Here is a 57671-nt window from a genome sequence, read left to right on the forward strand (position 1 = left end):
TGTCTCGCCTGCCACGCCGCGATCCTCGATGGCCAACTCATCTTGGGTCTGGGAAACGCCTTCCTGGACATGACCCAAGACCCACTGCTCGCGGTCGTCTCCACCGGCGCCCGGGTGACGGCGCCGGCCGAGCGGGCACAGTGGCAGCGTTGGGCGGACCGGGTCGCGGTGCTCTCCAGTTACATGATGACCGATACCCTCGGCGTGAACAGTGCCGGCAACCTGACCCTGGCCCTGATGGCCCATCGCGATCCCAAGACGCTCGCCTGGTCCGCCCGGCCGCTCCTGGAGCCCCCGCCGCAGCGGCCCCTGCCGGTGGCCGTGCCGCCCTGGTGGAACCTGCGCAAGAAGCACGCCCTGTTCTACAGCGCCCAGGGGCGCGGCGATCAGGCCCGCCACCTGCTGATCGCCGCTGCCACCTGTACCGACACGATCGCCCAGGCCCAGGCGCTCGACGCCTGGTTCGTCGATGTGCGCGCCTACCTGGCCACCCTGGCGCCGCCCAAGTACCCCTACGCCATCGACCAGGCCCAGGCGGCGCGCGGCGAGGCGCTCTTTGGGTCCCACTGCAAAGGTTGCCACGGCACCTACGGCGAGGACTGGCGCTACCCCAACCGGGTCCTGGCCCTGAGCGAGGTGGGGACTGACCCGGCACTGGCGCGCGCCGGCTACAGCGATCAGGACCGCTTCCGCGCCTGGTTTGCGCAGTCCTTCTATGGCGAACTGTCGCAGATCACCCCGGCCATGGGCTATCTGGCTCCGCCCCTGGACGGGGTCTGGGCGAGCGCCCCCTACCTGCACAACGACGCCGTGCCGACCCTGGCCGCGCTGCTGGAGCCGGCGGCGCGACCGACCTGGTGGCGCCTGCGCCGCAGCGCGGACGGGCAGCCCGTCTATGACCGCGACGCGCTCGGTTGGGCCTACGAGACCCTGCCCGCGGGCAAGTCCGCCGCCATGAGCTGGGACGAGCGCAACCGCCTCTACGACACCACTGGCAAGGGTTACGGCAACGGCGGCCACCGCTTCGGTGACCGGCTGTCGGCGGCCGAGCGGCGTGCCCTGATCGAGTACCTCAAGACCCTCTAGAACCGCTGTTCTTCTGATCGGCCCAAATAGTGCTTGCGCCGACAGGCAGTGGTCTGTATACTTGTTAAATCAGATGCGGGGTGGAGCAGTCTGGCAGCTCGTCGGGCTCATAACCCGAAGGTCGTAGGTTCAAATCCTGCCCCCGCTACCAATCAGAAGTAAGGGCTTATCGGCGATTCCGGTAAGCCCTTTTTCTTTGCCCGGCGTTCAGGCAAGCGCTGGTCCAGGTCAGTTTCGGCAATGCGCGCGCAGCGGGTGGGGCAGAAATGCCTGGGGGTGACCGTTCGTCGGCCCCGTCAGCGGCATGGGCGGCAGCGCACAACAGCAAGGGGTAAACAGGTTATGACCGCAGAGATTGAAAATCTCGTTTTGGAGCAACTGCGCGCGATCCGGGGGGAGCTCTCCGATATCAAGGAGCGCATGGGGCGCGTCGAGCTTCGCCTGTCCGGCATCGAGCAGACCTTGGATGGTGCCCTGGCCGACACCGACCGTGAAGCCGGCCAATGGTTCATCAAGCGCATGGAGCACATCAACGGCGCTTGGGGCTGAGCAACGAGTCAAGATCACGTCAAACACAATCGTCAGTCCGGTTCTGGGCCGCGCGGTACCGGGCACTCGTCACTGCCGCCGCGCAACCGCCCATAGACCTGATCCAGCATCCAGTTCCGGAAGAAGGCACCCAGGGCCTCGTCCTGGAAGAGCGTGTTGATGAAATCGCCGTGTTTCTCGTGGCGGGTCACCAGCGCATCGTCCAGGGCCTCGCGGAACGGGACCCCGAAGTTGCCCTTGTCATTGACGCGGGCGGCCTGTTGGAGTTCGGCATTGGCTACCAGTTGCGCAGTCACACCATCCACCAGGTCTTGGGCATCGAAGTCGGTGCCGAAGCGCGTATTGATGACCTCGATGATGGTGGAGAGCCGCTCCTGCGGCGGCTTCGCGGTGCCGGTCCCGGTGTATTCGGGGCCCGGCAACTCGCCGGAGCCGCCGGCCTTCAGGGTCAGTTCGCCCTCGGCGTCCAGCTTCAGCTTGTAGGAGGCCAGCACCACATCGTCGCCCAAGTCCACCGGCGCACCGCCGGCGGGCGGCGGCAGCTTGCGCAGCAGCAGGCGGCCGAAGGTGTAGAGCTTCTCCAGGTCCGGGTCCGCAAAGGGCACGATCTGACCGAGAAAGGCATAGAGGTTCTTGAAGGCGTTGAGCTTGGCGCGGAAGGCCTCTTGGCGCTGCGTGCCTTCAGCATCCTTATCGTCTCTTTTCAGCGCCTTGAAGCGATCCACGGCCGGGTCTAACCAGGCGTTGAGCCTGGCATTGTCGGTGAGCTTCCGGTCGCCCTTGAATTTGAAGAGCACGGCCGCGAAGCCGTCCAGCTCCGAGGGCGTGTAGAGTTGGAACTCCCCCACTGCGTGCTGCAATTCGTACAGGCGCTGCGGGTCGACCTCATCCAGGGTCGTCGTCGTCTCGTAATAGTCCTGGAAGCTGGCCAGGATCGCATCGCGCTCGTTGACGAAGTCGAGTACGAAGGTCGCCTCCTTGCCCGGACAGGTGCGGTTGAGCCGTGAGAGTGTCTGCACCGCCTGGATACCGTCCAGGCGCTTGTCCACATACATCGCGCACAGGAGCGGTTGGTCGAAGCCGGTCTGGTACTTGTTGGCGACGATGAGCACCTGATAGACACTGGAGGCGAAGCGGGCGGGCAGTTCGGTCTCCTTGATGGACTTGCCGTCGCTGCCGCGGTTCATCTGCGGCTCGGTATAGGTGACACCCCTCACCTGGTCGTCCTGAACCTCGCCGGAGAAGGCCACCAGACAGCGAATAGCGCTATAGCCCGGGTCCTTGCCTTTGTCGATCAGGTAGGCGTCGCAGGACTGCTTGTACTTCACCGCCATCAGCCGCGAACTGGTCACCAGCATCGCCTTGGCGCGGCCCTGGAGCTGGTGCATCACGCAGGCGCGAAAATGCTCCAGGATGATCTGTGTCTTCTGCGCGATATTGGTCGGGTGCAGGCTGACGAAGCGGGCCAGTGCCACCGCGGCCTTCTTCTTGTCCAACACCGGGTCGCCCGCGACCTTCTTGGCGAGTTGGAAGAAGCGCTGGTAGGTCATGTAGCCCTTGAGCACGTCGAGGATGAAACCCTCCTCGATGGCCTGGCGCATGGAATAGAGGTGAAAGGGCGCGGGCCGGCCGTCCGGCCCCCGATGTCCGAACAGTTCCAGGGTCTTGTGCTTGGGCGTCGCCGTGAAGGCGAAGAAGCTCATGTTGGGCTGAGGCCCACGGAACAGGGCCGCGCGCAGCGCGAGCTGATCCGGCGCCGACAGGTCCTCACCTTCAGCCGCGAGCCTGGCGGCGAGCGCGCTGTCGGACAGCAATTCCTTGAGGGTGACCGCCATGTCGCCGGTCTGCGATGAATGGGCCTCATCGACGATGATGGCATAGCGCCGGTCCGGCAGGGCCTGAATCTTGTCCTGAATGAAGCCGAACTTGTGGATGGTGGAGATAATGATCGGCACCCCGGCGCTCAGGGCCCGGGCAAGTTGGGCGGAGTCGGTGTCGATCTTCTCCACGACACCGCTCTTGTGCTCGAATTGATAGACGGTATTCTGCAACTGCTGGTCGAGCACCTTGCGGTCGGTCAGCACCACGACCGCGTCATAGACCTTGCGATCCTGGTCGTCGTGCAGCGAGGCCAGCCGGTGGGCGACCCAGGCGATGGTGTTGGACTTGCCCGAGCCCGCCGAGTGCTGGGACAGGAAGTTCGTGCCGGCGCCCGTCTCCCTGGCCGCCGCCACCAGACGCCGCACGCAATCCCATTGGTGATAGCGCGGGAAGACCATCGTCTCCTTGACCGTTACCTGATCGGTGTCGGCGTCCTTCTCCTCCTCGGTCTGCAAATGCAGGAACCGCCCTACCAGATCCAACAGGTTGTCGCGCTGCCAGACTTCCTCCCACAGATAGCAACTGCGGTGCCTGCCCTCCACCGGCGGGTTGCCGGCGCCGCCGTCATGTCCGCGATTGAAGGGCAGAAAGCGGGTGGAGGACCCATTCAGGCGGGTGGTCATCCAGACCTCGTCCGCATCCAGGGCGAAGTGAACCAAGGCGCGGGCCTTGAAGCGGAACAGGGGTGCATGGGGGTCGCGGTCCTGCCGGTACTGCTGCTTGGCCGCCGTCGCCTGCTGGCCGGTCATCGCGTTCTTCAACTCGCCGGTGGCGATAGGCAGGCCGTTGACGAACAGCGCCAGGTCCAGTTCGTCGTCGGTCTTGGGGTCGTAGCGCAGTTGGCGCAACACGCGCAGGCGGTTCTGGTCGTACAGGTCCCAGACCTCTGGATTCAGGTTGTTGCCGGGTTTGAAGTACGCCAGGAGGATCTTCTGGCCATGGAACTTGAAGCCCCGGCGCAGCACCGACAGCAGGCCGAAGCTGTCCAGGGCCTTGCAAAGGGCTTCTATGAAGATGTCCGCAAGCGAGGCGCCGTGGATCGCCTGGAGCCTGGCCCAAGGCTTGGGCTGGGTGTCCGCGACGAAGGCGAGCACATCCGCCGGGATCAGCGCCCGCTGCGCGTCGAAGCCCGCGTGGATGGCCAGGGCCTCGTCCGGGTCGAACGCCGTCCGGTCGCGGGGCTCGTAGCCGCCGTGCAGTACCAGGTGCTCGACGATCAGGCGCTCGAAGGCGTCTTCGGTGTGGATTTTCATCGTCCGTCTCCCGGGCTTGTGTCCCGTCTGCTCAACGCTAGCGAGTTTGTGTCAAGCAAAAGTCGATTTGCTTTACACAAAGGCGCTTGTGTCCCGTAGGCTTTACACTACCTTTCGCCCCTCCGCCAGGTTCATGAGATCCGCAAAGCACAGCCGCGCTGCGCGCCGGCCGCTACCCGGCTGGAGCACTCGAAGAATGCCGGCCTGCTGTAACTGCCGCAGCAGTCCCAGGGCCGTCGTGCGAGTGGGGATGCCGGAGCGTTCGCAAAAATCGCTGCTCAGGAAGATCGGCCGCGCAAAGATCGCGTCCAGGGCGTGGATCGCATACTGGGAGTGTGTGATCCCGACGATCCGGGCCTTCATGTCCTCGTACAGGCGCAGTATGTCCTGAACCTTTGCCGCATTCTCGCGGGCCTGGGCCGTCACGGCCTCCAGGAAGAAACCGACCCAGCCCGACCAGTCGCCGTCGCGGGAGATCGCCCGCAGCCGCGCGTAGTAGGTCTCACGGTGGGACTCGAGATAGGCCGACAGATAGAACATCGGCTGGCTCAGCACACCGCACTGAGTCAGAAACAGCGGGATCAGCAGCCGTCCGATACGCCCGTTGCCGTCCGTAACCGTTTAGCCCCCCCTGGGTGCTGGGTGCCAAGGAGTCCCGGCGGGTCGCGGCGGCCTTGATCATAAATCCGGCCATCAGCCCTTGCGGCGGCCCGTCGCGGCCGGGAACCGCTCCGACGCCGTAGGAGCGACCCCGGCTGCGACGCGTGCCAGCCGCGGCCGGGCCGCAATTATGATCACGGCCGGTCGCGGCGATCGGTCAGATGGCAGGTAAGGGCAACGGCGGGGCCTGAAGCCCTTGGCGGCGCTGGCGGACTACCTCGGCCAGATACGGCCAGGGCGAGACGGCGCGTTTGCGACAGGTCTCGATGACGCTGGCCAGGTGGGCGAAGGCGCGGGTGCCCTGCGCGGTGCGGGTCCCCATGCCGATGCGGCGGGCGATGACCCAGTGGCGCAGGGCGCGCTCGGCTTCGTTGTTGGTCAACGGCAACTCCGGATGGTCGAGTACCACCCAGAAGGTGTCCCAGTCGTTGAACAACTCGCGCGCCAGCGCGCGCATCTTCTCATGCGGCGCATCGACCTGACGCAGGCACTCGTCGAGCAGGGCGTTGAGCATCCGCGCATGCCGTGCGCGCAACACCCCGACGGGGGGCGGGGCGCCGCGGGCGTCGTAAACGGCGGCCATCACCGTCGCGATGACCGTCAGGATCTCGCTGCCAAAGCGCTGGGCCGCCGGTTCCAAGCCATCTTCCAGCGCCTGGGCCTTGCGGATCAGGTGGGCCAGGCAGCGCAGCCGTTGGTCCAGGTCGCGATAGGCCCAGAAGCCGTCGCTCATCAACCAGCCGTTGAAGGTCTCGCCGAGCACCTGGCGCACGACCTCCACCGAGCGCTTGCCAACGACGAACAGCGTGGCGGTGGCACAGGTGAACACCCACAGCCACCGCAGCCGACCATGCTCCTTCCAACTGGTTTCATCGGCATAGCGCAGTTCGACATTGCGCACCGCCGCGTAGAGTTCCGCCTCGACCACCGGGGCCACCGCCCGTCCGGCTTCGTGAAGGCACTGGTTGATGGTCGCGCTCGACAACTCCAGACCCAGCCAATCGGACAGAAACTCACGGACCCGCGCCCGCGACAACCGCATGCGCTGGCTCAAGGCGCAGATGAAGGACACTAGCAACGGTCCGGCCAAATGCCACTCGGTCAGGGCCACCGTCCACTCGACCTCGCCCGCCGCGCGCCCCGGCTGCGCCTGCGTCCAGTGGCCGCAATCGCAGCAGCATTCAAAATAGATGTGCTTGGTCTGGCGCAGGAGCAGTCCGGTCGCGCCGGCACCGGGCTGGATCAGCTCGATTTCGTAGCGGGCGTTGTGTGCCCGCGCCACATGAGCATCCGTCAACGCCTGGCCGCACCCCGCACAGCAGGTTGGCCGGTGAGGCTGCTCGGCGTCCACCGGCAGGTGCTGGGTGCGGCTGTGCCCCGGGCTGCCCGGGCGCCGACCGGGGGGCTGGCCGGTGACCGTCCGGTGCGAGCCCTGACGGCGCGGCCGGGGCGCCGCCGGCCCCGCCGGCTCAGCGTCGCCGGGGGTGTCTGCCGCAGCGGCCCCGTCCTGCGACCCCGCGGGGACGTCGGGCTGGCCAGCGGGCGTGTCCTGACCGCCCGTGCCCTCCCACGGCAGCCGCGTGCTCGGTGGCCGCGAACTGTTGGAGGGGTTCTGCCCCAGCCGCTCGCGCGCCGCCTTCAGGTCCGCCAGCGCCTTGCCCAACAGCACCCGCGCCTGCGCCGACGTGAGCGTCTGCAGGTAGGCGTCGTCGAATTGTCTGAGGTCGTGATCGCTCAGGTGCATGGCGGGGGCGTGGCGGCGCTGGCGCACTCTCGTATAGAAGCTTGGGCCATAGTTTGCCAGGACCGTCGAGCTTTGTCGCGTAGGCTTATGATCGTCGGCGAGGCATTCATCCGACTCCCGGCCATCCCGCTGGCCGCGCGGTCGCTGGTCCGCACAGCGGACCCTACGGGCGCGCAGCCTCCCCGTAGGGTCCGCTGTGCGGACCGGGCGTGGCTGGCCGAAACTACGTCACGCCGTCCGCGAGGGGGCTAAGAACAGGGGGGGCTAAACGGTTACTCGCCACCTCGGTCCCGGCGATCCGTAGGCGGCGCTTCAATGAGGCCGCGGCGAATTCGCCGCGGAAACGGCATCAGTAGAGTCCTCGGCGGTCGTCATCATCGTCAGGCTTCAATGAGGCCGCGGCGAATTCGCCGCGGAAACTTCCATTGATCGCGTTCCAATTGCTCGCAATGGCCGGCTTCAATGAGGCCGCGGCGAATTCGCCGCGGAAACACCAAGAAACCGAAAGCGAAACCCCGCGCCGAACTCGGCTTCAATGAGGCCGCGGCGAATTCGCCGCGGAAACCGGTGCGGTCGCAGGTATACCCGGATGGGCGGACGGGCTTCAATGAGGCCGCGGCGAATTCGCCGCGGAAACCACTCGCTGCCCCGCGTCCGCCCATGGTCTGTGCCCCGGCTTCAATGAGGCCGCGGCGAATTCGCCGCGGAAACACGCTCCGCCGCGCTCTGAAGCCCGGGGCGCCACTCGCTTCAATGAGGCCGCGGCGAATTCGCCGCGGAAACGCGAGACACCGCGGCAGGCCCTCAGGCGGATCGCCATAGCTTCAATGAGGCCGCGGCGAATTCGCCGCGGAAACCATGTCGCTCGAACTGCTCGCCGCCGCGAGTGGCAGCGCTTCAATGAGGCCGCGGCGAATTCGCCGCGGAAACCTTGAGACGATCCACGAACCACGACAGCGGTTCCCAAGCTTCAATGAGGCCGCGGCGAATTCGCCGCGGAAACCCAGGCGCTGGACCTGCTGACCGGATCGCCCCCGGCGCTTCAATGAGGCCGCGGCGAATTCGCCGCGGAAACGTCGTAGAGGGTCGGGGTGGAATCGTAGGGGACCCAGCTTCAATGAGGCCGCGGCGAATTCGCCGCGGAAACCGCATCGTTGTAGGCAACATAACAGCCAGCCGCGCCGCTTCAATGAGGCCGCGGCGAATTCGCCGCGGAAACCGCACCACGGTCCTGATCCGCCATGACGATGTGTTGGCTTCAATGAGGCCGCGGCGAATTCGCCGCGGAAACCTCGGAGAGATTGCGATGGTGTTGATGCTACAAGAGCTTCAATGAGGCCGCGGCGAATTCGCCGCGGAAACATCGCGGGCGGGTGACCTTCGTGTCTGCGCTGCCGAAGCTTCAATGAGGCCGCGGCGAATTCGCCGCGGAAACCGTCGAGCGCACGGCCGCCTACTATCTGTCAGGGGAAGCTTCAATGAGGCCGCGGCGAATTCGCCGCGGAAACCGCTCGCGGCCAAGTGGCAGAAGACGATGTCGGTGGGGCTTCAATGAGGCCGCGGCGAATTCGCCGCGGAAACGACACCCCCACCAGCCAGCGCGACCGCCTCAGCACCGCTTCAATGAGGCCGCGGCGAATTCGCCGCGGAAACGGTGCCCTCCGCGTCATCATCGGTCGATGCCGAAACGCTTCAATGAGGCCGCGGCGAATTCGCCGCGGAAACCTCCTAGGAGGTCTTATGGCCCTCACCGACGCCGAAGCTTCAATGAGGCCGCGGCGAATTCGCCGCGGAAACCGCCGTCCTGGCAGTATCCCGGGCTGGCGCGGTTGCTGCTTCAATGAGGCCGCGGCGAATTCGCCGCGGAAACCCGAAGATTTTGATCAGCACAACGCCACCCCCAAGGCTTCAATGAGGCCGCGGCGAATTCGCCGCGGAAACGGCGCGGCGATAGCAGTTCTCCCGCGCCGATCATTATGCTTCAATGAGGCCGCGGCGAATTCGCCGCGGAAACCCAGTGCGGCTGCCAGTGGCCAGTCAGGCGCGCCGACGCTTCAATGAGGCCGCGGCGAATTCGCCGCGGAAACGCCGACCACACCCGCGGGCCGGGATCGAGCGGGAACGCTTCAATGAGGCCGCGGCGAATTCGCCGCGGAAACCCAGGACCTACCGATGCCACGGCCACGGCCGCGGGCTCGCTTCAATGAGGCCGCGGCGAATTCGCCGCGGAAACCCGACGGCGCCGGCCAGGCCCCATTGGGCCCAGTCGGGCTTCAATGAGGCCGCGGCGAATTCGCCGCGGAAACCCTTCGAGGCGAAGGATTTCTCCTTCGGCTTCCAGGGCTTCAATGAGGCCGCGGCGAATTCGCCGCGGAAACATCCGTCAGCGATAAGCATATGGCGGGCAAGCCGGCCGCTTCAATGAGGCCGCGGCGAATTCGCCGCGGAAACTCGAGGCGGTCGGCGGCGCGCAGACCGCGTGCGCCGTGGCTTCAATGAGGCCGCGGCGAATTCGCCGCGGAAACCTATGACGCGCTGGCGAGCATCCACGGCGAGCAGGCGGGGCTTCAATGAGGCCGCGGCGAATTCGCCGCGGAAACCGCCCGGTATCCACCAGATCCAGCAACATACTAACCGGCTTCAATGAGGCCGCGGCGAATTCGCCGCGGAAACTGGGCAAGAGCTATGACCGCCTGTGCCAACTCGCCGAGCTTCAATGAGGCCGCGGCGAATTCGCCGCGGAAACATTGCGCGAGACCAGATACCAGAACTGCCCCTCGCTGCTTCAATGAGGCCGCGGCGAATTCGCCGCGGAAACGCGATCTCGCGGGAGGTAGGATGTTCAATCTGACCCAAAAAGGCGCTGAAAAGCCCATGCAAGAAGCGTGTTGCCGGGAAGGCCCGGCTGTCGGTTCTGTGCTCGGGTGGGTACGATGACGGTGCGACACTAGCTCATGCCCAGCCCTTGACAAACGGCGAACGGTTGGCCAGCCTACTGGCGCGGTGATCTGACCGCCTTGCCGGAGCGCGCACGACGTGATGAACGCATTCAAGAGCCCAGTGAGCCGTCTGGCCAACCTGTTCCAGCGGTCACGTGATGCCTGGAAGGCGAAAGCGTTGGAGCGGCAGCAGCGCCTGCGGGCCGCGGAGGTCAAGATTCGGGATCTGGAGCACAGCCGCGCGCAGTGGAAGGCGCGTGCGCTAAAGGCGGAGCGTGGGCGAACGGGCGCCGAAGAGGCCGCGGCGCCGGCGGCTGACGAACCAGTGGATGAGCCACCACAGCTTGCGCTGTCCCCGCCGGTCGGCCATCACTATTCGGTCATGGTCATGCAGTTGACCATGCGGCTGTATCTGCACGCGGGGCTTGGCAGTCGCGGCGTGGCGCGGGTCTTGAATCTGTTCGGCGCGACATTCCCGGTGGCGGCGCCAGCCCACACCACGGTGCTGAACTGGATCTATCGCTGCGGTCTCGCGATCCTCAATCGCCAACCGGAATGGCGCACGGATTGGATCTACGTCGCTGATCATACCATCGCCTTGGGGGCATCCAAGTGCCTGGTAATCCTGGGTATTCCGGTGAATGCACTGGCTCGGAGCGGTTACAGTCCGGGTCACGGCGCCATGCAGGTGCTGGCCGTGGAGATCACCACACACAGCACGGGGGCGTGGGTCGCGAACGTGCTCAGGCGCGTTGCGCAACGCACCGGTCCCCCGGTCCAGATCGTTGCCGACCACGGCAGCGACCTGCGCAAGGGCATCGCCTTGTTTCAGGAGCACGCCACTGCCTGCGTCTATACTTATGATATTTCTCATCTGATCGCGACGCTGCTCAAGGCCGAGATGGGCCGGGACGCGCGCTGGGAGTCCTTGCTGGCGCACTGTCGCAACGCCTGGTCAGCCTTGCAGCAGACCGATCTGGCCTTCTTGCTGCCGCCTCGGCAGCGCCTCAAGGCGCGTTTCATGAATCTGGATGTCCAGGTGCGGTGGGCACAACGGCTCCTCGCCTACCATGATCGCGGCGACTTCAGCGCGATCCGCGCGCAATACGTCCTGAAGTGGCCGGCATGGGAGCACCTGTGCGCGCGGTTCGGCGCCGCCCGGGCGCACCCATTGCGGGCCATCGTCGGCATTCGCTATCCCGACCGGGCGGCTTTTTGCCAGGCACTGCAGACACACTCAGACCTCGAGAGTGATACGCTCGACGATGTGTTCTGGCAGCAAGCGGACGCTGGGTACAGCCGCTTCCTTGACGGCTTTGCCTGGCTACTGTCCTACCGGGATGACCTGGTGGATTACGCGCAAATGATGGCGCAATCCAAGCTGATTCAGTCGCACCTCAAATCCAAGGGCCTCCAGCGGGGCTCCCAGGAATCACTCCAGGCCACGCTGCCACCGCAGTCAACGCTCACCCCACGCACGGCGGCCTTTACCCAACAGATGCTCGCGAAGGTGGCAGTGGAAGCCGCCAAGATCCCGACTGATAATGTCTGGCTGGCATCCTCCGATATCATCGAATCGGTCTTCGGGAAATACAAATGCTTCACCGCCAGGGGGCCACTCAAGGAGATCGGCAAGCTGCTGCTTGCGATTCCTGCCTTCATCGCCGACCTGGCGACTCCGTTGATTCGGGAGGCGATGGAATCGGTGCGTACGATTGATGTCGAGCACTGGGCGCAAGCGCATATCGGTGCGTCGATGCTGGCCCGGCGTCGGCATGCTCTCATTGATTCGTTATCAAACACTAAAACTGTATGAAGATAATTTGTGAAATAGGTCCGATATTGAACACCCTACGCGGGAGGTCATCGTGGGCGATGACGCGGAGCTTCAATGAGGCCGCGGCGAATTCGCCGCGGAAACAACCAACCACGCCGCAAACGCCTGAGAGAACGTAAAGCTTCAATGAGGCCGCGGCGAATTCGCCGCGGAAACAGCCGAACTTCAAAAGCCGCGCACCAACGATAACCGGCTTCAATGAGGCCGCGGCGAATTCGCCGCGGAAACGCGCATCACGCCCACCGCCGTTGATTTGAGAGGGTCAGCTTCAATGAGGCCGCGGCGAATTCGCCGCGGAAACATGCCAAGCATCCCCAGGTGCCCCATCTCCAATTCCGCGCTTCAATGAGGCCGCGGCGAATTCGCCGCGGAAACGTCGTTTTCTGTCGGTTTCAGATCCTTCTGTGTCCGGCTTCAATGAGGCCGCGGCGAATTCGCCGCGGAAACATGATGCAGGGCTGCAGGGTGTCCTGCATCGCCTCGCTTCAATGAGGCCGCGGCGAATTCGCCGCGGAAACCGCATCGCCCGGTTGCGGTGTCTGGTCGATTGCGCCGGGCTTCAATGAGGCCGCGGCGAATTCGCCGCGGAAACTGCAGTGGGATGGGCCGCCGCCCCGGTGGGCCGCATGCTTCAATGAGGCCGCGGCGAATTCGCCGCGGAAACGGCGCCGTTGCCGGTGGCATCGCCCTTGGCCCTGGCGCTTCAATGAGGCCGCGGCGAATTCGCCGCGGAAACGAGCCGGTACGCACAGACCTGTGGGGTCGGTGCGAGGCTTCAATGAGGCCGCGGCGAATTCGCCGCGGAAACCCGGACATCTGGACACCACTACCAGGCCAGCACCGGACGCTTCAATGAGGCCGCGGCGAATTCGCCGCGGAAACTTGCTCCCGCCGTGACCGCTCGCCCTGGACGACATCGCTTCAATGAGGCCGCGGCGAATTCGCCGCGGAAACCTGCCCGCCGGCACCATCATCCCTTTCGCCGGTGCGCTTCAATGAGGCCGCGGCGAATTCGCCGCGGAAACAAGAGCATCTGGGACTCGCTGACCGGCACCATCACGCTTCAATGAGGCCGCGGCGAATTCGCCGCGGAAACCGGAGGGCTCGACCGCCTGGGTCGCGGGCGCCGTCTGGCTTCAATGAGGCCGCGGCGAATTCGCCGCGGAAACCCGAGAAGCGCCAGATGCAAGACGGCATCCGGATGCTGGCTTCAATGAGGCCGCGGCGAATTCGCCGCGGAAACGCGCCTCACACAGGGCCGCCAGCCCCGCATAGCCCCTGCTTCAATGAGGCCGCGGCGAATTCGCCGCGGAAACGCCCGCGGCGTGCGCCGCCCGGTCCGCATCGGACATGCTTCAATGAGGCCGCGGCGAATTCGCCGCGGAAACCCAGCGCCATGCCCCGGCGTGTCATCGAGCCGAAGGTGCTTCAATGAGGCCGCGGCGAATTCGCCGCGGAAACGTGGGGCGACCTGACCGCCTTGAGCGACGGCATCGCGCTTCAATGAGGCCGCGGCGAATTCGCCGCGGAAACGACCAAATAGTTGAAGTCGAATCAGCCTTTAATTCTTGCTTCAATGAGGCCGCGGCGAATTCGCCGCGGAAACGTGGGCACTGCGGCGGGCTACTTCGCGCCAAGCCGCGGCTTCAATGAGGCCGCGGCGAATTCGCCGCGGAAACACCCGACGGACACTCGCACGCACCCGGGACCCCCGACGCTTCAATGAGGCCGCGGCGAATTCGCCGCGGAAACCTTTGTGCAACAGCTCGTTGCACAAATTCCCTGGGGCCAGCTTCAATGAGGCCGCGGCGAATTCGCCGCGGAAACGACGCTGGGGGCGGCGCCGGTCGCCGCTCCGGGCGCGGCTTCAATGAGGCCGCGGCGAATTCGCCGCGGAAACGCGAAAGGCCGCGATCCTCGCCGGCCTGGCGGCCGGGGCTTCAATGAGGCCGCGGCGAATTCGCCGCGGAAACACCGGCTACGGCAAGACGACGGCGACCACCTGGTTCGTGCTTCAATGAGGCCGCGGCGAATTCGCCGCGGAAACCGGAATACACCGTCGAGGATCTCCTGGCAGCCCTGGAGCTTCAATGAGGCCGCGGCGAATTCGCCGCGGAAACAGCGACCTCGGTATAGAACACGTCTTCGCGTTTGACCGCTTCAATGAGGCCGCGGCGAATTCGCCGCGGAAACCGCAGGCGACGCTGGACACCATCGCCGGCTGCTACCGGGCTTCAATGAGGCCGCGGCGAATTCGCCGCGGAAACGATCGCCACCCTCACCGAGCGGGCGGCCGTTGTCGGTGCTTCAATGAGGCCGCGGCGAATTCGCCGCGGAAACCGAGCCGCGCGAGTGGACGCGAGCGACGACCCGACCGGAGCTTCAATGAGGCCGCGGCGAATTCGCCGCGGAAACCACCCGCCCGGTCGACGGCCTCGCCAAGCTGCTGCTGCTTCAATGAGGCCGCGGCGAATTCGCCGCGGAAACCTGCGCGACCTGAGCATTTACCGGGCGTTCAACGGGCGGCTTCAATGAGGCCGCGGCGAATTCGCCGCGGAAACATAAAGTGACTCGCGGTGCGTTGTGGGTCGGTATCGATGCTTCAATGAGGCCGCGGCGAATTCGCCGCGGAAACCGGCGGAGATGTCTTGACCCCACTGCATCAGGCTCATGAGCTTCAATGAGGCCGCGGCGAATTCGCCGCGGAAACCCGACCGCGCGTTCCGGCGGTCGCGCAAGAGCGGTGCTTCAATGAGGCCGCGGCGAATTCGCCGCGGAAACCTTGTCGTGTGAAGGTTTGCCCGGTTGGTTCGTCGTTGCTTCAATGAGGCCGCGGCGAATTCGCCGCGGAAACCTCAGAAAGCGCGGAATACTCAACGACCACACGAGCAGCTTCAATGAGGCCGCGGCGAATTCGCCGCGGAAACGCGGCAGGCGCGGATTGTTGTGACTAATCTCGCGCTTGCTTCAATGAGGCCGCGGCGAATTCGCCGCGGAAACTGGAGACGCTCACCGAATCACTGCTGCGCCGGGACGAGCTTCAATGAGGCCGCGGCGAATTCGCCGCGGAAACCGCGGGCTCTGCAGACTGCTGGAACTCACTGCGGTAGCTTCAATGAGGCCGCGGCGAATTCGCCGCGGAAACCGCTCAGCCAGTTGGCCGAAGCGCTCCGGCCGATCGAGCTTCAATGAGGCCGCGGCGAATTCGCCGCGGAAACTGTTCAACGGGCGGCCGCCGCGAACACGGGGTTATCGCTTCAATGAGGCCGCGGCGAATTCGCCGCGGAAACGTGAACATGCGCCGCGCCGCCCGCTTTGGACGATGGCTTCAATGAGGCCGCGGCGAATTCGCCGCGGAAACGTGCTGATCATCGCCAAGGCCTACATAGAGGCCGGGGCTTCAATGAGGCCGCGGCGAATTCGCCGCGGAAACCCCGCGCCAGTCCTCGAAATGCCCATGCTCCGAAAGCTTCAATGAGGCCGCGGCGAATTCGCCGCGGAAACCTGTTACCTGGCGCTCGACCATGGGCTCTATTCGGGCGCTTCAATGAGGCCGCGGCGAATTCGCCGCGGAAACCTGCTGGCGCCAGCGGCCCCGGCCGACCTGGCCGGCGCTTCAATGAGGCCGCGGCGAATTCGCCGCGGAAACGATGCCGGACCCCGACACCCTCCTGCAGCAGGCCGGGGGCTTCAATGAGGCCGCGGCGAATTCGCCGCGGAAACCTCAGCACGTCGTCGATCGTCAACGACGCCGTGCTGAAGCTTCAATGAGGCCGCGGCGAATTCGCCGCGGAAACGACCCAAGCCGGCCGGGCAACCTCTGTGAGGTCTTGCTTCAATGAGGCCGCGGCGAATTCGCCGCGGAAACGCCCCATCACCAGCGAGGACCCCACCCCATGACAGACGCTTCAATGAGGCCGCGGCGAATTCGCCGCGGAAACCCGCGGAGAGAGCTTACCTCGACGGGCGCACGATCGCTTCAATGAGGCCGCGGCGAATTCGCCGCGGAAACCTACATGTACGTCTGGGCCGATGCCGAGGGCACCGACGCTTCAATGAGGCCGCGGTGAATTCGCCGCGGAAACACCCCGACGGGTTTGGACTTGATCAGATAGCGCGCCAGGCTTCAATGAGGCCGCGGCGAATTCGCCGCGGAAACTACGCAACTACACAGGTACATCAATGACACAGGACGTAGCTTCAATGAGGCCGCGGCGAATTCGCCGCGGAAACGATCCCGAATCTGCTGGTGCTCGGCCGGGGTGAGCGGGCTTCAATGAGGCCGCGGCGAATTCGCCGCGGAAACGCCCGCCCCACGGACCGGCAGCTACAAGGCCCGCTGGCTTCAATGAGGCCGCGGCGAATTCGCCGCGGAAACGCGGGTGTCGCTGTTGGAACACATGGCCCAAGAAGGGCTTCAATGAGGCCGCGGCGAATTCGCCGCGGAAACCAAGCAATTGGATGATACTACGGATGGAGGTTGGTTGGCTTCAATGAGGCCGCGGCGAATTCGCCGCGGAAACGAACTCGAAAGCTGGTTCGAGTAGTGGACCCCAAAGGCTTCAATGAGGCCGCGGCGAATTCGCCGCGGAAACCACAGCGGGGGCCGAAGGCGCGACCGCGCCGCGGCCCGCTTCAATGAGGCCGCGGCGAATTCGCCGCGGAAACGCCGGGGCGGGCGCGCAGGCGCTGGACGTCCTCGATGGCTTCAATGAGGCCGCGGCGAATTCGCCGCGGAAACGACCGCCCGGCGGTCGACAGCGTCAACCGCTATGCGCAGCTTCAATGAGGCCGCGGCGAATTCGCCGCGGAAACACGAGCAACCGGAGGACATCATGTTGCTGAGGGGACAGCTTCAATGAGGCCGCGGCGAATTCGCCGCGGAAACGGTATGAAAAAGAGATTGACCCAACGGGTATGGTTAGCTTCAATGAGGCCGCGGCGAATTCGCCGCGGAAACGTCCAGGCCGGGGCATCGCGAGCACCCTGGTTGTTCCCGCTTCAATGAGGCCGCGGCGAATTCGCCGCGGAAACAGTCATTTGGCGCCACACAGGCTGAGGCTTCGCACCTGCTTCAATGAGGCCGCGGCGAATTCGCCGCGGAAACACCGCATAGAGGATCGCGTCACGCCGCCCGCCATCGTGCTTCAATGAGGCCGCGGCGAATTCGCCGCGGAAACAGCGGCAATGCGCGTATGGCAACACGATAACAGCGCAGCTTCAATGAGGCCGCGGCGAATTCGCCGCGGAAACGCTTCCGGCCGCAAACGGACCCTTCACGACCGACCCCGGCTTCAATGAGGCCGCGGCGAATTCGCCGCGGAAACCCGCGGTCGGTTCGGTGGGCTCGCTGGGGTGCTGGCGCTTCAATGAGGCCGCGGCGAATTCGCCGCGGAAACAGTGGGGCCGGATGAACCTGTTACCTCGGGGGGCACGCTTCAATGAGGCCGCGGCGAATTCGCCGCGGAAACCTGTACACCGTCACCGGCTTGCCCAGGTCCGCCGGGTCGCTTCAATGAGGCCGCGGCGAATTTGCCGCGGAAACGACGACGCGCCCGGCACCGGACGCTTTGACGGCGAAGCTTCAATGAGGCCGCGGCGAATTCGCCGCGGAAACCGCAGGGGCGGCGGGGGTACATAGTCGCCGCGGGTCCAGCTTCAATGAGGCCGCGGCGAATTCGCCGCGGAAACCATCCCCGACGCCCACACCCGCGGCCCGCCTTGCACGTGCTTCAATGAGGCCGCGGCGAATTCGCCGCGGAAACTCCGAGGGACATCCGCATCAACCTGTATTCCTGGGCCGCTTCAATGAGGCCGCGGCGAATTCGCCGCGGAAACAAGACCGATGCGGACGAACTCAAGCAGGTCAATGACAAGCTGCTTCAATGAGGCCGCGGCGAATTCGCCGCGGAAACAACGGCGCCAAATCCACCCGGGGCTAACCCCACCACCGCTTCAATGAGGCCGCGGCGAATTCGCCGCGGAAACGCGGCGCACAGGCTACGCACAGGCTGCCTTTCCGCGGGCTTCAATGAGGCCGCGGCGAATTCGCCGCGGAAACACCTCGCGGCACGCCGCGGCCTCGCACAGTGACCCGGGCTTCAATGAGGCCGCGGCGAATTCGCCGCGGAAACAGCGCGACGACGCGGAGCCGATCCTGCCGCTGCTGGCGCTTCAATGAGGCCGCGGCGAATTCGCCGCGGAAACCTGCCACCTCCCAGGACCCGACGCCAGAGCCCGAGAGGGCTTCAATGAGGCCGCGGCGAATTCGCCGCGGAAACCGGCGAGCAGCGTCGCGTCCTCCATGTCCAACCCCTCGCTTCAATGAGGCCGCGGCGAATTCGCCGCGGAAACTGGGCTCTATTCGGGCCAAGTCAAGGGCTATTCGTTGCTTCAATGAGGCCGCGGCGAATTCGCCGCGGAAACGCGCTGGAACCGTGTGGAACTGATAGAGGAACCCGTCAGGCTTCAATGAGGCCGCGGCGAATTCGCCGCGGAAACGTCGTCAAGGCGCGTGATAGCGCCCCCGACACCGCGGGCTTCAATGAGGCCGCGGCGAATTCGCCGCGGAAACGGCGTCATGGCGCACGCGAAATGCGCGCGCCGAAATGGCTTCAATGAGGCCGCGGCGAATTCGCCGCGGAAACCTCGTAGACATGGGCGGGCTCCCATCCGGTATCGCTGCTTCAATGAGGCCGCGGCGAATTCGCCGCGGAAACCCCCGAGCCCCGCATAGCGCGCCATCAGTGCCCCCCCCGCTTCAATGAGGCCGCGGCGAATTCGCCGCGGAAACCAGGTAACCCCAGTCTTCGACGAAGCCAGCGGGAAGGCTTCAATGAGGCCGCGGCGAATTCGCCGCGGAAACTCCAAATGGTCTGGGACAGCGGCGACGAGAGCTTCGAGCTTCAATGAGGCCGCGGCGAATTCGCCGCGGAAACAATTCAGGGTGGAAACAAGGTTGAGCAAATAGCGAGCTTCAATGAGGCCGCGGCGAATTCGCCGCGGAAACGGTCAGGGGTCATATCGAGGACCTTGTAGAGGTCATCGCTTCAATGAGGCCGCGGCGAATTCGCCGCGGAAACCGGAGCCCAGCGCCCCCGCCGGGGCGGGGCTCGATGAGCTTCAATGAGGCCGCGGCGAATTCGCCGCGGAAACTTGACGCTCAGCGGGACGGTGGGGGCGTTGGGGTCCGTGCTTCAATGAGGCCGCGGCGAATTCGCCGCGGAAACGGGGAGCAGACCGAGCTACCCCTCGACGACATCTCCGCTTCAATGAGGCCGCGGCGAATTCGCCGCGGAAACCACCCCAAATCTATAGAGCGAGCACATGACCGACACGCTTCAATGAGGCCGCGGCGAATTCGCCGCGGAAACGCCCCTGACCAAGACCACGGAGACCCACGATGCCGACGCTTCAATGAGGCCGCGGCGAATTCGCCGCGGAAACACGGACTTCTGAGCCGTCTATTCTGCACACGGCTCGGGCTTCAATGAGGCCGCGGCGAATTCGCCGCGGAAACGGCACCTGCGCTCGGCCAAGTCGCAACGCGAATCCGCGCTTCAATGAGGCCGCGGCGAATTCGCCGCGGAAACTGGCGACTGCGACGTCCTGGGCGAAGGTGTACGCGGAGCTTCAATGAGGCCGCGGCGAATTCGCCGCGGAAACGAGTGGACGGCATGGGGCGGGGCCTTGATCGATGGGTTGCTTCAATGAGGCCGCGGCGAATTCGCCGCGGAAACCTCGATTGCGGGGCGCGCGCGCCACTGGGGGGCGCCGGTGCTTCAATGAGGCCGCGGCGAATTCGCCGCGGAAACCAGCGGAACAGCGCGCGGCGCAACGGCTTGCCAACTTGCTTCAATGAGGCCGCGGCGAATTCGCCGCGGAAACAGTGACCATTGGGGCGCAGACCGTCCGATTTCCCGAGCTTCAATGAGGCCGCGGCGAATTCGCCGCGGAAACGCTGAGCCCGCAAATAAAGGGCATCACGCAGTGGTTGCTTCAATGAGGCCGCGGCGAATTCGCCGCGGAAACCCGCGCACCCGGGCGGCGAGGGCTGGGGCTGTAAATGGCTTCAATGAGGCCGCGGCGAATTCGCCGCGGAAACCAGGTCGAGCAGGCCGGCTTGGGCCGCGGCCGCGGCGCTTCAATGAGGCCGCGGCGAATTCGCCGCGGAAACTTGAGGTCGAGACGGTAGAAGTACCTGCGACGGCGAGGCTTCAATGAGGCCGCGGCGAATTCGCCGCGGAAACCCAGCCCCGGGGCGTCGGACGCTGGAGCGCGCAGCATGCTTCAATGAGGCCGCGGCGAATTCGCCGCGGAAACCCCAGCACGAAAGGGCCGATGCAGACTTTGACGCAATCGCTTCAATGAGGCCGCGGCGAATTCGCCGCGGAAACAGGGCTTGCCGCACCTGTCCAAGATCACCCAACACAGCTTCAATGAGGCCGCGGCGAATTCGCCGCGGAAACACCCCCGAGGCATTGCAGGAGATCCCCAGGACCGCGAGGCTTCAATGAGGCCGCGGCGAATTCGCCGCGGAAACCAGATGACATCGAGGAATACAGGTACAACGGCGCGCTGCTTCAATGAGGCCGCGGCGAATTCGCCGCGGAAACGTGGTGGAATAGCGATGATGTGTGCGACAGGATAGAGGCTTCAATGAGGCCGCGGCGAATTCGCCGCGGAAACCACCAGGTCGCGGACCCTGCCGCCCGGCCGGACGCCTCGCTTCAATGAGGCCGCGGCGAATTCGCCGCGGAAACTTTTTTTGTTAATTTTAATGATTTAGGAGTTAATTATGCTTCAATGAGGCCGCGGCGAATTCGCCGCGGAAACAGCCTTTTGTTTCTCGTGTCAGGGCTGAAGCGGTTGGCTTCAATGAGGCCGCGGCGAATTCGCCGCGGAAACGCCGTTAGGGGTCTGGCAGGTGTCCCCAGTCGAAGTCGCTTCAATGAGGCCGCGGCGAATTCGCCGCGGAAACGTTGATGGCGAATGCAAACGGAAATGTCTGTCAGGACGCTTCAATGAGGCCGCGGCGAATTCGCCGCGGAAACGGTTTGAACGCGGGTGGATAACATCGGCAGATCTCCGCTTCAATGAGGCCGCGGCGAATTCGCCGCGGAAACATACGCGACAATACGCGCGGGTCCGCTTTTAGCGCAGAGCTTCAATGAGGCCGCGGCGAATTCGCCGCGGAAACCTTGCTCCAAGCTTCTAGTGCCCCCGCTGAGTCCAACGCTTCAATGAGGCCGCGGCGAATTCGCCGCGGAAACAACCTTACGGGAAGCTTTACCCGTATCACTCCCGCCGCGCTTCAATGAGGCCGCGGCGAATTCGCCGCGGAAACGACGCTAAGAAGATACTGTTCTATACCCAGGCTGAAATAGCTTCAATGAGGCCGCGGCGAATTCGCCGCGGAAACATCGCCTTTTCCAGCCAGCCGACTAAGCCCTGGGTCTGCTTCAATGAGGCCGCGGCGAATTCGCCGCGGAAACCGTGCGCCTGAAGGTCGGCAGCACCGAACTGCCGATTGCTTCAATGAGGCCGCGGCGAATTCGCCGCGGAAACGACCCGGCCGTGGCCGACCGCGTGGGGGCCTATCTGGCTTCAATGAGGCCGCGGCGAATTCGCCGCGGAAACAGTCGCAGCGGGCTGAGCGCCGCGGCGCTGCTGCTGGCTTCAATGAGGCCGCGGCGAATTCGCCGCGGAAACCACCGAAGCGGAATGGGATCTGTTTGCCCTGATGACGGCTTCAATGAGGCCGCGGCGAATTCGCCGCGGAAACGAACCGGCCGAGAAAGTAGCAGGTGGAAGTATGGCAGGCTTCAATGAGGCCGCGGCGAATTCGCCGCGGAAACCTTAGGCCCCTACACGGCGGCGGACCTGCTCTGGTGGGCTTCAATGAGGCCGCGGCGAATTCGCCGCGGAAACGTCCGCCGCCGTGTAGTTGCCCAAGTCCTGTATCGGGCTTCAATGAGGCCGCGGCGAATTCGCCGCGGAAACAGTCGCAGCGGGCTGAGCGCCGCGGCGCTGCTGCTCGCTTCAATGAGGCCGCGGCGAATTCGCCGCGGAAACGTCGGCGTGGCTGTCGCTGGCCTCGTCGGTGGCCTCGCTTCAATGAGGCCGCGGCGAATTCGCCGCGGAAACTCCGGGTCCGGCAGGGCCGCGATGGTGGCGGCGCGGCTTCAATGAGGCCGCGGCGAATTCGCCGCGGAAACGACCCACCCCGTCATCACCGCGACCCGGATCGAACAAGCTTCAATGAGGCCGCGGCGAATTCGCCGCGGAAACGGATCGGCTTTGATGCTCATGTCGCTGCTCCGTGGGGGCTTCAATGAGGCCGCGGCGAATTCGCCGCGGAAACTCATGCAAGACATATACATAACCAATGGGGACTGGTTGCTTCAATGAGGCCGCGGCGAATTCGCCGCGGAAACTGTAGCGCAGATAAGCCGCCGCCCACGCCAGGAGCCCGCTTCAATGAGGCCGCGGCGAATTCGCCGCGGAAACCAGCAGGACGGGGCGCCCCTGTTCCAGGGCCAGCCAGGGCTTCAATGAGGCCGCGGCGAATTCGCCGCGGAAACGAGGGGGCAACCTCCCAGGCACCCGGTTCCTAGATGGCTTCAATGAGGCCGCGGCGAATTCGCCGCGGAAACGGCCGTCCTCGGGTTCTCCTCCTTCATAGTCGCTCAAGCTTCAATGAGGCCGCGGCGAATTCGCCGCGGAAACGGCCCGCGCTGGAGCCCGCGGCTGGCGCGGGCGGCGGGGCGCTTTGCGAGGGCTCCCCGCGCGGAGGCCGGTCTGGCATTCGGGTCATCATGCATGGCAGCATAATTGTAACCCAGTTTGCTGATTTTTAAAGAGCGGATTTTTGCGAGCGCTCCCGGGGTTTGGCGCACCACTGGAGCGCTCGCGGGGCGACGGCGGGGTCAGACGATCACGGCTTCGTGTTCGATGGTGACGAACTCGGCTTTGCCAAGGCTGACGACCCGGGGGATGACATTATCAGCGACGCCCAGGTCGAGCAAGACGATGTGGTCTTCGTCGTGGTTGATGATGCCGTCCAGGAGGGCGATCAGTTCGGCATGTTGCCGGGCGGTGAGCCGACACTGGAAGACGGAGAGTTGGACCCACTCGCCGTAGCCTTTCATGAGTTTGAAAATGCGGCGCCAGCGGCCCTGGTCGGAGATGTCGTAGGCGACGATGTAGAGACGTTGGTCCATGGGGGCCTCCTGGGCGACTGGGTTGGGGTGGCGTGCAAGAAGACGGTTGGTTCGTAAGGGTTCGGGCGTTGGCTCGCTGGCTTGGGTGTTGGGGGGCGGCCTTGGCGCTGTGGGAGTACCGGACGGGGGCGTTCCCGTGGGGGTCCTTTGATGCTCGCCGGGACTGGTACCACCTGACGCAGTTGCTCGGACCATTGGCGTAGGGTGCGCCGTGCGCACCTTGAGAGGCTCCGGTTGATTGCCGCGGCCAGGGTTTCGGTTGGCGCCATGGTGCGCACGGCGCACCCTACGGTCGTGGTGCGGTCAAGGGTTTGAGTATTTCCATCGTGCGGTACCAGGTTGCGGCGCGCTTGGCTCGTCGCGGCTGAATCCGCTCCCCCCGGGGGGCTTGACGCTTCCCGGGGGGCGACACGGCGACCGGTGTTGCCGACACTGGGTCAGCGCGGGGTGAAGTTCGGGTATTCCGGTAGTTCTCCGAGCAGGTGACGGGCGAGCAGGCGGGCCTGGAGTTCGAGCAGGCGCCGGTAGCTGACGCGGTACCCGAACAGGGGGTGGGTGATCTCGAGCGCCATGCGGCGCTCGAAGGTGCCGATGAAGCGTTTGCGCCCGTCGTTGGTGAGGTTGACGCTGCCGCCGGCCTGGACGAAGTCGGTGGGTCGGACCTCGCCGTTGTTGATGGCCTGGATGACGGTGGAGTCGGCGATCAGCGGCCGGAAGGGTTCCATCAGGTCGAGTGCGAGGGCGGGGCGGCCGTAGCGGGGCTGGTGGTAGAAGCCCAGGTAGGGGTCGAGGCCGACGGCGGAGAGGGTGACGACCCAGGTGCGCACGAGCAGCGCGTAGGCGTAGGAGAGCATGGCGTTGACCGGGTCGGTCGGCGGGCGGCGGGTGCGGGTCTTGAAGTCGAAGGTGAAGCCTTCCTCGTCGCCGGTGTTTTTGATGAGGTTGCTGAAGTTGCCGAAGTAGCGGGCGGCGGCGCTGCCCTCCACCCCGAGCAGGGTTTCCAGGTCGGGCGCGCGGGTGAGGCGGCGGGTGTCGCCGCTCATGGCCTCCAGCAGTTCCGCGGGGGCCTCGCCGGTCTTCCAGTTGCGGCGCAGCAGGGTGCGGGCGTTGCGGATCTTGGCGTCGATCAGTCCTTTGGCGAGGCGCAGGCAAAAGCCGTGGTCGTCGGCGGCGCGGAACTGGGCGCGGCGCAGTTCGATGTTCTTGTGGCCGGTGCCGATCGTGTGGCCCAGGAACCAGCCGCCGTGACTGTGCCAACTGATGGTGATGCCGCGCGACATCAGTTCATTCAGGGCCGGGGTGGTGACGTAGACGTTGCCGAAGACGGCGAGTTGGGAGCAGTCGATGAGGCGGACCGTCTGGACCTTGTCGTCGTCGATGAAGATCTCCAGACATTCGCCGGCCTTGGCGACCTTGGCGTGGAAGGCCTGGACATAGACCGGCAGGGAACTGTCGAGCCCGACGACCAGCGGGCGGGGGGCGATGTCGGCGCCGCGGAAGAAGCTGATCTCGTCGGGCAGGCAGATGCCGACCAGGGAGCAGTGCGGGCACTTGGGGCTGTCCTCCAGCGGGGCCGGGATGGTCCCGCCGGCGGCGACGAAGCGCAGGCCGTCGATGGCCTTTCTGGTGAGTTGGCGCAGTTCGTCGGTGAATGGCACGTTGACCCGCTCACGGCTGGCGGCGAAGTACAGCACACCGCCCTCGCACTGGTAGCCGTGTTCGGCCAGGATCATTCCCTGGACACACAGTTGCACCCGCTCCGGGTCATAGGCGCCGTGCGGGACGTGGGGGCGTTTGCCGCGTTTGTAGTCGACCGGGGTGACGCGCAGTCCCTCGCCCTCGAGCAGGTCGAGCCGGGCGATGAGGCCCAGTCGGCTGGAGGAGAGGGTGATCGAGCGGGCGTGGATCTTCTCCATGGTCTCGCCCTCGTCCGCCGCCGCCTTGGGCTTGGCAAGCGCCGCGGCGGTGGGCAGCTTGCCGCCGGGTTTGTCGACCCGGCGGTGGATGTGCCGGCCCTCGACCGTGTCGCTGGAGTCCTCCCACTCCCCCTGCACCCATTCCAGGTAGGCGAGCCGGGGGCAGTAGCAGTATTCGTTGATCATGCGGGCAGGCAGGAGCGGGACATCCCGCACCATTTCGGGGAAGGGAAGTTCCAGATCCAGTTGCTCGGCGTGCTCTTCATGGGCCATGGTCGACTCCGTCTGTCATGGATGGCGGCGGGTGGCCGCCGGTGGGGGCCGCGGTGGCGGACCGCGGCTACGATGAATCTGTTGTCGTATCAGGGCGCCGGGGTGCCGCTCTGCCTGGCGGTCGGTCCGGTGCAACGGCGCAATCGGCCTTGATCATCACTCCGCCCAGCAGCGATCCGTCCGCACAGCGGACCCTACGGTAAGCCCGCGCTCCGTAGGGTCCGCTGTGCGGACCAACGGCCTCGCGGTGAGCCCGGTGGCCGGAATGATGACCAAGGCCGCGCAATCGATGGGTTTCGCTGCGCTCTACCCATCCTACGGGGCCTATCCGGGTCTGGCAGCCGGCCCGGCTAACGGCCATGAAGGCTTGTCCGGCACCCCGGAATATGCAATGCCTTAGTGGGAGTGGCCTCCGGCCGCGATGCGGCACCGCGGCGCAGACCACCGCCGCCTTGGCCTTGATCATCGTTTCGGCCGCTGCCCCGAGGTCTCACACCGGAGGTCGAGGCTTTAGCCGGACCCGGGGCGCGCTGACGCGCCGTCGACCGGCTAAAGCCTCGACCTCCTGTCCCCTGCGGCCGGAACGACGATCAAGGCCGCCGCGTTCAACACTCGGCCCGTCGCGGCTGACGCCGCTCCCACCGCATCGCTGCGCGACTTTCACTTTAGACTCGACGGCATGGCCTTGCACCCGGCCGGAGCGCGCGGTGATGAATCGCGTTACCCGGGCCTTGATTGTCATTCGCGTCAGCGATGCGCGCTCCACGCAACGAGCCCGGGGCTTGGCCGCGAGCCCGTAGGGTCCGTTGTGCGGACCAGCGACCGCGCGGTAGGCGAGGATTCCGCGAAGCGCTCAACCGACCGACCGAAACAGCCCGCCCCCGAAATGCCGTGACCGGCCGATGAGAATCGGCCCGGCTTGCGCAATCTTGAATCGAAGTCGAAGCCGACCAGCGAATCCACCTCGTTGTCCGTCTCGCACCTCCAGGACCTCGACGTCCGGCTCGGGCCTGCCTTGACGCCGCATTTCGGCCAACACGTCAATCACGAGTGCATCGGCTGGCCCGACCCGCTTGGCATGGCGCGTCGGGCGATAGTCCGTCACACTCTCCCAGTGCTGTGACGGGGCGAACAGGCGATCTTCGTCGGGCATGACCGGAAGCGGCTCCAGCAAGAGTCGTCCGGCCGCTCCGGCGCGCAAATCCGTAAGCCCTTCAAGAGCGGCGTCTAGTGTCTCCAGGTAACCTCGCTCTTGACGAGTCGGGGCGCGGGCCTCGATTAGGTGCGGTGCCAGAACGAGTAGCCGACTTCGCCGAAGGTCCGCAGCGAAGGCAAGATGTGCATGGTTCCCCTCGCGCAACGGTTCACCGCTGGGGGTATGCCCGCAGAAGAATGCCGGCAGTCGAGCGCCTCTATCCAGTCGCTCCTGCACACGGGACATGACTGCTCGCCGCAGTGCTCGGGCCACTTCTTCCGGATTGACATGCAACGCCAACCCATCGACGATCGAAAATGAGAATGCCTCCGTTGCCCGCCGAACCGGCTCCATTAACCCAAGACCCAGGTAACGCCCATCGCCGATGATCAGAGGTCCCTCGACCGGATCGATGAACTGGACTTCCACATGCCATAAACGCTCCTTCGCAAAGCGGGTACCGGGAGAAAATGCCTCGGCGCGTGCACCCTTGGCGGCGAAAGGCTCGCGTTGGAGACGGATCGAGGCGACTTTGGCCCTGATTCCGGCGTGCCGTAGCGCCTGGAGCACGGCCGTCGAGGCCCGTCCATGCTCTTGCAGTCTCTCTTCTCCGCCCTTCGCCTCTTCGCGCAGGCTGCCTGGTTCGATTCGGCGCCGTGCCGCGCGTTCAGGAAGCGCGGCGGGTGTCACCGTCCGCCAGAGGCGGTTAGGTTCATCCGACGCGACCCCGAAGTGGTCCAGCATGCTCAAATCCAGTGCTCGGGTGAGCCGCGTTTCCTCCAGTATCTCCCCGCTTTCCACATCGAAAGACAGGCTGACCTGAAGCCCGGAAAAGGCCCAAGCGATGTCTTCGGCCCCGATCTCGCAACCGGTCGGGACTTCTACCAAGACGCGACGGATGCCCCGATCGGCGTGGACGTGACCGATAGAAGGTAGCGGGACGATACGGACCCGCGAACCCTTGTCGGCTTCGCTCGCGCTCCGACCAATCAGTACCCGCTCGATCAGCGCAGCGCGATCTGGTAGGCTATCCGCAAGCCGCTGATTTGCAGCATCTCGCAACTGAACCACTAGCGCAGCCGCGTGCTCCTGTGGCCAGGGAGCGAAGGACGCATCCGCTGTCATCGACCTGAGTTCAAAGAGCCACCGGGAAGGTGGGCTATCGTATGCGACCGAACGAAAATGTGCCTTTGGGGCCTGAGAGAAAAGGACGTTCGTCTTCTTTCCCTCCTGTTGACAAGTGAAACGCTGCCGCCCGGCGGCGAAGCGTGCTTCGAGACTGGCAAGTGAACCAATTGCCGGGCAATCGAGAAAAGTGCCTTGACCGCTGGCCGTTGGCCGAAATAGAGTGCCCTGATATCGTGCGAGCCGATCGGTCAGATCGGGTTCGTCGATCACCTCGCCCGAAGCCCAGGCTACATCCACGCCCCAGCCAAACTGGTAGACTTCGCCCGCGAGGTTACAGATGACGTTTGCGTTAGATGCCTGGTCGTCGTCTGCGTCGTACAGCCAGCCATAAAAAAATGGCATTGCAGCGTCAAAGAGCCACGGGTGAACAAGCTTACCTGCTCGGATTTTCCCAATGTCCCGGGGATCACCATCCACGCTATCAAGGTCGTTGTTTGGAACAAACATCGTGTAGCGCTGTCCTCTCGTTCCCTTCTGTGCGGCAATCACTGGAACCGTTAGACGCTCGAGCCATGCTAGCGCAGCCCGAGCGTCCTCTGGCAGAGTCCCGCCGCGAGCTCCGCCGCAAATCAGGGCCTGAAAAAGACGTGCCGGAGCTGGCGGCCATTCACCAACGCCATGGAAACGTCCGTCCAGGAAGCGAACTGATATCAAGAGTGCTTGAACCATGGCTACCCCTCTGTCGTGGCCCCGTCGGGAGCGCCTTTCCCACTCCTTTTCTTGACGCTCTTGGCCCCGCTTTGGGCTAACACATCCTGAAGATCTGCGTGTGCTAAATCCTTAGAAAAGAGAAATTTTTCATCCGAACAGAGTTGAATACTATTACGAATGCTCTGAGCGTACCTAAGGGCGGCAGTCTGATCCAACTTCACCGGGAGACGGGCGCCGTCGCGGCCGACAGCTTCCCATTTTGCTGGAACTGATGGATCAGGTGTAAGGAGGCAACCCTGCCGAAGAAAGCCGTCGAGAGGCTCAGTGGCAGCGACCAAGGCCAAGCCTAAAATGTAGCGTCTAAGACTCCTCGTGTTCTCCTCCGTTCCCTTGAGACGACGAAGTGCAATTAGGTTGATCGTTATGTGCCGCTCAATTGCACCGCGGACTAGAACTCCACCGAGAGCTCGGCCCGCCGGAACGTGAACGAACCCACGCTTGGCAAGAGGGCTCTTTGCATCCCCTTCTTGCTTTACCTTGTCCTCTTCACTAAATACGTCGAGTGCGGAATAATCTATCGGGGGATTGTACTGCGCCGAGCGCTTAAGCTCATCGACATCCCAGGCGCGGATTATCGACTGAAGTATCCGCGGTAGTTTCGCTTGGGTATCGCGCGAATCCCAGACTCCGAACACCAGTGATGTGGGCGCTAGTGTAGCGATGCCGGTCGCATCGCCAGTCTCGAGGAAACTCAGGAAGGCTGCGTTCGCCCTATCCTTAAGGTTTGATGAACGAATGAGTGCGTCGCCGAGCCGATGCCCGATGTCAAGAATCGAAACGAATTTCGCACTTCCGTAGCCGATTCTGATCTGTGGAACCAGGCTGGCGAGTGGGTTTTCTGTCTCATCGGCGTCGCTTGCCTTGAAGATTGGCTCTAACCGATTGGCTTGGGACCCAACGCTGTCGATAGTCGCGACCCGCGTCCCGTCAGCGAGAATATCAATGTTGTAGCCGATGTCCGCATAGGTGGGTGGAAAGATAACGCCGCCGTCTCCTTCGACGGACAACAGTTTCTGCTTTAGGTGCAAGGCGACAGGGCCCTTAATGTCGTCCGCCCAACTGTTGATGGACTGGTCGGTCAGGGTGGTGCTTTCGCTCACGGTACGATCTCCTCTTCTGAAAACGTTACGACTTTGTTCTTGCCGGAAAGGGCAAGCTCAAATCCGAAGCGCCTATGCGGCAAAACTGGGATGGCGCCAGACATCGCTGGTCTTGCCATCATTGCTGGGAGGGGGCAGCCCCACACCAGATACTGAACCTTGCGAACTCCATACACGTACGGCCTTGCGTGCTCCAAGCCGATAGCTGCGAAAAGTTCAACAATTGGAGACGCTGCCACTTGATGTTTCTGCGCATTGGGAGAGTACCCGGCATCAATGGCCGTCCACGCCCCCCTCGGGTCAAGGTTGAAACTCCCGCCCATTGGGGTCACAACATCAAAGGGACGTTCCAACAGTGCAGTTCGCTGCTCCAGCCAAAGCTGAGAAACGCCCTTTGTCTTGACGTCGCCAATGGATTGACCCCTCTTTGGCTTGTGCCGGGTTCCCGACAGCATGGATTTGGCTATTCCAAAGGCCGAGCGGTTACCAGAATACAACTTGAACGTTTCCCGGCTTGAACCGTCGGTCCAATGTGAAAGTTCAAGCGCCGGCTGTTTGGCTGCCTTCAAAATGATCGGCAGTTCCATAGGGTTTCCTTTACCAGATGGAAAAGAATCAGATAGTAGGATCGATGGTCGCGCGAGCAACTCTCCAGGTATGCCGTACGTTTCCGCATCTCCCGGTTCATCGGCTTCAGAATATCCGCAGGGTGCATAGCATGTAATGTCGGACGCAGTGATAGCGTCAAGAACTAAAGCAAACGGATTCGCTTCTACGTCTGTGCGAAGGCAGAAGCGTGTGTCGGTGGCGTCAAGCCAGTTGAACCAGCCCTCGGCGTTACCACAATACAGCTCTGCTGCTTCGAGGAAGCCTAAACAGGCGAGAACCTGCCCGGGATTGCGGAGATCGACTGGGATAGACGATTCGGTCACTTGGGGCTCTCCCTGGTTATGTCTTTCATCGGGCAATCATTATCCCGCGACGCCTGTTGGTCGGCCGCGCGCAGCAGTGACTCCCACCAAGCAAGTCCCCACGGTCCCCAGCGCTTTTGCAGCCGGGCGAAACGCAGAGCAACCTTGCAAGCGTGCGCTTTGAGCGTGGATGGTGGTCCATCATCGCACCCGCTCGTTCGTATGAGCGGACGAGCCTGTCCATGGTGCGCTGCGATCAGGTGCAGGATTAACTCCTGCAGATCAGCAGGTAGAGTTTGCACTTCAGGGTCGGCTTCAGCGTATCGTAGCGATCCGAACTCATGGCGATAGCCGTTTAAGAGCCTGATATTACAGGGTCCCTCGGTCTTCGCATAGGGGCCGCCTTGGCGCGGGGCATTGAAAGCACGCTGCCAGTGTTCGGCACGTTTACCCTCGTCATGCAGACGGGTCGCAATCTCAAGGGCCTGCGCTTCGAGCCTGGGTAGGCCAATGCGACTGGCGATTTCCCGCGCCTTCGCGGCCGCGGCGCTGCGATGCGCCTCAAGGCTCTGCGATGGACCGACGGACCGGTCGTGTTCATTGGCTGCATCGTAGCGCCACTTATCGACCACCAGCCAGCGCAGCGTCTCGCCTTCGTCGGACCGCTCAGCCGAAAAGCGGAGGCGCTCCCGCCAATGGCTATTGTCTTCTGATACGACAGGGTTGGTAGCCGCTACGCTGCGGAGCCTGAAGCGGATAAGGGGCGACTCGACAGATTGGACCTTTTTGGCGGTCGGCGTGTTCTCGAGCAATGCCATCCAGTTGTCGGCACCGTCAGCCGTATTTGGGGAATCAGTGGTGTCGTGCTCACTTAGCAGGCCGTCGCTGGTAAGCCCGCCAAGGCGGGCGTCGACCACGAGGGTCGCGCCCGCGAGCGATCGATTAAGGCGATCCCGGATTGATGTTTCAATCTTCTTGTCCCCGGAAATGAGGTCTTTAAGGCCATATCGTTGCCGAAGGTCTCCTGCTGGGGAAAGTGCTATGGCGATCACCTCGTCGCTGCGCAGGGCGGCTGCGGGGAGACTTGCTCGCTCGTCACCTTGGTGGACAGTGTCAAGTTCGCCATCGAGAGAACCATCGTTGTCTGCGAGGTTCTTCGCCTTTCCGCTCCGTTTCGCCGCCACGCTCATAAGCCAATCGACGACTTGCCAGGTTTCCGTCTCGAGGATCTCGCTGGCGTGAGGAGGCGCTGCTTCAAAAAAATCCTCAATCTCAGATGGCGCGACCGGGTGCTCACTGGCCCGGATCGGAAGATACCGCCGCCAAATGATCGCCGTATTTGGCCTGTCCTCGACCCAGCCTCTGAGCCAGGGGTCGATGTCCGGCCGTCCCGTATGCTCCTTGAGCGAGGTCATAGACCAGGCATCGACGAGCGCGCGAGTGAGGGCTGGCCGTAGGGGAGCAGCCGAGGTCGCCTCAGAAATCAAGAGCCGCAGGTTTTCACATCGTTTCAGTGCCCTTAGTGCGTTGGGACTTCCATCTGCCGAGCCGTCTTCATATTTGGGTAAGGAGTGAAGTAGGGCTAGCAGGGCTTCGTGCTGTTTGATGGCCCGGAGGTCAGCAGGGGCGGGGGTATCCGCCTTCTTTTCCTTCGCTGGGATCGGGTCTAGTACGATGACGGTAGCATCGCCCAAGCCACGTCGATTCACCCGCCCGAGCCTCTGGACCATACGCTCCCAGGCCACGAGGTCGCAGACCATATGATCGGCGTCCAGGTCGACGCCCACTTCGCCGGCGGAGGTTGCGACGAGAAATGCCGTGCCGTTGCGATTACCCGCTGGGGCTGCTATGAAACCCAGATTCGCAAGCCTCTTCGCCGCTTTCTCGCGCTCGCAGTTGCGTCGGGCGCCGACAAATAGCTCGGTGTCGATACGGCTATGACCGGGGTCTTTCTTCCTCAGATCGCTGACGAGTCTATCGAGGGCGGCCTTGGTTGCTTTCGCCGTCTCGCGCTTGTTGCAATAAATGATGCAACGGATGTGCTCCTGAGTGCTGCGTGAGATCTGCCATGCCTCAGCCGCGAGACGTTCTGGGAGGTCTTTTTCTCCGGCGGGACGAAGCGTTACTCGCTTCGTTGCATTGAGGCGCGTCAGGGTGATGGGCGTTGCAAGATGGGGCTCTTCCAGATCGCTCTCCTGGAGGGAGAAGACGTCACCCAGGCGTTCCCGTCCGGTGGCAGATAGCGAGACGAGTTTGAAGCGAGGGATCAGTGCCCTATGGGCTTCGTCGATCGGCGCGTATTGGCTTGGATTGGTCTCGATGCTCTCCAGGAGTTTTTCAAAGGGCGGGACCAGATGTGCCTCGTCGAGGATTACGAGAGCGTCGGCGCCGAGCAGCCCGGCATGGTACGGACGCATCTTGCGTGATACCCCGAAACCTTCAAACATCAGACGCGAGCCGATCATATCGACGGTTCCGACGATGATCGCGGTAGCGCTTGGGTCATCCAGCCACTCGCGATTGTCGATGTGGGCGCCGCGTAGTGTCGAAATGGGAAGGGAACGGCCATCCAATCCCAGCGACCCCTTAAGTCCTTTGGCTTCAGCGTCAAGATTAGCCCGAAGGGTCTCCGCGAAGCTGGTGGCTTGATCGACTACGGCACGGCGGTCGACCACATAAACGAGGCGTCGCGGCAGCCGGGCGCCCTGGGCGCGGGCGATCAGCCACAAGGCCATGATCGTGGTCTTGCCGAGGCCCGTGGGAATATCGACGCCGGACGGCAGCGTACCGCGCGCCAGCCAGTCGTGAAAAAGCCGGACTTGCCAGGACATCGGCGGGAATCCGGCAAGGGCGGTGAAGTTGGCTTGGAAAGTCATCTGGGGCAATTACTCCATGGCGTCAGACTTGCTTCATGTCCGAAAGGTGCCGGTCGGCTTGGCGCAGAGTTCCTAGGCGACGCTATATCTTCGCATGTCGTCGCTGCATCTGCGATCCGCCGCGTCCAAATGCCCATCAACGCAGTCCAATCACTGCGATCCGCCGCACCCAGCGCCGCGAGGTACTCACCGCGTTCGTCCTCACCCGCCGCCAACCGCACCGGCGGAAATTCCAGCCGCCGCAGCAGCAGCCGCAGGAACACCCGCGTGACGCGGCCGTTGTAATCGGCGAAGGGGTGGATGGCGAGCAACCGGCCTTCGGCGAAGGCGAGTGTTTCGATGAGTCGCTCGGTGGGCGCTAACCCGTGGGCGGCGATGCGTGCCGCAAGGTCGCGGCCGTAGTCGCGCATAAGGGTGGGGACCAGCGGCCAGTCGGGGGCGATGTGGCCGCCGACGGCGACTGCGATGCGGCGCCAGCCGGCGAGGTGCGGGGCGACGGGTTCGCAGATGGTGCGGTGCAGGTCGCGCACCAGTTGGTCGTCGAGGGGGTGGGCGTCGAATCGTGCCTGCTCGATCCGTCGTTCCAGGGTGAGGACTTGGCGGGCAACGGCGCTTGGGCGGTCGCTTGGGTTGGGCAGCGATTCGTTGGACCGCGCGGGGTCCGGGCCGCCTTGGGCGGCCTGCCATTTTTCCAGGGCACGCAATGGTACCGCTTCGCGCTCGAACGCCATGGACTGCGCCACGTTGCGCGGGATGCGTTCCCAGCGGACGCGCGCCCGCGCAGCACCGGGGGCGGCGCGCCAGGCGTTGATGCGGTCGGTCCAGGTTTCGGGTTCCATCGCTCTTTCCCGCTGCTCCAGTCCTGCCGCTTGCCGCGGCTTTAGTGCCGATCGTACTGAGTTGCGCTGCGCGGCGGTAGGTGTCCGCGGTTGGCCCGCGTCCCGGTCGACCGCCGACGGGCGTTTCCCGGGGGCCAGGCGAGAGTATGCGACGGTCACCTTGTCAGAACCTGACCAGGTGGCAGGCGGAACTCAAGATTCAGTTGCCGGCCACGGCTTGCGCGAACTTGGCCGGGGTGTAGATGGGTATCGCGGCGCGCGTAAAGTCGCTGCCGTTGCGGGTGACGATCGCTTCGATGCCGCATAGGCGGGCGCTTTCGTGGACGATGGCGTCTTCGAGGTCGGGCCAGTCCAATCGCAGTGCGGAGTCGATGACGGACTCGGTCACGTCGGCGATGCGCAGGATGCGGCGCAGTGTGGTGAGGTGGCGCATGACGCCGTCGGTGTCTGTGTCCTTGCGCAGGAGGTAAGCAAGGGTGTCGACGCCGGCCGCACAGAGATAGCCCTCGACCGCGCCGATCTCGGCCAGCCGCAGTGCGCTGGTGGATGCCGCTGCGTGGGGTTTCCGGTCGAGGAGCACGTCCAGCAGAACGTTGAGGTCGTAGATGGCCCGCATCCTAATCCTCTCGCAATGTCTTTCTGCGTTTCGGGTCCTTGGCGAATCCCAAGTCCCGCCAGCCAGCCTTCGCCGGACCCTGATAGGGAGTAGAGGGCGGGCGCCCTTGGGATGGTCCAAAGAGGCCGGGGCTGAGCCCCGGAGACAAAACGTCTTGAGAACATCGCCTTAAATCCCTGACTTAGCTTCAATGAGGCCCGCCGGGCATCCGCCCCCTACGCTGTCGTGGTAGAGATTAGCGCTTGGGGATTCGCGCGTCAACTCTTCCCTTACTTATAACTGAACTTGTCTACCTATGCTTCCGCTCCAAGTGCCGGAGATAGTCTTCACGGCCCAGTCTCGTTCCCTTGAGGACCCCGCGCAGTGAGTCGACCAAGGGTGTCGCTGGGGTGTCGCGAGTGGCTTCCCGCGGGGCCTCTTGTTCCGGGAGGCCGGCGAAGTAGTCGGCGACGAGCCGGGAGACTGACTTGCCCTGGGCGCGGCCGTAGGACTTGGCGTGGGCGATTAGGTCCTCGTCGATGCGTAGTGTCAGCTTGGTTGCCATGGTGGTTTCCGGTGACGTACCTGCAGGTCAATAAGTATACGTCTTTCCTGTCGGTTCAGGGCGGCCCTCAGGGCAGTGGGTGGCGCAGGGGCGGTCGGCCTGAAGGCCGATCGACAGGCATCGGCCGGGGGGCTGCGCATGGGTCTGATCACAATTGTGTTCCTGCTAGTCCATTGGACTCGGTTGCATCGGCGCCCGGCCCCTGGTCATACTTCGGGCGTTACGGCTGGTTCGGGGGATGGCGATGGGCCTTGGGGAATGCGCACTGAAAGAAGGACTGTCGGGGTATCTCCGGCGGGGGAGGCCCTCGTGGTGGCCTCCCGCGGGCGCCTGCGCGTGCGCATGAGCGGGGACGCCGACGCCGCGGGGGCCGAGACGCAGGCCGACCTGATCCTGCGGCTGCGCGCCCTGCCGTGGGTGCGCCCGGGCAACGGGGAGCGGTTGGAGCCGGTCGCCAACCCGCTGCCGGCGGGACCGCCGGGGGAGCCGTTGTTGAGCGAGTTGTTGCTCGCGGATCGGGGGTGATCCTGGGTCCGGACAGGTCGCCCTTGGTCGAGCTGTTGGTGGTGGACCTGGGGGTGTTGGCGTCAGGGACGGTTTGCTGTCGGCGCCTTGTCAGGCCCCTTCAGGGCTTGCCTGTTCACCGGCCGGTTATCCAGGGCCTTGCCCCACTACCATTAAGTTGAGCCTCGCTTGCAGTCCGGCCCAGCCTGGGAGCGCCGCACCCCAGTGCGGCGCGATCTCGCAGATAGCCCCGCCGGTGTGGGTTCGGGAGGGGCCGCGCCGCACTGGGGTGCGGCGCTCCCAGTAGCCGTTGCGGCTTGACTTAATGGCAGTGAGGGCCTTGCCCTGGGCTGGTGGCAGGTCGCGCCGCGGCGGGGCTGGCGATTGGCTGGCCGGTTGCGCTGCCAGGGGTGGCGACTGTCCGTTGCGGTCGCGCAGCGTCGCTGTGGGAGCGGCTTCAGCCGCGACGAGGCCGCGGTGGGGCGCGAGGTTTCGTCGCGGCTGAAGCCGCTCCCACAGGGGCTGCGGCGCCGGCGCGGTCAGTCGTACTGGGCGAGGGTGCGGGCGAGGAGGTCGCGGGCGGCATCAATGAGTTCGGGGGGGCTCAGGATCTGGACCTCGGGGCCGTGGCGCAGGATGTCCATGAGCAGTTCGGTGGCGGTGCCGTAGGGTAGGCGCAGTTCGTAGTGGCCGTCGGGGAGGCGTTGGCCCTGCTGGTCGGGGTGCCATTGCTCGTCGGCGACCCAGCGGGCGCGCGCGGGGCTGAAGCGCAGGACGGCGGTGTGGGGGGCGGGGCCGGCGAAGATGCCGTAGGCGCCGGCGAAGTAGGCGTCGAGTTCGGCCTCGCCGCAGTCTTCGGCGGGGGTGGCGAGCGCCTGGGGGTCGGTGATGCATTCGCAGGCGAAGCGGCGGTAGCCGTCGGCCTGGTGGCACCAGGCGTCCAGATACCAGTTGTTGCGGTACCAGGTGAGGCGCTCGGGGGAGACCTCGCGGGTGCCGCTGTGGGGGCTGGTGCGGGCGCGGTAGTGGATGCGCAGGCGGCGGCGCTGGAGCAGGGCGGTGGCGATGACGCCGAAGCCGCGGGGGCTCAAGGGGCGGGCGCCGATGGGGATGAGGCGGATGCGCCGGGCGAGTTGGTCGGGTGCCAGACCGCGGCGGGCGAGGATGGCGTGGATGCGTGCGGTGAGGGGGGCGAGGTCGTTCCGGAGCAGGCCGGGCGGAATGGCGCCCAGGATCTCGTGGGCGCTGAGGAGCGCGTGCAGTTCGGTGTCGCTGAACCAGAGGCCGGGGAGTTGGACGGGGTGCTCGCCGTGCCGGGTGTCGTAGCGCCAGCCCTGGGCGGGCCGGTCGTAGATGAGGGGGGCCTGGTAGTGCTCGCGCAGCGCGTCGATGGTGCGGCGGGCGGAGGATTCGGAGCACTGGAGTTCGGCCATGATGGCGGCCAGGGGCAGGGCGGTGCGGCGGCCTGCCAGCAGGCGGTCGAGGTGGTAGAGGCGTTCGACTTTGTCCATGGGGGGCACCCGTTTTCGGCCGGCCTTGGGAAGACCTCGATGGCGCCTGGGCGGGCGCCGACAAGGTTCAGGTGTTGTACTCCGGGTGACCGGTCGGGCGCGAGTTTTTTCGGCTCGGCACGGGCGTCGGTCCGCACCGCGGACCCTGTCCGGTCCGCCCTCAGCGCGCGCCGAGGTCCGGTGCGGCCGCGGGGCCGGCGGCTCGCCCGGCCCGCGGCGTTATGGCCGGTTCGCGCTCGAACGCCATGGACTGCGCCACGTTGCGCGGGATGCGTTCCCAGCGGGCGGACGCCCGCGCAGCACCGGGCGCGGCGCGCCAGGCGGTGATGCGGTCGGTCCAGGTTGCGGGTTGCATCGCCTTCTCCCTCTTGCTCCAGTCGCGCCGCGTGCCGCGGATGGCGCGCGGGCGCGTCCATACGCCCATCACTATCAGGCGGGCGCGAATCAGACCCGTCGGTCGATCTCGCGGGTTGCGCCGCGTTCCTGGGCCGCGGTGACGACGGAGTCCCACAGACGATACAAGGCCGGGTAGTCCGTGTCCGGGATGATTTTCGTCAACTGCGCTTTGCAATCCGCCTCACGCGCGCTGCGGCCTTGATCGTAATCTGGCCCACCCCGGTCAGCCCCGAGGCCGCTGACCTCCTGCAGAACATGACCTTGCGCCTGTACAACTCCATCGCCCGGACGGTCTTTGGCGGACTTATCATCAAGGCCCACGACGCCCTTGACCGTGCCTTCCTCCAGTAATACGGACAGTCCCATGCGGCCGAGCCCGGTGGCGCGCAGGTGGTCTTGGACCCGGTAATAGACGAGCAGGGGTTCGTCCTCACTTGCGTCGATCAGGGCAAAGGCGAATGGATACGAAAACGCCGGCTTGTCTTTCTCCGCGAGCGGGCCGAATACCTGGAGTACGAGCTGAACGACGCGCGGGGGGTTCGGGCCATCCGGGAAACACCCAGCGACGATACGGCGGACCAGGTCCAGCTCAACGAAGTTGAGTTCGGCGTGTTGTTCCAGGTCGTGGAAACGTACGGGATCGCGGCTGGCCACCTTTCCCAGGGAGAGGCTCAGGCGTCGCCGGCAGAACCGCTGGAAGCGGACACCGTAGGTGCTTGCCGAGATGGCCCAGGTCACTTGGAACATCTGCGCCCATGACCAGTGCCGGAACAGGTTCATCCAGCCGCGGTTGTCCGGGTGCTCGTACTGCGTCTCCAGGTTGAGATCGACATAGACGTTCTCCATGAGTTGCAGGAGCTGGCTGCAAAAATAGAATCCCGCCCGCATCTGCGCCGGTTGGTCCGGTAACAGCCGCGTGGTCGGGGCCGCTTCCTGGCCCGGCCCTGCACTCATCAGGTGCTGCCACTCGGGATAGAACTGGTCGTCCAGGAACGCCAGGTCGAGGTCCTTGCGAAGGGTCGCGAAGATCGTCTCGATCGCCTCGCCGTATTTGGAGAAGGAGGTCTGCACTTGCGTACTGGGCGGGTACCAGATCTCGGTGAGCGTGGTGAACATCTCCTCCATGTCCAACGCGCCATCCGCGTTTCGGCTCCGGTGCTCGGCGACTGCGTCAGCGAGCACCGACCAGGCGACGTGCAGTCCGAGCTTGCGGTAACTCTCGAACTGAGACTCGGTGTAGGACTGATCCGCGGTACTCTCATGGGGGAAAGGCCGTTGCGCCGCGGCATACTGCAGGACGTCGGCCGGTTCATCGCCGGTGAGTGACGATTTCAGGTAGAGGAGGAAGCCGGGGCGTGCGGCCTGGTCCGCTGTTTCGTAGTGTATGCGGCCGACCACGCAGTGAAATGCACTGTAGCCGGTCGACGCATCGGGCCGGATTGCGCGGGGATCGATGTCGATGTCGATGCCGAGGTCGATCTTGCACTTGCGCACGGCGTTGCCCAGGTCCTCGAAACCGAACCTGGGGTCACACCCGGCGTCGCCGACGATGATATAGCGGCAGCGGCGGCGTACCAGTTCATAGATGCCGAGGTTCTCGAAATGTCCGCCGTCACTCAGGTACACGTACCTGGACCGGTCGCTGGTCAGGCCGGAGAGTTCTTCCAGCAGCAGCCGCAGGGAGAGTTTGGGGCCGGTCTTTTGCCACTGGTGGAGGTAGCGCGGATTGGGCATCCACCAACCGAGCCGCACGTTGAAGACGGTCATGAGAAAAGCGGTTGCGGGATTGGTGTGGTAACCGCCATTGGGGCTCGCCGCGGCGCCGGAGACCGTGATCGGCAGGCCGAGCGAGATCCACCCCGGATTGTCACCCAGGAAGGCGCTGGTGCGCTGGTAGCACGAGAGCAGTTGCCCGTCGGGCTCCTGGATTTCGTATCCGCAGTACATCGGCGTGAAGGTGAAGGAGGCGGCCTTGCGCTCCTGCCAGGCAAGGTTGCGGGCCGCCGTGATATTGAGTGCCGTATTCACGATGGGCAGGGGGCGTTGACCGAACCTTGCAGTGTCCGGGTCGGCGCCCGCCGGGGTCGGCGCGACCAGGTTCATGAGCCTGGGCGCATCGGTCGGGTCCAATCCGGTGAGCGGATGGCGCCGCCCGGCGGTGAGGTTGCTCGCCCCCATGTAGCAGCGTTCGATGCGATTGCGGTAGAACATGTGCAGGCCGAAGACGTTGATGTCCACCCGCCGGCTGACGAGGAGCGCCGCGATCAGTAACCCGATCATCACCTGGAGCAGTGTCCACACGTGTCCGTCGAGGAGCGCGACGCTCGTCTCGATATAATTTGGCAGGCAGCTGTAGGTTGAAGGTCGTGCCTCGGAAAAGCTGCCTGACCCGACATCGCCGCGGAATTCGATGGCAACTTTATAGGCGGGTTCGGGCGTGGCCGCCACGCAGACGGGTCCCGGCGACGTGGAGGCGTCAGCGGACCAGGCCCACGACATGGTCTGGTAGACCGCATTGGACAATACCAACAGCACTCCCAGGACGAATACGAAGGGTGCGATCCGTGCAATGACCTCGGCCGCCCGGCTGCCGCGCTTGCCGCCGGTGGTTTGGCTCGCGCCGGCCAGGACCCCGGCGATGGTCGTGACGATCCAGGTGAGGCCCCCGGCCGCGGCCACCCAGGTGTTGACCAGCAGCAGGGCCAGGGGGCCGAAGAGCGCCGCGCCCGTGAGTGCCATCCAGATGATTCCAAAACGCAATTGATGTGCGCCGTGGCAGTTCCAGACCTCGCGTCCGGCTTCGCGCAGGCGCCGGCCGGTGAGGCCCAGATGCAGCGTGGTGGTGAGCAGGATGGCGCCCAGGAGGGCCAGGGGACCCACCGCGACGGCGAACAGTGAATTGTCGAGGTAATGGGACGAATCAGCGGCGAAGCGGGCCCACAGGTAGACCATGGCGCCGAGTCCCGCGGCCGCGATCAGGGCCCACAGCGGCCGCCAGAGCCAACGCTTGTCGCGGTCGGGATCAGGAACATCGTCCTTGCAGAGGTAGGCCCCGAACCACCAGCCGGCCGGCGTGCCGAGGCCGTAGGCGCAGCCGTAGAGCGTCGCCCAGCCCCAGCCGACCAGCTCGGGCTTGTAGGTGATCGCGATGCCGCCGAGGACGGCCGCCGCCGCAAAGCATGAGAACAGGATCCAGTAAAAGCGCGGTGTCTTCAGGTCGGTATCCGGGCAGGCGCCATTGATACCGCGCCCAAGTTCCGCGTGCAGCGTCTCAAACCCGGCCAGCAAAGAACCGCTTAAGATCAGCAAGGCGCCGCCCAAGATCCAGAACTCGATCCAGCCATTACCCATGTGGGGCAATAGTGCGCACAGCAACCAGGGCAGAACCAGCAGCGCGGCGCCAAAAGCAACCAAGATGGTCTGGTTGAGAATGAGGTTGCGGATGTAGGTGGACACCGCGGTCAGGGTGTCGGTGCTGAGTGCTCCCACCCGCGGCGTCAGGTAGTTGCTGAACGCCCGCAGCCAGCGCACCTGGCGGGGTTCGGGGGTCGACGCCAAGCCGTCGGCGGACGCCCGAGGCCCGCACAGGGCATCTTCCACACCGAGGATACCGGGGCGGCCCTGCCCGGCCGCGACGTCATTCTGGCGATGCACCCATGAGGAGAGCCAACTGCCGATATAGCCGCCGCCGGAGACCATGGACAGGTAGTCGACACGATGCAGCAGCCGCAGCTTGGCCAGGCCTTGAATGACGCCGAGATGGAAGGTGGCGCTGCGGATGCCGCCGCCTGAGAACGCCAGTCCGAGCAGGTTGCTGTTGAAGGCCCGGTCATAGACGCCGCCGTCCTGTTCCGGCGGTGGCCCTTGCGGATTTTCGGCGTGCGTGGCGCCGCGGCGGGTCCAGGCGACGGCGCGCAGTTCCTGATCCAACTGGGTTTCAAAGGTCGTGGGTGGTGGGTCGTCCGGCTTTGTACTTGCGAACACTGCGTACCTCCGTAGCTGAATCCGGGCGAGAGTGGCTTGGACACCGGCCCCAGCCCGGGCTTTTGCAGCGGTGGATCGCGCGCGCAACGGACCGCGGTTCGCCCGACCTTGGTCCTCTTGAGCGCCCGTCCCGGCCGGGTCTGGATCTCGACCGATAGTCTAGCTGCTGCCGGGAATTTTGCGCGTCTGGTCTGGTTGATGGCCTCCAGGCGGCGCAGGACGCGGTGGCTCCCAGCCGGAATCGAAAGGAAAGGCCGCCGGCGGAATGGCCGAAGGCCCGACCGGTGGCATACTATGACGAACGTGGTTTACGAGGCGCCAGTCGATGCAAAACCCTGGGAGTGATGCATGACAGACACGGATGACCGACCCGCACCCGCGATCCCCCCGACAGACCTTCGCAGGGAAGCGGAACCGGGTCCGGAACCGACCCTGCGGCAGCGGGCCGAGCAGACCGCGGGCGACACCGCGGCCCAGCCGCCGGAGGCCCTCGCGGCACTGTCACCGCAAGACCTCCAGCGCACCGCCGTCGTGCAGGCCTCCGAGGGCATGCTGCGCACCATCTATGACCTGCTGCCGGTGGGGATCTCCATCACGGACCGGTCCGGTCGGATCATCGACTGCAACCAGACCGCGGCAAGACTCCTCGACCTGACGCGCGCAGAGCATCCCCAGCGCCATTATGTCGGCAAGGACTGGGCGATCATCCGCGCGGATGGCACGCCGTTGCCCGCGGACGCCCATGCGTGTGTACGCGCCATGGTCGAGCAGCGCCCGGTCCGCGAGGTGGAGATGGGCCTCGTCAAGCCCGCCGGCATCACCTGGCTCTCGGTCAGCGCCACGTCCACTGCCCATGCCGACTACGGAGTGGTCATCACCTATGTCGACATGACCGAGCGCCGACAGGGCGAAGCCGCGCTGCGGACCGGTAAGCAGCAACTGGACATGGCCCTGCAGGCCGCCGCGATGGGGATCTGGGACTGGGAGATCGCCACCGGCCGGGTGGCCTGGGCGGGGGAACACGCGGCCCTGTTCGGCAATCCGCCCGCCGATTTCGGGGGAACGATCGCGGACGTGCAAGCCTGCGTTCACCCCGACGACCGCGCGCAGGGCATGGCGGTCTTCCAGCGCACGATCGAAGAGGGGAGCGCTTTCGACAATACCTACCGGGTCGTCTGGCCCGATGGCAGCCTCCACTGGCTGCATTCCCTGGGCCAGGTGACCCGTGACGAACGCGGTGTGCCGCAACGCATTCTCGGAACGACCCAGGACATCACCGCGAGCAAACGCGCCGAGGAGGCACTGCGGCGCAGTCAGGCCATGCTGGCGCGCACCGAGGCGATCGCGCACGTCGGTAGCTGGGAATGGGATGTCACGACGGACACCGTGACCTGGTCGGCGGAGTTGTTCCGCATCATGCAGCGCGACCCGGCCGCCGGGGCGCCGTCCTTTGCGGACCAATCGCAACGCTATGTTCCCGAAGACCGGCAACGATTCCGTGAGGCAGTGGACGTCGCCCTCACTGCGGGCGCGCCCTTTGAGTTGGAGCTGCGCGCCATGCGCACGGATGGCGCGACGGTGGTCACACTGGTCGTCGGCAATGTGGAAATCGGCACGGGAAAGCGTGTTACCCGCCTCTTTGGATGTGTTCAGGACGTCACCGAACGCCACGCGGCCGACCGCGCCCTGCGCGCTAGCGAGCAACGGTTCCGCACCATGATCGACGTCGCACCGGTGCCCTTTTTCCTGATCGATGCGCAGCAGCGCTTCACCTATCAGAACCGGGCCTGTATCGAGCTGTTCGGCTATACGCTGGCGGACATGCCTACCCTGGCGGAGTGGTGGCCGCTGGCCTATCCCGATCCCGACTATCGCCAGTGGGTCATGGACATATGGCGAGAACGGACCGGGCAGGCCCGGCAGGACGGCGGACCATTCGCGGCGGTGCCGGAGGTGACCATCCGCTGCAAGAATGGCCAGGATCGCACCGTGCTGGCCGGGACAGCGGTACTCGGTTGCGCCTTCGAGGAACCGTTCCTGGTCAGTTTCTCCGACGTCACCGACCTCAAAGAGGCCCGCGAGGCGGCCGAGCAGGCGGCCCGGGTCAAATCCGAATTCCTGGCCAACATGAGCCATGAGATCCGCACCCCGCTCAATGCCATGCTGGGCCTGGCGCAACTGCTGGAAGGCGAGGCGTTGGCCGCGGAGCAACGCCACCTGGTGCAACAGTTGCGCACGGCCGGGCGGTCCCTGCTCCGGCTGGTCAACGACATCCTCGATCTCTCCAAGCTCGAGTCCGGTCGGTTGCGCCTGGAGGTGCGGACCTACGCGCCGGCGGCGGTGCTGGCCCAGGTGCAGAGCCTCCTGGGTCAGCAGGCCCGGGCCAAGGGGCTCGATTTCCGGCTCGAGATCCCGGCGGGGCTCTCCTCCTGGCTGCGCGGGGACCCGCTGCGGTTGGAGCAGATCCTCGTCAACCTGGTCGGCAATGCGGTGAAATTCACCGAGCGCGGCGGGGTGCTCATCCGGGTCAGCCAACAGGAGGTCGACACCCGGACGGTGCGCCTGCGCCTGGAGGTCCGCGACACCGGGATCGGGATCAGCCCTGAGCACCTGACCATCCTGGGTACCCCCTTTACCCAGGCCGATGGGAGCATTACCCGCCGTTTCGGCGGCACCGGGCTGGGCCTGGCCATCAGCAAACAGTTGGTGGAGCGGATGGGGGGTCGCTTCGGGGTCGACAGCACCCTGGGGGTCGGCAGTAGCTTCTGGTTTGAACTGCCCTGCGAGCGGGCCAGCGCGAATGACACGCCGCCGCAGCAGGCCGCGCCCGCCGAGCGGCCAGCCGGACCCTGCCTGAGCGGCGTGCATTGTCTGGTGGTGGATGACAGCCCCCTGAATCGGGCGGTGGTCGAACGCGCATTGAGGCGCGAGGGTGCCCGGACGACCCTGGTCGCCGATGGCCAGCAGGCCCTGGACTGTCTGCGCGCCCACGCCCAGGATATCGATGCCGTGCTGATGGACATCCAGATGCCGGTGATGGACGGACTGACCGCGACCCGCGCGATCCGCCAGGCGCTTGGCCTGACCGCGCTGCCCGTGATTGCCTTCTCCGCCAACGTGCTGGCCGAGCAGCGCCACCAGGCGCAGGAGGCGGGGGTCAGCGACTTCCTGGCGAAGCCCGTGGACCTGGATGACCTGGTCGCGGTGCTACGCCGCTGGACCAACCCGCCACCGGCGGTTGCGCCCGGGGCCGCGGGACCGGTCCCGATCCCGGCCCCGACGCCGTCGCCAGGTCCGGCGGGGTTTCCGGACATCCCCGGCATCGATGGTCGCCGGGCGGCGCGTCTGCTCGACCAGGACTGGGCGTTCTTCCTGCGTCTGGCACATCGGTTTGCCGCCGATTTCGCCGACGCCACCCGGCAGATACACCAGGCGCTGGCGCGCGGCGAGGCCAGTGCGGCCGCCCGACGACTGCATACCCTGCGCGGCCACGCCGGGAACCTTGGCGCACTCGCACTGGCGCAGAGCGCCCAGGCGCTGGAGACCGCGCTCGCCGCCCCGCGGGTGGACCCGGCGCCGGCGCTGGCGGACTTCGATGCGCGGTTGTGCGCCCTGCTCACCGCGCTGGCGCCCTGGCTGGAAGGTGCCGCACCGCTGCCGGATGCAGCGCCCGCTGCGCCGCTGGACGAGGGCCGGCTCACCGCGCTCTGCGACGCCCTGTCCGGGCATGATCTGGAGACCCTGGATCTGTTCGAGGTTGAAGTGATACCCGAGAACCCCGCCATCCGGATACTGATCATCGACGACGATCCCGTCAGCGTACAAATCATGGCGCGGGCGCTGAAGCCCGTGTGCCGGTGCGACTTTGCCTTATCCGGACCGCAGGCGCTGGAGCGCCTGGCCGCGGAGCGGTTGCCGACGCTGATCCTGCTCGATGTCATGATGCCCGAGATGGACGGTTATACCCTGTGCCGGATGCTTCAGGCCGACCCGCGCCTGAAGGGCATTCCGGTGATCTTCGTGACCGCGAGCCACGATTCGGACAGTGAGACCCAGGCCCTGGAGGCCGGCGCCGCGGATTTCATCGCCAAACCGATCAACCCGCCGGTGCTGCGTCTGCGGGTTGGACTGCAATGCCAATTGCGCGAGCGCGAGCAGGCCCTGCGGGACAGTGAAGCGCGCTTTGAACACCTCGCCCATTTTGACGCGCTGACCGGGCTGCCCAACCGCCTGCTGCTGGCCGACCGTCTGCACCTGGCCATGGCGCAGGCCCGGCGACGGGGGCAGGGCCTGGCGGTGGTCTATCTTGACCTGGATGGCTTCAAGGCCATCAATGACGCCCACGGACACGCCGTTGGCGACCAGTTATTGGTGACCGTAGCCCACCACTTAAAGCAGACCCTGCGTGAAAGCGACACCCTGGCGCGCATCGGTGGTGACGAGTTCGTGGCCGTGCTGATCGATCTTAACGGCAGCGACGCCAGTGTGCCGCCGCTCAACCGTCTGCTGGCCGCCGCCAGCGCACCGCTGGCTCTCGGCGATCTCGTGGTGCAGGTCTCGGCCAGTCTTGGCGTCACCTTTTATCCGCAGCCGCAGGAGATAGACGCGGATCAACTGCTGCGTCAGGCCGATCAGGCCATGTATCAGGCCAAGCTGACCGGCAAGAATCGTTACCATGTTTTCAACCTTGAAGAGGACCATTGTACCTAGGTCGTCGGCGCGAGTTTTTTTGCGGTCGGCGCGGTGATCGCGCGGGGGGTGGTCCGCGCAGCGGACCCTACGGGGCCGGCATCAGCGCGCGCCGAGGTCGGGTGCGGCCTCGGGGTCGGCGGTCCGCTCGAACTGGAGATGCACGCGCAGTCCGGGGGCGTTGTCCTGCAGTTGGATGTCGGCGCCGTGCAGTTGGATGACGGCCTGGACCAGGCTCAGGCCCAGGCCGCTGCCGGGGGTGGAGCGGCTGTGGTCGGCGCGGTAGAAGCGGCGGAAGACCTCGGCTGGTCAGGGGTTAGTGCCCGTGATCGCGCGGAGGCTACTGAGAAAAATCGCTGCGCGAAACAAGACCCGGCGTCCTCGGACGAGGCCGTAGCAATGGTATAGCTGGCGTTCAGCGGCCGACCCTGCGAGTCCGCTGCCCGGGTCGACCACGCGCGGTCCATCGATCAGTATGTCAATCCGGTCATTGCTGCGCAGGACTGCCTGGAGGCGGCAATCCACCGAGATCTGGTGGGCCACATAGACCATCGGGTTGACTTCAAAGTCGTAGCCTTCCCCGCGCGCCTTCTCCAGGAGCGCGCAAGAGATCAACGCGGCCGTGAACATCGGTGGAAAGCACACCCGCTCAGTCAACTCGTCGAAATATGGGAACGGGTCCACCAAGGCCCCCAGCAGAAAGTTCTTGCCGTTGCTGGTATTCAGGAATTTCCGTTTCAGGTAAATCCCTGTACCCGGCAATAGCGTGCGGTCTGGTGCGCAGTGAGTCGGCGGCAGGTCGTCCGGAGACCAATCCGGGAGAAACTGCGGCTGGGAGCCGTCTCTGCGGTTGGCGAGCACGATCAAGCTGCCATCCAGCTTACGCAACAGCGCGCGAGTCGATAAAACGTCCGTCGTCGTGCGCACCGTGCGCCGAATCTCCGCCGTAAAATCCTCGCCCGGCCGCAAGGCGCCAACGAATCGATACTCGTAGTTACTGAACGCCGAACTCGGGTCGTCAGCGGCAGCGGCATGGGTTGCCGGTTGGTGCTGGTGCCCGATCAGGGCGTCGATCAACGCCTCCAATTGGAATCCCAATACGATCGGACTCCCGAAAGGATTGTCGCGGACGCGATGCCAGCGATGGGGGTCGTGGAACGGGTTGAAGTCATCGGTCGAGTTGCGTGCAACGTCGACGTGAAGTTGATCGAAGCGGTAGGTTCCGGCGTTGAGGCACATAGGTGAGGCGCTCGTTTGGTTCGCGGGGCCACAAGCCCAAGACCTTCGTTGGGAGGCACGGGTGGCGAATGTTAGGGCCTGAGTGCCTTGACCTCTACCGTCATCGCCGCCGTGTCGATGTACTACTCCGGCTCAGGGGCCGCGGTCCGCTCCAACTGCACCCGCACGCGCAGCCCGGGCCGGTTGTCCGTCAGTTCGATGTCGGCGCCGTGCAGTTGGATGACGGCCTGCACCAGGCTCAGGCCCAGGCCGCTGCCGGGGGTGGAGCGGCTGTGGTCGGCGCGGTAGAAGCGGCGGAAGACCTCGGTGTGCAGGGAGGCGGGGATGCCGGGGCCGTTGTCGGCGACCTCGATGATCACTGCGTGCTCGGTGTCGCGCAGGAGCAGTCTCACCCGGCCGCCCTCGGGCGTGTATTTGACCGCGTTGTCGACCAGGTTGCCCAGGGCCTGGAACAGCAGGTCGCGATCACCGATGACCCAGGCGTCGGCGGGGGCCTGCAGGTCGAGTTGCTGGCCGCGCTCGGCGGCGACCGGCTCGTAGAGTTCGGCCAGATCGGCCAGCAGCGGGACTAGGTCGACCGGGGCGAAGGCGGCGCGCCGTCCGCCGGACTCGATGCGGGCGATGCGCAGCAGCGCGTTGAAGGTGGTGAGCAGTTCCTCGGCGTCGGCGATGGTCTCTTGCGCTGCGGCCCCGGCCGGGTGGTCCTCGCCCAGTTCGGCGCGCAGCAATTCGAGCTTGGTGCGCAGGCGGGTGAGTGGGGTGCGCAGGTCGTGGGCGATGTTGTCGGAGACCTGGCGGACCCCGGCCATCAGTGATTCGATGCGCGCCAGCATGGTGTTGAGGCCGGCGGCGAGTTGGTCGAAGTCGTCGCCGCTGCCGCGCATGGGGATGCGCCGGGACAGGTCCCCCTCCATGATCTCGCGGCTGGTCTGGTTGATGGCCTCCAGGCGGCGCAGGACGCGGTGGCTCACGATCCAGCCGCCGAGCAGGGCGAGTGCTGCGGTCAGGGCGAGCCCCCAGGTCAGGGCGTCGAGGATCAGGTGGCGGGTGCGCTCCAGGTCGCGGACGTCGCGACCGACCAGCAGGAGCAGGTCGCCGTGCAGGCGGAATACCTGGCCGCGCGCGGCGTGTTCCTCGGCGTGGTCCGGGCCGCGCTCGCGCAGCCGAAAGTGCATCCAGCCGTTGGCGTCCGGCAAGCCGGCGGGCCAGCGGTCGAGGTTGCCGACGAGCGGCGTGAAGGCCTGGTCGGCCAGGAGGTAGACGGCGGCCCCGGTCGGGTCCTGGGCGAAGCGCTCGCGGATCACGGTGCTCAAGCCCGGCAGCCCGCGCTGGCGGTATTGTTCGGCCAGGCCCTGGATCTCGGCGCCGATGGTGGCGTCGGTCTGGCGGTCCATGAAGCCGGCGGTGGACCAGTAGATGAAGCCCAGCAGGACCGCGACCGAGGCGGACAGCATGAGCATGTAGAAGAGGGTGATGCGGAAGCTGGAGCTCTTCAGGACCTTGGCGGTGCGTGCCCAGGGGTCATGGCGGCGTCGGCCGGCGTCGGTGGGGGTGAGCGGGGGGGGGATCATGCCACTGAACAAGTCAATTGGGGAATGCCTTGGGCGTCGCGGTCGTTGTCGTTGTCGTTGTCGTAATCGTGGTCGGATTATTCGATTACGACAACGACAACGACAACGACAACGACAACGTTAGGCTCCGGGTCCGCGCAGCATATACCCCGCGCCGCGCACGGTGTGCAGGAGCGGGGTGTCGAATTCGCGGTCGATCTTGCCGCGCAGGCGGCTGATGTGGACGTCGATGATGTTGGTCTGGGGGTCGAAGTGGTAGTCCCAGACCTGTTCCAGCAGCATGGTACGGGTGACCACCTGGCCGGTGTGGCGCAGCAGGTATTCCAGCAGGCGGAACTCCCGCGGTTGGAGCGCGATAGGGCGTCCGGCGCGGGTGACCTCGCGTTTGAGCAGATCCATCTCCAGGTCGGCGACCCGCAGGCGGGTCTCGGGTGCGTCGACCGCCCCGCGCCGCAACAGGGCCTCCAGGCGTGCGTGCAGTTCGGAGAAGGCGAAGGGTTTGACCAGATAGTCGTCACCGCCGGCGCGCAGCCCGTCGACCCGGTCGTCCACCTCCCCCAGGGCGGAGAGGATCAGTACCGGGGTCTGGTTGCCGGAGGCGCGCAGGGTGCGCAGGATGGCGAGTCCGTCCAGGCCCGGGAGCATCCGGTCCAGGATGAGTGCGTCATAGTCGCCGCTCGCCGCCATGAGCAGGCCCTCGCGGCCGTCGGCGGCATGGTCGGTGACCGCGCCGGCCTCGCCCAAGGCCTTGCGCAGGTACTCCGCCACTTGACGGTCGTCTTCGATCAACAGGACTCGCATGGGTGGATGATACCGGGAAAAATGGCCGTCCATGGCCGGGGATGGCTAAAACGGGTTCCGGGTGGGGGGAACGCCCGGTCCGGGGCGCATCGTCAAGACACTGGTTGCCGGCGCGCCGCGTCAGGCCTTGAAGGGTACCGCAACGAACATGGGGCGGCCGTCCTTCTCGACCCGCAGCATGACGGCGCCGCGTTTGGCGGCGGTGGCGGCGCGCACCGCCTCGGTGACCTCGGCGGGGGTGCTGACCGACTGACCGCCGACCATCGAGATGAGGCTGCCGGCCTCGATCCCGGCCTCGTCGGCGGGACTCCCGGGCTGGACCCGGGCGACGAAGACGCCGCGGGCACCGGGGGGCAGCCCCAACTCGCGCCGGACCTCGGGGGTAAGCGGCGCCAGGGCGAGCCCGAGTTGCGCACGGCCTTGGTCGCCCGCGCCCTGGCCGTCGTTCTTGGCCTGGGGCTCGTTGCCGGGCATGGCGCCGACCTTGAGGGTGATCTCCTGCGGGGTGCCGGCCCGCACCAGTTCCAGTTTCATCGCGGTCCCGGCCTTGGCGGCGGCGATCAGCTTGGGCAACTCCTTGTAGTCCTTGATGGTCTGGCCGCCGGCCTTGAGGATCACGTCACCGGGCTTGAGCTCGCTGCCGGCGGCGGGGCCGTCCGGGAGGACGTCGGCCACCAGGACACCGGCAGTGCCGGTGAGGCCCAGCGCGGCGGCGATCTCCTCGGTCACCGGCTGGATCTGGAGCCCGAGCCAGCCGCGCTCGACGCGGCCGCCGGTGCGCAGTTCCGCCACCACCGTCTTGACCGTCTCCGCGGGGATTGCGAAGCCGATGCCGACGTTCCCGCCGGTGGGTGAGTAGATGGCGGTGTTGACGCCGATCACCCGGCCGAAGCCGTCGAACAGGGGACCACCGGAGTTACCGCGGTTGATGGGTGCGTCGATCTGGATGTAGTCATCATAGGGGCCGGAGTTGATGTCACGCCCGCGCGCCGAGACGATGCCGGCGGTGACGGACCCGCCCAGGCCGAAGGGGTTACCGACCGCCAGCACCCAGTCACCGACCCGCACCGATCGGGAGTCGGCCAGATCGACGAAGGGCAGGGGGTGGCCCGCGTCGATCTTGAGCAGGGCCACATCGGTCTTCTCGTCTCGGCCCACGACGGTGGCCTTGTGCTTGGTGGCGTCGTTCAGGGTGACGGTGATCTCATTGGCGCCGTCGATCACATGGTTGTTGGTGACCACGAGCCCGGTGGGGTCGATGACGAAGCCCGAGCCGGCGCCCTGGGTGGGGCGGCCGCCGGGCGCCCCATGCGGCATGCCGGGCTGCTCGAAGAAGCGTTTGAAGAATTCGTCCATCGGCGCCCCCTCGGGGAGGCCCGGGTGGGCGCGCAGCCGTTGCTCGGGCATGCCCGCCGCAACGACCGTCACGTTGACGACGGCGGGGGCGACCCGCTCGGCCACGTCCGCGAAGCTCGGCATGGAGGGTGCGACGACGGCGGCAGCGCCGGGGGTGGCCGCGGCGGTCGTGACGGGCGCGACGGCGGGCGGCGCCGGGGCTTGGGCGGCGACGCCGCCGCCGATCGCCAGGGCGAGCGCGACGGCGGCGGCGAGCGCGCCGCGGGCCAGGGTCTTGCCGTGATGCGTCGGGGTCCGGTGGGTGCGGACTTGATTGGTATGCTCAGTCGCCATGGGGTTTCGTTCCTGCCGATTGATCGGCGCAGGTCTTGGAGTTGGGGTCAGGAACCGGGTGCCTTCGGTAGTCGGCGCGCCCGCTCTGGTGGCCTAGATTGTGGGCGCTGCGCGTATCCGTGACCTTTCCGGCAGGTTAAATCTTGTTCAGGAGGGTTTTCGCGGTCGCAACGGTTGCAGCGGCCGGGCTTCCCGGGTACCGTTTCCGGTGTTGCGCGCACGTCAGACCAAAAATGAAACCGAGAGGAGTTCACCCGATGCAAAAACAGCCCTTGTCCCTGGCGCTGGCCGCCTGTCTCGCCGTCGGTGCCGCGGGCCTCGCCCCGTCGGCCCTGGCCGATACCACGACCCCGATTGCCGGCGGGGCGACCGTCACTGAGATCACCGGCACCATTGTGGCGGTCAACAAAGAGACCCGGCAGATGACCATCAAGGTCCCGGACGGTCACTTCGAGGTCGTCGACATCCCCAAGGAGGTCAAGCGCATCGACGGGATCAAGATCGGTGACAAGCTCTCCGCCACCACCACCGAGGCGGTGCTGGTCGATCTGGAGACGGGCCGCGACGCCGGCTCCATGGGGGCGATCGGCGACACCCAGGTGCAGCCCGATCCGGGCTCCAAGCCCGCCGGGACCATCACCGAGAAGCTCAAGCTCTACGGCAAGGTGGAGACGGTCGATCGGGCCAACTCGCGGGTGACCCTGCGCGGGCCCGAGAAGACCGTGACCCTGACGGTCAAGGACAAGGCACTGCTGGATAAGTTAAAGCCCGGTGACGGCGTGATCGCGACCTATGTGCGGATCATCACCGGCAAGATCACCTTCCAATAGCACACAGGAGCAGGCACATGAGCAATCTGATCGTCGTCTCGTTTCCCGAGGAACAACTGGCCTTTGAACTGCGCGCCGCGCTGGTGCAGATGCAGAAGGAGTATCTGATCGAGATGGAAGACGTGGTCATCGTGACCAAGGACGCGGCGGGCAAGATCAAGCTGCACCAGGCCATGAATCTGACCGCCGTGGGCGCCGCCACCGGTGGTTTCTGGGGGCTCCTGATCGGTATGCTGTTCCTGAATCCGCTCTTGGGGGCGGCGGTGGGCGCCGGTGCCGGGGCCCTGTCCGGGCGCTTTACCGACCTGGGGATCGACGATAACTTTATGAAGACCCTGGCCGAGCAGTTCCAGCCCGGCTGCGCCGCGGTCTTCATCCTGGTGAAGAAGGTCACGCCGGACAAGGTTCTGGCCGGTCTGGAGCAGTTCAAGGGCAAGGGCAAGGTCATCCAGACCTCGCTGACCAAGGATGAGGAGCAGGGGCTGCGCGCCTTCCTCGAGGCGCACCCCGCTCAACCCTAGGGCGCGCTTGACCGGTCGTCGCTTGCGGTCGCCAGCCGCGACCAGCGGCGAGGGCTGCCGGGCCGGCCGTTCTCCTGACCAACCCCGGCCTTACCCGCGCACCCGATCCCGCTCCCGCTCCATGCGGGAGCGGTGTTTCGTGATGTTGTCGTTGAGTAGGGACAACACCTCGGACGCGACCGCGATGATGTCGTTCTGGCCGAAGCCTGCGGTGGATAACTCGCGGTAGAAGTTCTTGGCCACCATCTTGGTCAACCGCAAGGGATCAGGGCTGATGGGATGGACGCCCCGGCCCCGCGCTTTGTCACGCTGGCGCAGGAGCTCGGCCATCTGCAACAGCCGCGACTCCGCCAGGCGTTGCAGTTGAAACACTTGAATAGACTGCCCCACGACCAGCGAAAAGACCTGGAGCAGGTCCAGGTCCCGCGGGCTGAAACAGGAGCGCCCCCGCGGCCCGCTGAGGTTGATGACACCGATCACCTCGGCCCCCACCGCGATCGGCGACGACAGCAGGCAGGCGCTCGCCCCCGGGTCCTGCCGCGCGCTGGCCGCGAACTGGGACTGATGAATGTCCTCGATCAGGAGCGGCCGCCCAGTGCGTAATACATGGCAGGCAACCCCTTGATCCTGCTGTGCAACCGGCTGGTAGGCGTCCGCCGGCAGATCGCCGAAATGGGAGCAGACGCGTAACTGGGGGCCAGGGGCCTCATCCCCCTCTTCCTCCCCGTCCCGCTCATGGACCAACATCACTGAACAGCGCGCCGCCGCCAATGAGTCGGCGGTCAGTTGCGCCAGGTCCCGCAGTCCCTCCTCCAGGGTGCCGCGGTGCGCCAACAGGGTGGCGGCATCGAGCAGCGTATCAAACCATGGATTATCCAATTTTTAGGGTTACTCCGTGCGACGCCTCGCGCGAGCGGGGCCGAAGAGGACGCAGGCTGAACCACGGCGGACCGGTCCGGGCTGCGACCGGTGCCTCCATGTCAGCCACGATAGCACAAGCGGGGTCCGCGGGCGCCCCGCCCGGCGGCGCCGATTGATTCGGCTGCCGTCCATAGGATATGCTTAAACCATATTACAGCCCGCGATTCAGGCTGATGAGCGCGGGAGCGACGCGGATAGATGCGTCGGTCGAAAAAAACGCGGGCGCTCGGGCAGTCATGGAGGGCTCACGATGGCCCCATGACCCCTGCACGGCCAGGATCCGGAGTCGAGTGGCACCATGTTTATCGAGTATGTACAAGGGCTGTTGAGCAGCCCGCGGCTGTGCGAAGGCGTCGCCTGGGCGCGGCGGGGTTTCAACCCGGCCGACACCTTGATCGCCGAGGGCAGTCGCGGGGAGTCCTTGTTCATCGTCGAGGAGGGGCGGCTCGCCGTCCTGGGCTGGGCGCAGTTGCAGAACCAGCCAGGCATGGAGGTCCTGCTGACCGAATTAAGCGTCGGCGATGTGTTCGGCGAGTCGTCCCTGGTCGATGACTGCCCCAGCCTGGCGACCATCCGCGCCCTTACCCCGGGCAGCGTCCTGGAGATCAACGGGGCCATGCTCACCGTGTACCTGGACGACCACCCCCAGCAGGGCTATCTGTTCTTCAAGGAGTTGCTGGCCGCAGAACTGGCCAACCTGGCACGCGCTAACCGGGGGGTCCTGGAACTGTCGACGATCGGGGTCCGCTTGCGCGGCCTGCGGGGCTATCCCTGAACCCGACCACGGCGGGCTCGCGGGAGCGTCGGGTTGCGCGGCCGAGTCCATGGGGTCGCGCACCCTCATCGTTGAGCGGCTGGGTTTTTTCTGCGCATCGCAGCACGGGCATGCCAATATGACGACGGATTCGCGGAGTGTCCTCGCCGACTTCCCGCAGTTTTTTTCCATCCGCCCCGCCCTCTCCGAGGCGGATCGCGGTGAGACCTACCGCATTCGTTATCGCGTCTACTGCCAGGAATTCGGTTATGAGCCCGCGGACCGCTTCCCCTCGCGGATGGAGACGGACGAGTTCGATGAGGTCTCCGCCCACTGCCTGATCACCCATATCGCCTCGGGCCAGGCCGCGGGCTGCGTCCGTATCTGCCCCGCCTCCTTGGCCGGCGCCCCCCATCCATTGCCCTTCGACAAATGCTGTGCCCGGAGTCTGGACCCGGAGGCCATGGCCCGGGTGGACGCGCCGCGCGACCACCTGTGCGAGGCCTCGCGCTTCGCCGTGGACGGGGCCTTTCGCCGCCGCTCCGGCGAGGCCCTGACCCGCTTTGGTGAAATCAATTCCCTGGGGCTGTCCGATCCGGAGCGGCGTACCTTTCCACTGCTGTCGGTGACGCTCATGCTGGCCGGGCTGGCGATGGCAGAACGGCTTGGGCGCCCGCAGATCTTCGCCGTCATGGAGCCCTTCCTGCCGCGCCTGCTCAAGCGCTCCGGGCTGGTCTTCCGCCGCATGGGTCGGGACGTCGATCACCACGGGATTCGTGCAGTCTATCTTACCGATCATCAAGAGTTCCAGCGCGGTCTGACCGGGGAGTTCGAGACCCTGTATCAGTGGATTCTGGCCGAGCTGCGGGGGATTTAGCCCGGCAGCGCGCGCGCCAAGGTTCGCAACTGCAAGAGGAATCAGACAGATGTTCGACCATTCGCAAGCCTTCACGCGCAACATCGGATGGCTGACCGAGGCCGAGTTGGCCGCCCTGAGCACCAGGCGCATCGCCATCGCGGGCCTCGGCGGGGTTGGGGGCAGCCACCTCCTGACCCTCTGTCGACTCGGTATCGGTGGCTTTCACATTGCCGACTTCGACCGCTTTGAACTCGTGAATTTCAATCGGCAGGCGGGCGCGTCCATGAGCCATCTGGGGCGGCCCAAGGTCGAGGTGATGGCCGAGATGGCGCTCGACATCAACCCCACCCTGGCCCTGTCACGGTTTGCCGAGGGGATCAACGAGGGAAACCTCGACACCTTTCTGAGCGGCATGGACATCTACATCGACGGACTCGATTTCTTTGCCATGGAGGCGCGTGAGCAGGTCTTCGCCGCCTGTGCCGCCAAGGGTATACCGGCGATCACCGCGGCCCCCCTGGGATGGGGTGTGTCGCTGCTCACCTTCCTGCCCGGGGCCATGAGCTTCGAGGACTATTTCCAGATGGCTGGATGCTCGCCGGCGGAGCGGCTGGGCCGCTTCATGGTTGGATTGTCGCCCGAGGCACTGCAACTGGGGGCCTTGGTGGACCCCACGCGGCTGGACCTCGCACGCCAGGCCGGGCCCTCGACCCCGGTCGGGTGCGAATTCTGCGCGGCCATGGCGGCCGTGACCGCGGTCAAGCTGCTGCTCGGTCGCGGCACCGTGGAGGCCGCGCCCACCTCGATCCATATCGACGGATTCTCGATGCGGATGGCTACCTTGTCGCGCCCGCTGGGGATGCGTGAACCGGCGATGCAGGCGGCCCTGGCGCGATTGGCCGGCGCCCACCGGACCTAGAGCCCGCGCCGACCGACCGCGACCACCGTCAGATCGGTGCCCGCCGCGTCGGGCACCTCGTCATTACAGCGCTCACTTGCGCTCAGGATACCCGACACACCCATGGCCACACCCTCAGCCGAAGCACTCACGCGCATCCTGTCCGCCGCGCGCTGGGCACCCAGCGGCGATAACACCCAACCCTGGCGCTTCGAGCCCCGGGGAGCCGAGGTCATCATCCACGGCGCCGACACGCGCGACTGGTGTGTCTATGACCTGGAAGGCCGCGCCAGCCAACTCGCGCTCGGTGCCCTCCTGGAGACGATCGCCATCGCCGCATCCCGCGAGGGGCAGACGGTGGCGTTCGACCTCCTGCCCGCCGCAACCGACAGGCACCCCTCGCTCCGCGCCCGCTTTGTCACCTCAGAGGCGACCCCGGTGGACCCCTTGGCGGCCGTCATCGAGGAGCGCTCCACCCAGCGGCGCCCGCTCTCCCGGGCGGCGCTGCGCCCCGCGGACCGCGCCGCGCTGGACGCCGCGCCCGGTCCTGGTTACCGGGTCGTCTGGATCGAGGGCGCCCGACCCAAGGCGCGCATGGCGCGGCTGTTGTTCCTGAACGCGCAGGTACGCCTGAGCATCCCGGAGGCCTACGAGGTTCACAAGCGCATCATCCATTGGGGCGTCGGCTTCAGTGAGGACCGCATCCCGGACCGCGCCCTGGGCCTGAACCCCGTGGCGGTGTCCCTGATGAAATGGGCCATGCAGAGTTGGGGGCGGGTTCAGTTCCTCAACCGCTGGTTCGCGGGGACCCTGCTGCCGCGCATCGAGATGGACGTGCTGCCCGCCCTGGGCTGTGCCGCGCACTTCTTTCTCATCGCCGAGCGCCCCCCCGCGGGGCTCGCCGACTACCTTGCCGCGGGGCGCTCCATGCAGCGCCTGTGGTTGACCGCCACGGCCCGGGGGCTCCAGTTTCAGCCCGCGATGACCCCGCTGATCTTCGCCAACTATGTGCGGCACGGGATTGCCTTCACCCGCGATCCCGCGGCCCGGTCGCAAGCCGAACAGCTCAAGGCCCGGCTGGCGGCGGAACTCGGGGACGAGGTTTTGTGCCGCGCCGTCTTTGCCGGGCGCCTGGGCTACGGATCGGCCCCCCGGTGGCGTTCC

32 protein-coding genes, 1 tRNA gene and 2 CRISPR repeat arrays (2 of these 35 cut by a window edge) are annotated in these 57671 nt (G+C 65.5%); of the genes, 12 read left to right on the top strand and 21 right to left on the bottom strand.

Features of this window, described 5'->3' with window-relative positions:
• The 3 genes from THSYN_RS08080 to THSYN_RS08090 form a co-directional block, all read left to right on the top strand.
• Positions 1 to 1086: the 3' portion of a c-type cytochrome gene (locus THSYN_RS08080; protein ID WP_236848824.1), read on the top strand. 510 nt of this gene lie to the left of the window's left edge; the window shows 1086 of its 1596 coding nt (coding positions 511–1596); its start codon lies off the left edge, out of view; it ends in the stop codon at positions 1084 to 1086.
• A gap of 74 nt (positions 1087 to 1160) precedes the next feature.
• A tRNA-Met gene (locus THSYN_RS08085) sits at positions 1161 to 1237 on the top strand.
• A gap of 191 nt (positions 1238 to 1428) precedes the next feature.
• Positions 1429 to 1635 (top strand): hypothetical protein, encoded by a 207-nt coding sequence (locus THSYN_RS08090; RefSeq protein WP_100918681.1) that lies wholly within the window; start codon positions 1429 to 1431, stop codon positions 1633 to 1635.
• 32 nt (positions 1636 to 1667) lie between these two features.
• Here the strand turns inward: THSYN_RS08090 and THSYN_RS08095 are convergent, their stop codons facing one another.
• The 3 genes from THSYN_RS08095 to tnpC all read right to left on the bottom strand — a co-directional run bounded on the left by THSYN_RS08095 (position 1668) and on the right by tnpC (position 7173).
• Complete coding sequence (locus tag THSYN_RS08095; protein WP_100918682.1) at positions 1668 to 4769, bottom strand: type I restriction endonuclease subunit R; 3102 nt, start codon at positions 4767 to 4769, stop codon at positions 1668 to 1670.
• A gap of 102 nt (positions 4770 to 4871) precedes the next feature.
• Positions 4872 to 5309, bottom strand: coding sequence for a Fic family protein (locus THSYN_RS08100; protein ID WP_100918683.1), 438 nt, complete (start codon positions 5307 to 5309; stop codon positions 4872 to 4874).
• A 277-nt stretch (positions 5310 to 5586) separates the two neighbouring features.
• The gene (gene tnpC, locus THSYN_RS08105) at positions 5587 to 7173 is read right to left on the bottom strand and encodes an IS66 family transposase (RefSeq protein ID WP_100918359.1); all 1587 of its coding nucleotides are present in this window, start codon (positions 7171 to 7173) and stop codon (positions 5587 to 5589) included.
• Between the two features lie 309 nt (positions 7174 to 7482).
• A CRISPR array of direct repeats spans positions 7483 to 9991; the repeat unit is 36 nt; unit sequence GCTTCAATGAGGCCGCGGCGAATTCGCCGCGGAAAC.
• A 221-nt stretch (positions 9992 to 10212) separates the two neighbouring features.
• On the opposite strand from tnpC, the gene THSYN_RS08110 reads away from it, so the two are divergent.
• Positions 10213 to 11928: a hypothetical protein gene (locus THSYN_RS08110; RefSeq protein ID WP_100918684.1), complete on the top strand. Its 1716-nt coding sequence runs from the start codon at positions 10213 to 10215 to the stop codon at positions 11926 to 11928.
• A gap of 69 nt (positions 11929 to 11997) precedes the next feature.
• A CRISPR array of direct repeats spans positions 11998 to 22677; the repeat unit is 36 nt; unit sequence GCTTCAATGAGGCCGCGGCGAATTCGCCGCGGAAAC.
• Positions 22678 to 22877: 200 nt separating this feature from the next.
• Here THSYN_RS08110 and cas2 read toward each other — a convergent pair.
• The 9 genes from cas2 to THSYN_RS08155 form a co-directional block, all read right to left on the bottom strand.
• Complete coding sequence (cas2, locus tag THSYN_RS08115; RefSeq protein ID WP_100918685.1) at positions 22878 to 23171, bottom strand: CRISPR-associated endonuclease Cas2; 294 nt, start codon at positions 23169 to 23171, stop codon at positions 22878 to 22880.
• Between the two features lie 437 nt (positions 23172 to 23608).
• Positions 23609 to 25360 carry a CRISPR-associated endonuclease Cas4/Cas1 gene (locus tag THSYN_RS08120; RefSeq protein ID WP_100918686.1) on the bottom strand — a complete coding sequence of 584 codons (1752 nt, stop codon included), beginning with the start codon at positions 25358 to 25360 and terminating at the stop codon, positions 23609 to 23611.
• A gap of 853 nt (positions 25361 to 26213) precedes the next feature.
• Positions 26214 to 28412: a type I-G CRISPR-associated protein Csb2 gene (gene csb2 / locus THSYN_RS08125; protein WP_100918687.1), complete on the bottom strand. Its 2199-nt coding sequence runs from the start codon at positions 28410 to 28412 to the stop codon at positions 26214 to 26216.
• Between the two features lie 2 nt (positions 28413 to 28414).
• Positions 28415 to 29554, bottom strand: coding sequence for a type I-G CRISPR-associated RAMP protein Csb1/Cas7g (cas7g, locus tag THSYN_RS08130; protein ID WP_100918688.1), 1140 nt, complete (start codon positions 29552 to 29554; stop codon positions 28415 to 28417).
• Positions 29551 to 30486, bottom strand: a complete 936-nt coding sequence (gene cas8g2, locus THSYN_RS08135; protein WP_157817524.1) for a type I-G CRISPR-associated protein Cas8g2 — start codon at positions 30484 to 30486, stop codon at positions 29551 to 29553. The genes cas7g and cas8g2 overlap by 4 nt, the downstream gene beginning before the upstream one ends.
• Positions 30483 to 33341, bottom strand: a complete 2859-nt coding sequence (cas3g, locus tag THSYN_RS08140) for a type I-G CRISPR-associated helicase/endonuclease Cas3g (RefSeq protein WP_100918690.1) — start codon at positions 33339 to 33341, stop codon at positions 30483 to 30485. Before cas3g ends, cas8g2 begins: the two co-directional genes overlap by 4 nt.
• Positions 33338 to 34180, bottom strand: a complete 843-nt coding sequence (locus tag THSYN_RS08145) for a Fic family protein (protein ID WP_100918691.1) — start codon at positions 34178 to 34180, stop codon at positions 33338 to 33340. The genes cas3g and THSYN_RS08145 overlap by 4 nt, the downstream gene beginning before the upstream one ends.
• Positions 34181 to 34379: 199 nt before the next feature.
• Complete coding sequence (locus THSYN_RS08150; protein ID WP_100918692.1) at positions 34380 to 34796, bottom strand: type II toxin-antitoxin system VapC family toxin; 417 nt, start codon at positions 34794 to 34796, stop codon at positions 34380 to 34382.
• 289 nt (positions 34797 to 35085) lie between these two features.
• On the bottom strand, positions 35086 to 35340 hold the full coding sequence (locus THSYN_RS08155; protein ID WP_100918693.1) for a DUF6364 family protein: 255 nt from the start codon (positions 35338 to 35340) through the stop codon (positions 35086 to 35088).
• Positions 35341 to 35649: 309 nt separating this feature from the next.
• On the opposite strand from THSYN_RS08155, the gene THSYN_RS08160 reads away from it, so the two are divergent.
• Positions 35650 to 35865 carry a hypothetical protein gene (locus THSYN_RS08160; protein WP_100918694.1) on the top strand — a complete coding sequence of 72 codons (216 nt, stop codon included), beginning with the start codon at positions 35650 to 35652 and terminating at the stop codon, positions 35863 to 35865.
• Between the two features lie 518 nt (positions 35866 to 36383).
• On the opposite strand, the gene THSYN_RS08165 is transcribed toward THSYN_RS08160, so the two are convergent.
• From THSYN_RS08165 to THSYN_RS35235, 3 genes are all read right to left on the bottom strand, one after another.
• On the bottom strand, positions 36384 to 37355 hold the full coding sequence (locus tag THSYN_RS08165) for a helix-turn-helix transcriptional regulator (protein WP_100918695.1): 972 nt from the start codon (positions 37353 to 37355) through the stop codon (positions 36384 to 36386).
• 160 nt (positions 37356 to 37515) lie between these two features.
• A complete protein-coding gene (locus THSYN_RS08170) occupies positions 37516 to 37710 on the bottom strand; it encodes a hypothetical protein (RefSeq protein ID WP_100918696.1) in 195 nt (64 codons plus the stop codon).
• Between the two features lie 89 nt (positions 37711 to 37799).
• A complete protein-coding gene (locus THSYN_RS35235; protein ID WP_236848825.1) occupies positions 37800 to 41735 on the bottom strand; it encodes a patatin-like phospholipase domain-containing protein in 3936 nt (1311 codons plus the stop codon).
• Positions 41736 to 42083: 348 nt separating this feature from the next.
• Between THSYN_RS35235 and THSYN_RS08180 the strand changes: the two genes are divergently transcribed.
• Positions 42084 to 46445 (top strand): response regulator, encoded by a 4362-nt coding sequence (locus THSYN_RS08180; RefSeq protein WP_100918698.1) that lies wholly within the window; start codon positions 42084 to 42086, stop codon positions 46443 to 46445.
• 81 nt (positions 46446 to 46526) lie between these two features.
• Here the strand turns inward: THSYN_RS08180 and THSYN_RS08185 are convergent, their stop codons facing one another.
• From THSYN_RS08185 to THSYN_RS08205, 5 genes are all read right to left on the bottom strand, one after another.
• Complete coding sequence (locus THSYN_RS08185) at positions 46527 to 46670, bottom strand: ATP-binding protein (RefSeq protein ID WP_418219933.1); 144 nt, start codon at positions 46668 to 46670, stop codon at positions 46527 to 46529.
• A gap of 63 nt (positions 46671 to 46733) precedes the next feature.
• On the bottom strand, positions 46734 to 47663 hold the full coding sequence (locus tag THSYN_RS08190) for a hotdog family protein (protein WP_100918699.1): 930 nt from the start codon (positions 47661 to 47663) through the stop codon (positions 46734 to 46736).
• 122 nt (positions 47664 to 47785) lie between these two features.
• On the bottom strand, positions 47786 to 49234 hold the full coding sequence (locus tag THSYN_RS08195; RefSeq protein ID WP_100918700.1) for a sensor histidine kinase: 1449 nt from the start codon (positions 49232 to 49234) through the stop codon (positions 47786 to 47788).
• Between the two features lie 120 nt (positions 49235 to 49354).
• Entirely contained in the window at positions 49355 to 50035 is a 681-nt protein-coding gene (locus THSYN_RS08200; protein ID WP_100922346.1) for a response regulator transcription factor, read from the bottom strand.
• Positions 50036 to 50155: 120 nt separating this feature from the next.
• The gene (locus tag THSYN_RS08205; RefSeq protein ID WP_100918701.1) at positions 50156 to 51724 is read right to left on the bottom strand and encodes a Do family serine endopeptidase; all 1569 of its coding nucleotides are present in this window, start codon (positions 51722 to 51724) and stop codon (positions 50156 to 50158) included.
• Positions 51725 to 51981: 257 nt separating this feature from the next.
• On the opposite strand from THSYN_RS08205, the gene THSYN_RS08210 reads away from it, so the two are divergent.
• Both THSYN_RS08210 and THSYN_RS08215 read left to right on the top strand, forming a co-directional pair.
• On the top strand, positions 51982 to 52554 hold the full coding sequence (locus THSYN_RS08210) for a hypothetical protein (RefSeq protein ID WP_100918702.1): 573 nt from the start codon (positions 51982 to 51984) through the stop codon (positions 52552 to 52554).
• Positions 52555 to 52571: 17 nt separating this feature from the next.
• The gene (locus THSYN_RS08215; protein ID WP_100918703.1) at positions 52572 to 53075 is read left to right on the top strand and encodes a DUF1269 domain-containing protein; all 504 of its coding nucleotides are present in this window, start codon (positions 52572 to 52574) and stop codon (positions 53073 to 53075) included.
• A gap of 90 nt (positions 53076 to 53165) precedes the next feature.
• On the opposite strand, the gene THSYN_RS08220 is transcribed toward THSYN_RS08215, so the two are convergent.
• Positions 53166 to 53954: a GAF domain-containing protein gene (locus tag THSYN_RS08220; protein WP_100918704.1), complete on the bottom strand. Its 789-nt coding sequence runs from the start codon at positions 53952 to 53954 to the stop codon at positions 53166 to 53168.
• A gap of 340 nt (positions 53955 to 54294) precedes the next feature.
• Between THSYN_RS08220 and THSYN_RS08225 the strand changes: the two genes are divergently transcribed.
• The 4 genes from THSYN_RS08225 to THSYN_RS08240 form a co-directional block, all read left to right on the top strand.
• Positions 54295 to 54771 carry a cyclic nucleotide-binding domain-containing protein gene (locus tag THSYN_RS08225; RefSeq protein WP_100918705.1) on the top strand — a complete coding sequence of 159 codons (477 nt, stop codon included), beginning with the start codon at positions 54295 to 54297 and terminating at the stop codon, positions 54769 to 54771.
• A gap of 118 nt (positions 54772 to 54889) precedes the next feature.
• Positions 54890 to 55627: a PEP-CTERM/exosortase system-associated acyltransferase gene (locus THSYN_RS08230; RefSeq protein ID WP_157817525.1), complete on the top strand. Its 738-nt coding sequence runs from the start codon at positions 54890 to 54892 to the stop codon at positions 55625 to 55627.
• Between the two features lie 49 nt (positions 55628 to 55676).
• On the top strand, positions 55677 to 56528 hold the full coding sequence (locus THSYN_RS08235) for a ThiF family adenylyltransferase (RefSeq protein WP_216644711.1): 852 nt from the start codon (positions 55677 to 55679) through the stop codon (positions 56526 to 56528).
• A gap of 102 nt (positions 56529 to 56630) precedes the next feature.
• Positions 56631 to 57671, top strand: the 5' portion of a protein-coding gene (locus THSYN_RS08240; RefSeq protein ID WP_100918707.1) for a nitroreductase family protein. It continues 48 nt past the right edge of the window; 1041 of the gene's 1089 nt are visible here — the first part of the coding sequence; it begins with the start codon at positions 56631 to 56633; its stop codon lies beyond the right edge, outside the window.

Source organism: Candidatus Thiodictyon syntrophicum, from assembly GCF_002813775.1.
GTDB classification, from domain to species: Bacteria; Pseudomonadota; Gammaproteobacteria; order Chromatiales; family Chromatiaceae; genus Thiodictyon; species Thiodictyon syntrophicum.

Excerpts from the sequence above, each read along its gene's own strand:
- THSYN_RS08090 (WP_100918681.1), top strand. The coding sequence starts at position 1,429 with ATGACCGCAGAGATTGAAAATCTCGTTTTGGAGCAACTGCGCGCGATC.
- THSYN_RS08095 (WP_100918682.1), bottom strand. The coding sequence starts at position 4,769 with ATGAAAATCCACACCGAAGACGCCTTCGAGCGCCTGATCGTCGAGCAC.
- THSYN_RS08100 (WP_100918683.1), bottom strand. The coding sequence starts at position 5,309 with ATGTTCTATCTGTCGGCCTATCTCGAGTCCCACCGTGAGACCTACTAC.
- tnpC (WP_100918359.1), bottom strand. The coding sequence starts at position 7,173 with ATGCACCTGAGCGATCACGACCTCAGACAATTCGACGACGCCTACCTG.
- THSYN_RS08110 (WP_100918684.1), top strand. The coding sequence starts at position 10,213 with ATGAACGCATTCAAGAGCCCAGTGAGCCGTCTGGCCAACCTGTTCCAG.
- cas2 (WP_100918685.1), bottom strand. The coding sequence starts at position 23,171 with ATGGACCAACGTCTCTACATCGTCGCCTACGACATCTCCGACCAGGGC.
- THSYN_RS08120 (WP_100918686.1), bottom strand. The coding sequence starts at position 25,360 with ATGGCCCATGAAGAGCACGCCGAGCAACTGGATCTGGAACTTCCCTTC.
- csb2 (WP_100918687.1), bottom strand. The coding sequence starts at position 28,412 with ATGGTTCAAGCACTCTTGATATCAGTTCGCTTCCTGGACGGACGTTTC.
- cas3g (WP_100918690.1), bottom strand. The coding sequence starts at position 33,341 with ATGACTTTCCAAGCCAACTTCACCGCCCTTGCCGGATTCCCGCCGATG.
- THSYN_RS08145 (WP_100918691.1), bottom strand. The coding sequence starts at position 34,180 with ATGGAACCCGAAACCTGGACCGACCGCATCAACGCCTGGCGCGCCGCC.
- THSYN_RS08150 (WP_100918692.1), bottom strand. The coding sequence starts at position 34,796 with ATGCGGGCCATCTACGACCTCAACGTTCTGCTGGACGTGCTCCTCGAC.
- THSYN_RS08155 (WP_100918693.1), bottom strand. The coding sequence starts at position 35,340 with ATGGCAACCAAGCTGACACTACGCATCGACGAGGACCTAATCGCCCAC.
- THSYN_RS08165 (WP_100918695.1), bottom strand. The coding sequence starts at position 37,355 with ATGGACAAAGTCGAACGCCTCTACCACCTCGACCGCCTGCTGGCAGGC.
- THSYN_RS08170 (WP_100918696.1), bottom strand. The coding sequence starts at position 37,710 with ATGCAACCCGCAACCTGGACCGACCGCATCACCGCCTGGCGCGCCGCG.
- THSYN_RS08180 (WP_100918698.1), top strand. The coding sequence starts at position 42,084 with ATGACAGACACGGATGACCGACCCGCACCCGCGATCCCCCCGACAGAC.
- THSYN_RS08190 (WP_100918699.1), bottom strand. The coding sequence starts at position 47,663 with ATGTGCCTCAACGCCGGAACCTACCGCTTCGATCAACTTCACGTCGAC.
- THSYN_RS08195 (WP_100918700.1), bottom strand. The coding sequence starts at position 49,234 with ATGATCCCCCCCCCGCTCACCCCCACCGACGCCGGCCGACGCCGCCAT.
- THSYN_RS08200 (WP_100922346.1), bottom strand. The coding sequence starts at position 50,035 with ATGCGAGTCCTGTTGATCGAAGACGACCGTCAAGTGGCGGAGTACCTG.
- THSYN_RS08205 (WP_100918701.1), bottom strand. The coding sequence starts at position 51,724 with ATGGCGACTGAGCATACCAATCAAGTCCGCACCCACCGGACCCCGACG.
- THSYN_RS08210 (WP_100918702.1), top strand. The coding sequence starts at position 51,982 with ATGCAAAAACAGCCCTTGTCCCTGGCGCTGGCCGCCTGTCTCGCCGTC.
- THSYN_RS08215 (WP_100918703.1), top strand. The coding sequence starts at position 52,572 with ATGAGCAATCTGATCGTCGTCTCGTTTCCCGAGGAACAACTGGCCTTT.
- THSYN_RS08225 (WP_100918705.1), top strand. The coding sequence starts at position 54,295 with ATGTTTATCGAGTATGTACAAGGGCTGTTGAGCAGCCCGCGGCTGTGC.
- THSYN_RS08230 (WP_157817525.1), top strand. The coding sequence starts at position 54,890 with ATGACGACGGATTCGCGGAGTGTCCTCGCCGACTTCCCGCAGTTTTTT.
- THSYN_RS08235 (WP_216644711.1), top strand. The coding sequence starts at position 55,677 with ATGTTCGACCATTCGCAAGCCTTCACGCGCAACATCGGATGGCTGACC.